Below are 40,432 nucleotides of genomic sequence, written 5' to 3'. Positions count from 1 at the left end.
GACGGCTGACGGCTGACGGCTGACGGCTGACGGCTGACGGCTGACGGCTGACGGCTGACGGCTGACGGCTGACGGCTGACGGCTGACGGCTGACGGCAAGAGTCTCGGCTGTCGACCTCGGTTGTCGACTCAGCTGCCGGCGCGGCCGGCGCGCTCCGTCTCGCCGGAGCCGTAGACGCTCTCGGCGCTCTCAAAGGACGCACCGGTGGGCGGAGCCTCCCGCCGCTCCAACAACTGGCGTACGAGCCTGACCAGTTCGGCGGGCTCGAAGGGCTTGGCCAGGAAGGCGTCGACGCCGACGTCGAGGCCGTTCTCGACCTCGTACTGATTGCAGGCGCTCACGATGGCGAGGGGGAGGTTACGGGTCCGCGGATCGGCCCGGAGCCGGGCGGCGGTACGCAGTCCGTCGAGCCGGGGCATGACCACATCGAGGGTGACCACATCGGGCCGGACCTGGTGGATGACGTCCAGGCACTCGACACCGTCGGCCGCGGTCACGACCTCGAGACCCTCCAGCTCGAGATTGACCCTGATCAGTTGCCGGATGACCTTGTTGTCGTCCACAACAAGCACCCGACCCGACGCGCCTGGCACAACTCGAGAGTAGGTCGGCACGTGGGGCCGCGTCCGGCTTTTCCCCACTTCCACCCCGCGCGAGCGATCCCGAACCCACCCGTAACCCACCCGCCGCCCAAGATCGAAACGACCCGCGACACCCCCTCCCCCACCCCCAAAACCCGTTCATGACGACCCCGAAAGAGCTGGTAGGGTTCTACCCGTCGCCGCAAACACCGCGCCCGACACGCCCCCGTAGCTCAGGGGATAGAGCAACGGCCTCCGGAGCCGTGTGCGCAGGTTCGAATCCTGCCGGGGGCACCCTGTATGAGGTGCCCAGAGACCCCGCCATCAGCGCTTTAGCTGAGGACGGGGTCTTGGCGTATGTGCAGGCAGGTGCCGCCGAAAGCAGCCGTTTGCCAGTGATCACGTAATGACGACGTAATGATCTTGGCGACCCTTCCGGCAGGTCAACGGCCGTTTGTCGTCCCCTTGAGCGTAGCTTTCCGACACACCTCCGACACGACGAAAGCCCCGGATCACTCCGGGGCTCGCGTGAGGGGCGTGTGGGCCCTGCAGTCTTTGGTGTCGTCCCCCTCTCCCAGGCCCGCCGAGATCCGGTCGTTCATCTCCTGCTCCTGGCCGTCGATGCACTTGGCGTAGATCTTCAGCAGCACGTCGACCGAGTGACCGGCACGGGCCGCCACCTCCGGGGCGGGTACGCCGGAGTTGAGCCACTGGGAGACGCCCGCGTGGCGGAGGTCGTACGGACGGAAAGCCAGGACCGAGGAGACCTGTTCCGGCAGGAGCGCCAGTTCCCTCGTCTGCTTCCACACACGGGAGTACGACGACGCGGCCACGACATTGCCCCGCTCGCTCGCGAAGAGCCGGCCGTCCTTCGCTGTGCCGAACTCCTTCACGTGCTCACGAAGCAGCCGCACCAACGGAGGTGGGATGGGCACGATCCGTACCTCTCCCTCTGCCCGCTGCTTGAGACCCCTCCGATCGTGCGCCTCGCCGGAGTCGGTCCATGCCTTGCCCGCCGTCGGCCGGGTCTCAGCCAGTTCGATGCGGCCCCAGCCCTTCGCCGGGAGCGTGCAATCCGAGCGACGTAGGCCCAGCGCCTCACCGGGCCGTACGGCCGCGTAGTACAGGCATCCGAAGAACGCCCGCAGTCGTCGACCGCTGGCCCGCTCGTAGCCGCCCACGTACGTCACCGCCGACAGCAACTCACGCGCCTGCCGAGGGTTGACCACCACCCGCCGGTCGACCTCCTGCACTGGCCGCTTGCCCCTCTTTCGCCGCACCCGGCTCAGCGGATTGGACGGCAGAGCCTCCAACTCCACAGCGAACTCAAGGGAGTTGAAGACCACCGCGCGCCGTCGCCGGTACGTCTGCGTTGCCGCGGGCTTGCCGTCCAGCTTCCGGCCGAGTGCGCCGATCAGCTCATGAACCCGAGCGATCTCCTGCAACTCCGCAACCGGAAGCGACGCTTTCTCAATCCAGCGCACCGCGGAAGCGATCTCCTCAGGCCGCTCCCTCTCCCTACGAGGCGGAGGCAGCAGGTACGAACGCAGCGCTCGCCGCAGGATCTCGACAGTGGGCCGCCCACGCCCCGGCTTGACCAGTGCGGGGACAACCGTTGCCAACGAGTCGGTCACGCTGTCCCGCTGCTTCGCCGACGCCTCCGCCCACCGGCCATCGATGTACTTGAGTGCCAGCTCCAGGAACGACAGCGCCGCCTTGCCACCTCGGAGCGAGTCCGGCAGACCAGTCACGGTGTCGAACGGCTCGCCCTTGTCCGCCGCCCGGAGCAACTTCGCGCGGAAGCGGTCGGCCAGCGCCTTCGTCTTGTGCGATTCGTGGAACGGCTCGCCGTCAACGGACCAGCGCACGAGGTACGTCGGTTTCTTCGCCGACCGGTTGATACTGAGCTTCCAGATGACGACCTTGTACGACTTCACGACGCGGCCCCCTCCGCACGCTTCTCCAACCAGTCGTTGAGCACGTCCCGCCGGACCCGAAGCTCCCCGTTCGGTAACCGGATGCAGCGAGGGGCTATGCGCAGTTCCCGCCAGCGGTAGAAGGTGCGCCGAGAGATCCCGCCCAGCTCTTCGAGCACCTGCCGCACGGTGAGCAGTTCGGCCGCTTTCTCACGCGCCATGAGGACCACCGCCCTCCCGCACCGAGGCGGCCAGGAGTGCCGCCTCAGACGAGTAGCCGCGCCCGGCGTAGCGCCACTGGCCGACCGTGACAGTCGACCGCGTGCCGATACCGAGAGCCGTGCGCTGTTCCTCCGCACGGTGTTCTGCACGGGCCTGACGGAGTGCGGTGAGGGTGGTGGAGTAGCGGCGTGACTTCGTGGAGAAGTGGCCGCCGTAGCCGAGCATGTGCGCCCAGCGCCGCAACCCGAGAGGTTCGAACGGGGGCAAGCCGCCGAGCCACCAGCAGGTACTGATCAGGCGGAGTACGTGAGCCCGTACGGGCAGCATGACCAGGTCCCGTGCGTGGTGAACCCGGCCGTCCACCGCGCCGGCGGACTCCGCTCCCTTGGTGGCGTACTTGGCAATGTAACCCGCGACCGCAGTCGAGGTGAGCCGCTCCCCCGCGCCGAACGCAGCGATGGGGCGCACGTCGACCTGTTCGCCAAAACACAGCACACGAGGACCGACGACTTCCGCGCCAGGAGCAACGAGCCGCACGCGACCGACGACCTCCCGCGCCGCCTCCGCCAGAAGAGCCGTTGTCGCCCAACCAGGCGGGACCGAGGTCGGTCCGTCCGGACCATCGAGGCGGATCACGGCATGGAAGTGGACCAGGCCGCGCCGCTGATACTCGGCCACCTTCGCGTACGAAAGCCGGACGGCATCGCTGCTCTCCGTGCGGGACACCCCAACCCTCCGAGCGATCTCGCGACGCAGCTCCAGCCCGAAGCGGTGCCAGAGTCGCCCGGCGTGCGCCTGCCAGAGCACGGCCCCGGCGTAGTCGTAGCAGCGCGGACAGAGCGGTTCACCGAGCCGGGGATCGTCCGCCGTATGTCGCTTGTGGCAGCCGCCCGGCGATCCGTGTCGGCAGCACTCCCCCGCCTTCCGGGGGCGGCAGGCTCGTACCCGTCCGTCTCGTTCACGGCGAGTGTGGACCGGGCCGAAGCCGGGAGCGGTCAGGGTGGCGAACACCCGAGGGTGCCCGCTCACCTCCGCCGTGATGTTCTTGCCGCCGACGAGCCCGGCCCGGATCAGCTGATACGTGTCTGCTCGGTAGAGCCGAGAGCAGGTCGGGCAGACAGTCGCCCGACGGTTGCCGCACGCGGTCAGCAGCCGACCGCCGTAGACGTCCGACTCGTACGAGAACAGTGCCTCGCCCGTAGTCGTGTCGAAGACGGTTGCCCCGCCGACCAGGTGAATCGGGTTGGTGCAGCCGCCGAGGCGGACGATGTTGCGCCGCCAGGCCGCGAACTCAGGCTCCGAAGCCCTTGCGACCAGGGCAGCAACGCTCTTCGGGAGAGGTGCGGTCATCGCCGATCACCGCCCCCGAACGCCTGCCACATCACGGCTGTGATCCCCTGCGGTCGGGTCTTCGCGCTGAACCTGAGTGTCGGATCGGTGAGCCATAGTGCGGCGGCGTGCGCCGGACACAGGTGCTGCTCGAAACCGTCGAGCCCAACGAGGACGACCTGTTCCCGTCCGACACAGGTCGGCCGTTCCTTCTCCCTCAACTCGCAGTCCGGCTGAGGGGATTTGCGCGAACGATGCGCGGTGGACAAAGTGTGAGTGCTCCTTTCACTGCTCATGTGGCGGACGGAGTGGGTTCCTGACGGGGTCGGGTTTGGCGACTTCGCGCCCCGTCGGGAGCCCGTCGTACGGGCGGTCACTGCCGTTCCTCGGGCGGGATCGCGATGAAGCTGTACGCGATCGGTCCGAACTCACGGCGTGCGTTGTAGTAGCCCTCGCCGATGTCCTCCACCGGGACGCCGAGCGGTGCGGCCACGTGCTCCGCACCCGCCCTGCGAGCAACGGAGTTGGCAGCGTCGACGAAGACCCCGAAAGACGCGGTACTAGGCACGAGGGCAGCGGGGTTGGCGGTGAGAAAGTCCGCCAGCTCACGGAGGCCGGCGATGAACGCGGTGCGATCACCGGAGCGGATGAAGTACTCGGGCATGGCTCGCCCACCTTTCTGCGATCGGGTCGGGTTGATTCAGAAGCGGAGTTGGCCGAGGAAGCCGCTCGCTCCGTCGAGGAGCGTCTGAACGACCGGCGCGGCCACGGTGCTTGAAAGCAGGAAGCCGAAGGCTCCGCAGAGCAGCACGTCGGGCAGACGCAGGTAGCGGATGCGCAGCAGGAACCAGATCAGGAGGCCGAGCAGCAGCACGGCCGACATGGATACCAGCACGGCGAATCTCCCTCACTTCGTCACGGCGAGCAGTTCGGGCAGGGCGGGGGCCAGGTGCGCGTATTCGGCCGCGATGGCTTCCGCCTCCGCCTCAGTGGTCAGGTGAGAGCGAGCCCGCTCCCAGCCGTCGCCGGAGGCGAGCACCGCCGTACCGGCCTGTTCCGGCGTGATGGCTTGCGCCGCCTTGAGCGCGTCGGGGTTGAGGTCACCGAGCGCCATTTCCGCCGTACCGGGGTCGGCCACTCGGTGGCACACGCGTCCGCCGAGTTGTGCACGCAGTGCCGTGACACCCGGCCCCAGGTCGGAGCCAACCCGCTGTCCGGCCACGACGAGGAACACGCCGAGTGCCGCGCCGAGTTGGGCCAGCCGGATCAATGCCGTACCGGCCGCCTGTGCTTCGTCTTTCTCATTCCGGCTCGCGACGAGGAACAGTTCGGCGATCTCGTCGACGATCACGACCACGGGGATCGGGCGTTCCTTCTCCGGCAGGCCCCAAATGTTGCGGACGCGAGCCGTCCGGCAGATGGTCATGCGGTCGAGCGTCAGGTCTACGAGTGCCACCAGGAGCTTGACCGCCTGCTCGCGGTTGGTCGCGAGCGCGGACAACCGCGGCTCGTAGAGCGACAGTTCCATGCCGCCTTTGCAGTCGATGCCGACCAGCGCGACCGGTTGCGGAGCCAGGCCCGCAACGAGTGCGTTGATCAACGTCGATTTGCCGGAGCGGGTGGCACCGACGATCAGCCAGTGCGGCACGCGGCGTAGATCCATCACCCACGCGGCACCGGTCTCCAGCGCACCCACCGTCACGCGGAGCAGGTGACCGGGCCCGCGCTGCTTCGGAATCCGAGGAGCGGCCAACGGGTCAGCCACCGAGGCAGTGATACGCACGGTTCCCGGCTTCCAGGAGGTCACCCGTACCGCGTGGACCTGCCACTCCTCCGCCATGGCGAGTGCCGCCTTGACGAAGTCCTCGGGCACCTGCCCGGGTAACAGCCGCACCAGCAGCCAGAATCCGCCGGCGGTCGGGCGTATGAGCCCACGCCGAGGCACGCGCGGCTGAGGCGGAGGTGCCCCGTTGCCGACGAGCCCGGATACCACGGTCAGTGCCGGTCGACGGCTCACAGCGAGCCGACACCCAGCCATCAACGGCCGCCAGGTGTAGGCCACCCGGAAAGCCACGGCCGGGAAGCCGAGTAACAGCCACCAGCCCACCGGGTAGCGACGGCGCAGGGCCGGGCCTGCGATAAGCAGGCCCGACACCAGCACTGTGGCCACCAGCAGTACCCAACTCGGCCAGGTCGCCCCGGTCGAAGGGTTGGAGGCCAGGGTCATCACTGCCCGGCCCCCTTCCCCGCCGGAGCGTTCAGGGGGCGGATCTCCGCGGCACGGAAGGCGACCCCGTGTCGCCCGTCGTTCTCCCACGGGGTGGCGACCAGGTCCCGCACGGTCACCGGCATACCGAGCTGCACGCCGGACGGCTCACCGGCCACGCTCACGTTCACTACGTCTGCCGATGACCCAGCCATCAGGCACAGGCCGACTTGGTACACGGTCTTTCCGGTCTCGCGGTCAACGCGAAGCTGACCGGTCTCACGATTGGCGATGCGCGGAGCCGGGGGTACGGCACAGATGATCCCCGTGAACTTCGCGGTGTCGATCGGAAGGCTTGCCACTGTTCTGGACTCCTCATCTCGGGCACCCGAAGGCGAATCCTTCGGGTTGCTAGACCACCCGTAGTACGGGTTGAGACTCCAGAGTGCGACCCGTAGTACGGGTTGTCAACCGTCCTGTGATGGGGGACGCTGTCCAAGAAGTTGGTCAACTTGCCCAACTTCTTGGACAGCCGCGAGGCGAACCGGCCTTGGAGGGCCCTGCATGCCGCCGAAAAACACGCAGCCGAAGTACCGGCAGATCGCCGACTACCTGCGCGAAGGCATCCTGAACGGCACCTTCCCCGCCGGCCAACCACTCCCCTCCGAGGAGGCGTTGGCGAAGCAGTTCGGCGTGACGCGTCCCACGGTCCGTCAGGGACTCACGGAGCTACGGGCATCCGGTCTCGTCGAGGCGATCATGGGTAGGGGCACGTTCGCCCGCTCCCCCCAGAGCCGCCCGAGCCTCACCCGCCCGCGCGGCGTGCGCCTCGCGCCCGACGGCCGATATGTGGAGGCCGACGGCATCCGCTGGACGGATGCCGAGCCGCCAGTAGCCACCCGAACGGACGCCCCGTTGGCCCTGGCCGACCTTCTGCGCATCCCTCCGGGCGAGCCGATGTTCACTTACGACGCCTTGCAGACGGCTGACCATGGCCGCCTCCGCCAACTCCACCGCACATACGTGCCGTTCTCCGTACTGATCGACACCAAGTACGAGGAGGAGGCGCCACCCCCGGCGCCGGAGCTCTACGGGGCGCTCGCCGAGCTGAACCACGTACTCCATTTCACGGAGTACGTCCGCACCCGCATGCCTATGCCTGACCAGGCCCAGGCCCTCCGACTCCCGGACGGAGTGCCGCTCCTGCACGTCATCCGAGTAACGCTCAACGAGAGAGACAAGCCTCTAGCACTTGAGGAGTTCCACCTCCCTGGCAACGACTTGGAAATCTCATTCAAGCTGTAGCCAGGCCCCCCAAGTCGCACCGGAACGGAACCCCGGGTTGGCTCAGACTTTCTTTACGTCATCAAGGCGGCTCGCTCCGCTCCCCGCGCGCGGCCCGGCCCCTGCTCTCCTGTCTCCGCCCCGCTCCAGCCCAGCCGGCGTCCGTGCCGCGCTCAGAGCATGCAGCCACCTGATGCCAGAGAAGGGGTACGTCGTGGCTGGGGCAGTCGGCTACGCGGCTTTACGGAGCCACTTTGGCGCGAGCCTCGAAGATCATGGCCCTAACGTCGTGCTTTACCGGGCAGGTCCACAGACTGCCCGACGCGCCGGAAGCTTATGGGGCCATGATCACTCGCGCCAAAGCAGCGCCACCCCAAAGCCGCTCCGCCGACCTGACGGCAAACGGGCCGCAAACGCCCCATCGAGCCAAGCAGCACTAGACTAGCGCCGCCCCGTAAGGGATTATTCGCACATCAGGTCGAATATCTATGAATAAGGGCAGCCAATTCTTCACGCAAGGGGCGATTAGTGATCCTTCGCAATTACATCGAGTGCCCGGCATGCCAAGCAGCAATTGTTCTACGAGTCGGCATTGCACGCGAACGACAGCTCGTCACTGTCTCATGCCCCACTTGCCACTCCGCGATCAGAGGGGAAACATACGAAGCTAGTGACGGCCTTCCGCGACTTTCCCTGCCTGGTATCACTCTAATCGATCCCGAACGCGCGGACACAGAATGGCACACAGTTACAACCTATGGGGACCTGCCAAGCGATCCAGCAACCGGAGAGTTCTCATCCTTCCTTGCTGCATCCCAATTATTCGGTGATTATTTTAAGCGATACATGCAATGCCTATCCATCGTCAGATGGTTCGGAGACCGGATCGACCCACTGGAGCATGCCTACGCATTCTACCTCGGAGAAAAGTGGGATCTACTAGATTCGGTAATGAAGCGCAATTTCGAAGAGGCGTGGCCAGACAGCCCATCCGCACTGGACCGCCACACGGCGTTGCATCGGCTCCTGTATATGCTGGTGTCGTCCATAGATCCCGATGGTGCGTATCCCAAGAGCAAACAAGATACATGGTCGCGAACGTTTAAGAAGGAAGCAGAGTTCGCAAAATGCGCTCACTCCATTATTACGAAACCCGAGTTCGGTGCCGCAAATAAAAGAGCATCCGAGCAGTTCTTGAGCCTTCTGCGCAGCAATCAGGAATGGACTCCAGCCCTGACCGTTATCCATCTTCGCGCCATCGGCACCCCGATTCCACGAGGATGGCAATTTCCCGCTGGGCGTATCGATTCATTACGAGATGCCTACAGGCAGAATTTCGAGGTAAGCTGCCAAATGCTTCCCCTGGTGATTCGCATGCAGAATATTGCCGAAGGTCGGGATTCTGAAATCATCCGCGACCCTACTGACGCTCAGGGATGGGCGCCGAGGGCACTTAGCCCACGTGACCAGGTAAATAACCTCAATCAATACGCGAAGGCCAGGGCGGCAACCAAAGAGGCTTACCTAGATCGCCATACCCTCCTCCGCTACCACTGGAATGCCGCCTTCAATAGAGACGTGCGCAACAGTATCGCACATGCAGAATTCGATTACACCATGCATGACGGCATGATCAGCTACAAGGGGAGAGAAGTCCCTTTCTATACTTTCACCGAAGCGCTCATCAAACAGATCTCACTTCTCGGTTTCTGGTTGGATCTATGTAAGCTCTTTAAAATCTACGGGTCACGATGGGATCCGGAAAACGAGAAGTTCCTAGGGCTAGATTAGTGTGAGCGCAACCGATGGACCGGCAGGCATGTCGAACCCCCCGCGCTCCATTCCGATGGCGGCGAAGTCGCGCCCATAGCCGCCCCTCGATGGCTGACATCAACAGAAGGGAACACTGGCGTATCTAAGCGGTCGCAGCCGGATCGCATAGCGGCGCTCAAGGCAAGGGAGAGAAGCCGGCGGACTGATCGAGCTGAAACGGTGAGCCGTGCGAGTGGGCACCCACCCCTGCCGCTCGGTGGATGCGATGGCGTCGGCGACATCAGAGGGCGGTGCAGGCCACGCCTTGGAGGTGTGGGGTTGATCGCTTACCCGCCGCCGTCGGCAGGTACCCGTCGCTGCGCTGTCCCTGGGCCGTCGGACAGTGACCAACGTCGACAGACGGCGACAGGTGGTGCGCACATCGAACGCAGGTGAGCCCAGCTCGAGCCAGCGCCAGTCGACTTGAGCACCCGTTGAAGCCAATTCTCCGTGATCTGACAAACCATCGGCGGCGGACGCTAGCGTCGGTATAGTTAATGCTCCTTCCCTCGGCGCGCATGCTGACGGATCACTAACTCTGTTGGAGCATACAAATTGGCCGACTACGACTTCCGTACTCTCTCGCCTAACGACTTCGAATTATTGATTCGTGATCTTCTCGAAGCCGAGTATCGCTGGCGCTTGGAGGCGTTCGGTCGTGGTCGCGACGGAGGCATCGACTTACGGGCGAGCACGGCAGCAGGGAAGGTCGTCGTCCAGTGCAAGCACTACCTCGGCTCGTCGTTCTCGGACCTTCGCACGTCGGCACGTCGGGAAGTTCCAAAGATGGACAAAGAGAAGCCCGACCGCTATCTGTTCGTCACGTCCCAAGATCTAAACAGGACACAGAAAGACACCCTCGCTGGTGACCTCCAGCCGTGGCTTTCTGACACCGCCGACCTACTGACCCAAGCTGATATCAATGGCCTAATCACGCGGCATCCAATAGTAGAGCAACAGCATTTTAAGCTTTGGCTCGCCTCGACAACCATTTTGGAACGCATTGTCCAGAGCGGCATCTGGGAGCGCAGTGAGGCGCTACTTGAGGACATTAGGGATCGAGTTAAGCTGTATGTTCCAACCAGCAGCTTCAAAGCGGCATACGAACTAATCGACGATAAGCATGTGGTCGTCCTAACGGGTTCGCCGGGAGTCGGCAAGAGCATGCTCGCCGAAATGCTTGCTCTAAGGTACTGGCACGAAGACTGGCAGATCATATCGGTGGGAACCGACGTTGACGACGCATGGAGGGCATACAAGTCGGGTCGCAAGCAGGTATTCCTGTACGACGATTTTCTCGGACAGACGGACCTCAGCGAAAGGCGCGCGAAGGACAGTTCAGTAATACGCCTAATGGACCGCGTGGCGCGGAACCCAGATAAGCGGCTTGTCATGACTACAAGATCGCAAATTCTTCAACAAGCTCGACTAATCAGCGAGCCGATCGCTCATGCAGACTTACGAGTTGTCGAGTTCGTAATAAAGATTGCTGAGTACGGGGCGATCCAACGAGCCCGCATACTGTACAATCATCTCTATTTTTCTACCCTGTCACGAGAAGTCGTCAGGGAGTACGTAGAGAATTCTTCCTACTGGACAGTCGTTAGGCATAAAAACTTCTCCCCGCGGATCCTGGAATTGGTCATCAAGCGGCCTCACGCGTCGGCGGATGAACTCGCGCGCACTCTTAACCACACGCTTGACCATCCGCTGGACCTTTGGAGAATAGTATTCAACAATGGATTGTCGGATCTTGCGCAACGGCTGACGCTTACACTTGCCTCATTTCCTGTTCATGGCGCCAACTCCAGGGACCTTAAGGATTTGGTTAAAAAAGAGGCGAAGCCAACGGAGTATACGAGCGCACTTCGAGTACTAGAAGGCACCTTTGTCAGCCTGGAAAAAACGGGTGACGGGGCCACAATGATCGCCTACGCCAATCCAAGCGTGCGTGACTTCACTCTCGCTTTCCTTGACGAAGAGCCGGACTACCTGATGGCCATCATCTGGGACGCAGTGCATCTGGCTCAAGTGAGCACGCTCCTGGTATACGCGGTATCCGAGCTTGACGGTAAGCTCCGCTTCCCGAACTGCGCCGAAACAGTTACTCGCCACACAAGCTCCATTCTCAGGAAGATGATGGAGCTCATCGCCAAAGAAAAAGAGGCCAGCAAATCTGATTCACGCGGACTGGCTAGGATATATCAGCGAACGATTAAACCCCTTCTCAACTCTCTGCAGCCAGCGCATCGACTGCTAGAGAAATCGTTCAATGAGCTCCTTGCAGTGACAACCGAACTTCTTAAGGGCTCAGCCTCGGGATATATGGAGCCGGACGATTGGAGGCCCTTCAATGTGGCCTTGATGATGCGCTACGCAGAAGATCCGGATCCTGTCCGAGATGATCTGCGATGGGCCTTCGAAAGCTGGGGTGAATTGCTGTACACGCTAGATGATGTGACCGCATTCAAGGATTTCTTTGAGTCGTACGGCTCAGTTCTGGAGCAACAGTTCGACCCTAGTGAAAAGTTTTACGAGAGCGTCTGGTCTGGGTTGCGGCAGGAGCTGGAGAGCTTATCCGGCAATGAGCAAGATCGTGATTCTGATCATCAGTGGGTTGACGACGTTGAAACAATGGCGATTAGAGTCGGCGTCATCGATGACATGAGATCAGACATTGAGTCTGCTCGAGATTCGATTGAACAACATTACGCATACGACGAGTATCCCCGCGATCGGCCCCCCTCTGGGATGGGGTACGGATTCCCAGGCACCTCCGTATCGCCTTCCGAGCGTAGGGCGATCGAAGGCATGTTTCGCGAGCTTTCATAGCGCCCGGAGACCGCAGCCGTCTGCCTCGCCGGCATCTTCGGGCCCGGCGTTGGCCACAGCGGCAATCGCTTCTTGCTGCTCGTTGGTGTTTATCGGGCTCGTGGCCGTTGCTGTCTTCGGCTTGGGCATCTTCATGGCTCTCGTGGAAGCCCTCAGCGGATGACCCTGCTGAGGTACAGCAGCGAGGTACAGCAACCCCAGCAACCGGCGGCGCCCCACCGCCGCCCCATGACCTTCAATGACCGGTCTCTGTAGAGCTACGGATCAGAAGGTTCTGACATCCGTGGCTGACATCAACGACGCCGGACGGAAGCGAACACCAGCGTCTCTGTCCGGCCGCCGCACCAGTTACCGATCTCAGCCGATGCATGCCCGGATCGAACTCCTAAAGCGGCTGTCGCAGGTTCGAATCCTTCTGGATGCGCCCGGCAAAAGGCCCCAGACCGATCATTATCCGAGGCCTTGAAGTCCACTTCTGACATCAACGCTGGGGTCACTCGCGACCGGGCCGCCTCTTGAGCAGGCGATCCTGGACGACGTGCATACAGGTCTACAGACTGCCCCATGCGCCGGGATCTTACGGAGCCGTGATCACTCTCGCCAAAGGAGTTCCAGTCCAAAGCCGCTACGCCGACCTTCGATGCTGAGGCGACCAACTCGACAGATGCCCTTCATTGGAGTCGAGCGACTCATCCATCGTCAGGGAAACGGTGTATAGTTCGATTTCCTCAGCATTGTGCTGATGGGCGGCTTCCTCCAGCTCGCTGAGGAATTCGTCGACCTTGGGCCGTTCGTCAAACTTTAACATGGCAGTGCGCACAATTGTCCCCAGCATGAAGTCTGGGTATCTGCTCGCACCTTCATCTTGGGAACTGATCTTCGAGTTCATCTTGAACAGGTCCCGCCAGATCAAGGTGAACGGCGAGATTTCGTAGATATCCGTTCGGGCCGTCCAAGCATCGTGGGGGATGCGCCATGCGCGTCGCAAACTGGATTTTTGCAGCTTGCTGGACCCGGCCACCGAGACGCAACCGCGAAGCGTGACGCCCCCGCCGCCGGCCTCCTTGAGCACGCGCGGGACGACTGACAAATAGTCGAAGAGGAAGGTGACACGATCGTACGGTTCGATGCGAACCGACATCTCAGCCGTGGCGCTGTCAGCGCCAAACCCCGATACCGGAAACAATCTCGGCGTCATGCTGTAAGAACGATTTTTGGTACCAGTGACCGCGACGCCAGGGGAATACACGGTTATCGCAGCGCGACCAGGATTCTCCACAACCAACTGTGCCAGCTCAAGATTCTCCGGATTTACATCCCCAGAGATCTCCCACTTTCCGGATCGATTCACGAGTACTCGGCTATTGGGTTCCCAGATAGCAGCATTGAGGAAGACCTTTGGGCGTCCACCGTCGAGTCGATGCTTCAGAATTTGCCAGCCCAACGCGGTAAAGGCTAGAAGGAAACTGAGCAGGGATACTGCGAGGGCTAGTACAGCGACAGGGATCCCGAACAGCTCGGGCACCGTCGAGGCCGCAATCATCATCGCTGCATGGTAGCTCGGGCACGCGGAGGGATCATTAGATTGCGAAAATTCGGGTCACCAAGGTCGAAGAGACCCACCCCTCGCGGAGGCAATTCGACGTCGCGGTACCACGTACTAGGAACGCTGTCGCCTGAGCGAGTGTCAGCCATACGTAGGTGTCTGGGCGTAGCAGGCACAGAAACCGCCGTTGGGTAGGATCTCAAGCTGTCTCGCTCCAACAGGGAGGCTATGTAGGAGACCTAGAGATCAACCAGATGAACCAAGCGCTGCGACGAGCTCTTGCACTTTGCCCTCCAGAACCACGTCGTCTTGCTCGTCCACCCACCGCACGACGGTGGTCGGGAGGTCTGCACTCGCCGCTTCCCTGAGCCGCCGAGACAGATCCTGTGGCAGAGGTCGGTTCGTGACCACTAGAAGGCCAACAAACGGAATCCTGCCGTAGTTCCGCGCTGCCGCGGCGGCGTGGATGACTTTGCGAAGCATCGAGCCTGTCAAGACGCTTTCACCCGCCTTGATCTGCACGCCGATCAAGGCGCCAGGGCTTTGTACGACTACATCGATACCAAGATCCTCAGGCCCACCGACCAGACGCGTATCGGGATAAACTCTGGCAAGACGATCAAATACTTCACGCTCGTAGACGAGCGCTGAGACTCGTGCCACCAATGGGTCATTGGTGGCCCTGGGATCAAGGGAGCTCAAAACCTGTAGCGCTTGCCGCGCATCCTGTGGCGCCTCCTGCTCGATGCTGGCAACGATTTGGTGCCTACGGCGAGACATCAGCAGCTCATAGTCCTGATAGCGAGCCCGCGTGAGTGGCGATCCGTTGATGGCCATGATCAGGAGAACAACGCCGGCCAGAAGAAGGGCGACCGAGCCAGCTTGGTTGCCGGTCTTAAAGACTGCGGCCACCCCTGCGCCAGCCAGGGCGACACCCGACAGAGCTGCCCCCAGACGCTCCCAACGCGACAGCGGGGCGGCGTCAGATCCGGGAATCTCAGGCACTTCGTCAGCAGTCGACACATCCGGCAGCTTATCTACCGCGATCTAGTCTCGGCAGACCTCTCCCAGATCAGGGGGCTGCCTAAGACGGGACTGATCGATTCGTTCGTCTTGCAGGCTCGGAGGCCAACCCACATAGCAACGTCGTGTAGAGCAGAACTCAGGCCGGAGGCAGCAAGAAGACCGTTGGCGCGGCGCTCCTCCGAGGCAGCCATCCGTCTCATTCAGCCCCGTTCACGGCCGTTTAGACGAGGCTAGTGCAGGACCATCGCCTGGCGACCGAACGTCTGTGAACGCGGTTGAATGCCCCCACCCAGAGCCCAACACCCCACCAACACATTTGGAAAGCATGCTGGGCCGGCTCTGAACGCGTTGGCCGTGACGGCCAACGGGACGCGCAGCAAGGCGGTCTCTGTACAGTCGTTCTCGACGTAGGGGCTCACCCAAGCCCCTCGCTGCGGTAGAAGACTTCCATGCTCAGTCTCATGCGAAGACTCGTCCAGAGCCGCGCGTGGAGGATCGCTCGGGTGGTGTGCTACAGCCTGGCGGGCACCTTCGCGGTAGGGATCTTCATCGTCCTCCCGGTGACAGCCCAACTCAGTGGGTGGAATGACGATGCTGAGGATCCGCCTGTCAATTCTGAGACTCCGTCGGCCGCAGACACACCGGTTCGATGGACGTACCAAGGGCAGGCATGCGCAGATGGCCGATCTTCCGACTCAATTGGTCGCCAGGGAGCCTGTAGCCATCACGGAGGCGTTGCGTCCGTGTACGAGGGAGACGACGGAACGGTTCTAAGGTGTGGAGGCGACGAGCACGCTCCCGGCCCGGAGGAACAACAGCAGCAGCTCGAAGACCACGGGCGCATCACCTGTGCGTTCAGGTGACAGCGCCTCTGGGATCTCTGCCGACGGTCGCACCACAAGCGCACCAGATCCACCGGGGAGCAGCGAGGAATCACGGTGAAACCGGGCCAGCCCGAAAGAGCTGCAGCCAAGTCGTTCACCCAGGTCAGCGCCCCGGTAGGCCCCTAAGTTCCCCAGCTTCCCAACTGAGGGCCCAGGCAGCCAAGCGCCCGTCGTCGTGAGCCAGAGACACACGTATGTGGGGCGGTCGCCCCCGCCATCCCGTCCGGGCTGCGGCGCTGGGGCGCCGGTCCCGGCCGGGCGGACAGGGGCGACCGCTGTGCACGAAACGTGCACCGTCATGCCAAGGCCCTGTACCCCGGTTGCCGTGACGGAGGCAGCCGATGCACAGGCCCACGGTCCAGTCCGCTGAGGGAGGGGAGTCTCTGTCGACCGCAGCGGACCGGAGTTTTGGGCGGCAGCAGTTCTCAGGCCGCCGGAGCGCCCCGGTGTTCATGCTCGCCGGGAGTAGGAGCCGCACGGTCGGCCATCTCCGCGGCCAGCCCCGAGGCGATCAGCTCAGCCAGGAGTGCCGCCGATTCCGGTCGGATCGAGCCCAGACTCACCAGGCCGTCACCGAAGACGTTCACATCGGCGCTGAGGCCGGGGAAGTCTGACTCCAGGCCGAACGCGGCCAGTTGTCGTGCCAGCGTTTCGGCACCGCGCCGGGCACGAACCCAGCCGCGTACGTAAGGCACACCGGGCGTCAGGTTCTCGGCCCGCTTCGCCACCACTCCTCGCCAGTCCGTCATGACTCCCCGTTCCCTTAGTTCTCTCGTAAGTTCGTCGGGCCGCTACACACGCCGTCCGCACCCTGCGGGCAGGACTGTGCGCGTTTCAGGAGCTCCGCCAACCGCTCCGCCGTCTCCGGCGATACGCGCCCGAGTTCGATCAGTCCATGGCCGAACGCGTTCAGGTCCGCTCGCAGGTACGGGAAGTCCTTCTCCAGGCCCGCCGCCGTAAGGACGTCGCGCAGCGCGCTCGTGGCACCCCGCGCGGCGTACCATCCTTCGCTTTCAAGCGGAGACCAACGGGCGATGCCGTCGCGCTCCTCGCCCTCACTGTTCATTGGCCGCCGCCTCCAGGACTTCGGCCGTCGCCGCCTCCGGGTTCGGGTATTGCTCGCTGTAGTGATCGACCCGCGCGAGGAGGTCAGCAGCGGCCACGAACATGAAGGCCAGCGCAACTGCACGTAGTGGGTCGGCCTCCGGCCGGCGGACCGGAGCTCGGAGCCATTGGTAGCGATCACCCGACATAGGCATGGGGCCAGGTACAACGACGAACGAGTTATCGCCCAGATACCTGTACGGCGGCGGGTTGTCGGTCGCCCGGGTCAGGAAGCGAACGAAGCGCTCATGCCATCGGGAATTGAGGAAGAAACCGACCCGCCGAGCCGCATGGTCGAGCATGACCGGGCCGAGCGGCATCTCCCGGCGTACGAGCAGATCGAAGGTTTCCAAGCCGATGCGCTGGTCGATCGCCACGACATCGAAGAGACGCCCCGTCGGCAGCATGCGCGGCCCACGCGGGTCGTCCGCCCACCGTGCTCGGCACATCTCCGGATCGTCAGCGGCGGCAGACAGCCACTCGACGCCTCTCCTGGTCATCCTCTGCACGTCATCTCACCTCTGTCGGGCTGCGCCGACGGCCTCTCTGCCGCCGCAGATCCAGACTGGTCCCAGGGCTCCTGAACTGGGCAGATGACGAGAGGTGATGGGAGGTGACGCGGCACCTCCCCGTACGTCATCCCCCGTCACCCCACACTCGGCCAAGGCAACTTCGGCTACAGCGCGTGCATGAGGACTGGCGGCGCGTACATTCGACTGTGGGACTGGCTTGTTATACGGCACACGAGAGGGAAAGAAGGGGCGCGTTTCCGATGCAGCCGATCGGTGTCCGCTTACGTGAAGCCCGTACCAACCGAGGCTGGAGTCAACCGCGTCTCGTACGTGAGTTGCGTCAGGTCGCCGCGCGACGTGGGCACCAACTCCCGGCGGACGCCAGCGTGAAGCGACGTATCGCCAGTTGGGAGAACGGCCACAGCGTCCCTGACGAGTTCTACGGGCCGCTCCTCAGCGATGCGTTCGGCACAAGCGCCGCAGAACTCGGGCTGAACCATTCCGACGGAGCGGACTCGGCCCTCTTGGAGGCCGGCTACCCCGACAGTCCCGATGCCGCCATTGAATCGGTCGGGTGGTTATGGCGTGCTGATCTCAACGGCTATGAGCCGTTGTTCGAAGCTCCGGCGTCCGAGCCTGCGTGGAATGAAGCCTCCCTCCGGTGGCTTGTGGCGCCCGAGCCGTCGTTCCCCGCCGCGCCGCGCAACAGTGCGGTAGGTGTCGGTCTCGCCGATGTGGCAACGGTCAAGACGACCGCCGATATGTTCGCTCAGCTCGATGACCGGTTCGGAGGCGACCATGCGCGGCATTCCGTGATCCAGTTCCTGAGTCGCGATGTCACTCCGCTGCTGAGCGGCCAGTACACCGAGCCCGTTGGCCGAGCACTGTTCTCCACCGTCGCCGAGGCGACTCTCCTCGCGGGTTGGATGTCGTACGACGCCTGCCATCACGGTCTCGCTCAGCGGTACTTCCTACAGGCATTGCGGCTCGCCCAGGACGCCAACGATCGCCGCCTCGCCGGGAGCATCCTCTCCGCGATGAGCCACCAGGCCACATTCCTGGGCCGCTATACGCAGGCCGCAACGCTCGCCCGCGCAGCGCTCATGGGGATCTCGCCCGTGGCGACGCCGACGCTTCGCGCGCAGTTCCACGCGATGGAGGCCCGCGCTCTGGCCCGTACCGGAGACACTCGGGCATGCGAACTCGCGTTGGCAGCAGCGACGAAGACCCTGGAGAGTCGGAACAGCGACGACGAGCCCGAGTGGATCAGCTACTTCGACGAAGCGGAACTCGCCGCCGAGGCCGCGCACTGCTTCCGAGACGTCAACAGCGCCCGCCAAGCCGTCGCCCACGCGTCAAACGCGATGAGCGGCAGCCACGTCCGTAGCGACTTCTTCGCGACCATGGTTCTTGCAGACGCGCACCTACGTGCCGGGGATCTGGAGGAAGCCTGTCGCGTGGCCCTTGACGCGTTGGATCTCGGCGAACAGTTGAAGTCCGCCCGCTGCGTGAACTACCTCGCGGAGTTCCGGCAGCACCTCTCACACGCCGGTAGCAGCGCCACCGTACGGGACTTCGAGGAGCAGGCCGCGGAGCACCGGCTGTGGATCGCGACGGGCGCGCCAACGGCGAGGTGACGCTCCTCGGGCGTTGGTGATCCTTCGGTGCCCCTGATGCGGGTTGGGAAGATCGTGAGTGCCGCCCGAGCGCGGCACGAGGAGATCGTCACTGAGGATCGGCACCTGGCCGAAGCCGACTGGACGCGGCTACTCCACTCGTTTTCCAGGAGTTTGGGATGCTCACAGCACGGTGAAGCTGTCCTTCACCACGCTATAAGTCTTGAGGGCCCGAGGCTCGATATCGGGCTGGTACCAAGTGCTGATCTGGTAGAACCTGCCGTGAGCATTGAAGCCGACGTTCAGGGCGTGCCACTGCACCCCACTGAACTTGACGGTGTACTCCCAGACGACCGCCGGCCAGCCGCGGAAGGTGGCCTCTGCCAGACGGATCTTCCGGTAGCCCTCAGCTTCTTGACGGGTGTTCCGCTCTGACGCCCGCCATTGCTCCATCAAGTCGCCTTGGATCACGGCGGAGTTGGCGAGAATTTCCTGTTTGCTGTCCGGCGAGGTGTAGTGCACCTCGGCGCCGCTCTGCACCACCCGTTCCCAGCCCTTGGGCGGAACCCACGCGTACTCCCCAATCTCCTTGCGTGCCCCCACAGGTAGCGTGGGCGCGGCACCAATGACGACGGGCAAGGCCGCCGCCTTCTGGTCTTGCAGAGAGAACGAGGTGCCGAACCCGGCGCCGAAGACCAGAAGTACGGAAGCGGCGACGGCCAGCCAGCTCCTACGGACGGGAACGGCAACGCTCCCGATCTCGGTCATCGGATTGTGCTTCGGCTTCCCGACCGTCTCCTTTCCGGTCAGTTCGACGTCGAGCAAGGAGGCAAGGTACCTGCGCCACAAGGTCCGGTCCTTGCGTCGCCCGTGTTCGATGATGTGGTCCAGCGATTCGAGGTTGTCGCCCCTGGAATCGGTCAGCGACGCCCAATAGCGTCGTCGGAGGCTACTCACGGCCGAGCACCTCCGCCCCGTCCGGCGCGATAGCGGAGGGCTGGGCTGGTTCCAGGGCCAGAGCGGTGGAGTGACTCCCGCTGATCGCCGACTGGATCGTCTTCGCGCTGCCGAGTTGCCGCAGCAGCGCCGGAGCCGAGGCTCCCACCGCGACCGCCGCGAATGCTCCGGTCAGCTGGGGGGAGAAGATCCATCCAGCGCTTGCACCCAGAGAGAGACGGGTCAAGGCCGCCAGCGCGTCGGAGGGTGCGTCGATGTACTTGCCGAGCGGTGGCAGCTGATCTCTCGTCTTGTTTTTCGACAGGGCCCGATGACGGGCCGCTTGCCACGTCGCGATGCGCCCGTAGAACACCACGATCTCCACGACAAGACCGCCCAGCGCACCATAAGTGATCGACAAAGTCCACTGCATGGCCTCCCCCTGGGCAATGCTCGCAGCTGATTCAGCTCAGCATTCCAGAGAGGTGGTTTGTCCGGGAGAGCGCCGACACAGAACCTCTTGTGATCTTTTATGGATGCTTGATCCCTGGACACCGTTCCCGCTCAAGGCCTCTCGGCATTCCTGCTTGGCAACGAGCGAGAGCCCGCAAGGCCTCCCTCAGAACGGGCGCCACTCATCCCGGCCCTGGCCCGTGCGCAGGGACCGTACCCGCCGAGCGAACTCCTCCGCAGACCTCTCGCGCGTGGCAACCTGATGCCCGATCCAGACGACCATCATCAACTCGCGCAGATCGGCGAGCACTTCGTAGCCCGGCCAGTTCAGCAGGTCGAAGCCGTACCGGTGGACGAACTCCTCATACTCAGCTCTCGTGTGCCAGCCGTACCGCTCGTAGAACATCGCGGTGAGGACTAGGTCCCACTCCCGAGGAGCCAGCGCGAAGCCGTCGAGGTCGATGAGAACCGCGTGACCGTCCCGATGGCGGAGCACGTTACCTATGTTCGCGTCCCCGTGAATCATCCCGAAGGGGAGCACGAAGTCCAGCCGGTCGTAGTCCTTGTTCAGCTTTCCAGCTCGTTCCTCCAGGAACGCGCGGTCGTCCGCCGTTACGCCGTCCATCTGCCGGAGCGACCCCCAGAGCTTCGCGAAGGGGTCGAAGTACGGGAGCCTCAGGGACTCCGGCTCTTCGAGCCAGTGGAGACGGCGGAGCAGGTCTGCCAGCTCGCCCACCGTGGCGTACTCCTCGCGCTCCTGCACGCTCTCCCAGAACGTCACGACCCGACCGCCGACCACCAGAGGTTGCGTCACCCTGGCCGGCACCCGAGTTGCCGGAAGGTCCTCCGCCTCCAGCCAGCGGGCAACCCGTACGGCCCGTTCCATCTCCTCCAGGGCATCAGGGTCACGAGCAACACGAACGATGACCGGCGACGCCGATAAGCGATACACGGCGTTGGAGCCGAGCCGCAGCAACTCAGCGCCGTCGGAGTCCAGTCCTGCCGTCTCGCACGCCTCTCGTAGGACCACCTCAAGGCCGTCTGCCGTGAACTCCGTACCGCCGTCCTGGCCCCCGCCGCTGCCCGAGATCATGTCTTCGACCATACGGCGCCGCCCCGCCGCTCGACAGGCCGCCCACGTAATAGGGGCGTGATGACCTTGCTCAGCGGGTCCCATGGATGCCGCTCCCCCGCAGGTCAGACCCCCAAAAGAGTCACGGTCTCACCTGGGCTCCGGAGCCGTGTGCGCAGGTTCGAATCCTGCCGGGGGCACCCTTTATGAGGTGCCCGAAGACCCCGCCACCAGCGCTTTCGCTGAGGACGGGGTCTTGGCGTATGTGCAGGTGGATGCCACCGAATGTGGCTCCATGTCAGTGACCATGTTGTGGTGGCGTCTCGATCATGAGGTGCTTCGCAGCAGGTCACCGGACTTCTACTGGTGAGCGCACTGCACGTCCTCTCCGCTCAATGCACCGCGTCAGTGTTTGGTTTTGGTACCGCCGGGATGAGTACAACGGACTCATGGAGGCAGTCGGTTTCCGGCTTGAGTGCGTCCATCGCGTCGGTATCGTCCCCGGCCATGGAGATAGGTGACCTGCCTGGATGGGCAGCTCTGGCGGTATCGGTCGTTTCGCTGGTCATCAGCTACCGGCTCGGTGTCCGTTCTGCTCGGGCTTCGGAGCGGTCGACCGAGGCATCGCAGGCGTCCGCGCGGGAGGCACGACGTTCGTCGGATGCTGCCGAGCGGTCGGCGATCGCGGCCGAGGGGTCACTCGCTCTCCAGCGGCAGGAAGCCGAAGAGCGACAAAGAGCGGCAGAGCCACAGGTGGAGTTGCGAGTCGAGCGCACTGGAGGCAGCAGCCGCCTGCGTCTTCGCAACGTTGGTGGAGTTGTGGCAACGGGAGTCACGATTCACGATGCTCCAGGCGTCAGCACCCAAAATCGAGAGTTCAGCTTCCGAACCCGAATCAGCAACGTGACACTCGCGCCTGGAGAGGGACGCGAGTTCTTGATCTATCGCACGGGAAACCCGCGCATGCCGACACACCTCTGGGTCACATGGCAAGGGCAGGCAGAGCGGGTCGCACTCGCGGTTCCGGCGTGACGATGAAGTCCAGCAGCGGAGGGACTGGATCGGTGGTGGCTGGGGCAGTCAGCTTCCCGAATGCAGGCAAGCGTGAGTAGGCAGCCAGCCTGCCCAGTTCTCGAACCTGGCTCTCCGCGCCAGCTCCGCTTGGGGAGAGCCGGGTCAGCTCCTCTGCCCCGGCAGGGGACTGCGCATGCCGATCGCGGCGGGCCAAGCGTTTGCGCCTGCCCTCCTCCCGGTCCCGCCGGCGCCGTCGGGCGAAAAGACTACGACCGGCAGTCACAATCGATCTACAGCTGCCAACGGCGCATCCGCAGGGCAGGGCTGTCAATCCGCCCAGCGGCGGCGCACCGCACAACTGCTCCGGGAGATGTGCGCTGTTGAACGCCAGGCGGTTCGATTCCGCGGTCTTCGTCGGCCCGGGCAGGGAGTTCAACCGCGTTGTCCGCCGGGAGACTGTCCAGCGGCTCATCGAACGGCGCGCTTCGGCTGTTCTCCGCGGACTCAGCGGATTTCCGTCTCGAAAGGGTGCCAACGGCGCCGCGGGTGGCATCACTCGGCCTCGGCGGCGAAGCGGTCCGTGCCCAGCACCGTGAGCAACGTGAGTTTCTCATGGCTTTAAGTGGCTCGGGCCGCAGTGGAATATCGGTGACTTCGCCGGGATGCAGGCCGCGATGGCCGCGAGATCCCCGCCTGGATGCTCGCCGCGTCGCAGAAGATGGCGCCGTCCGGCACCGGAGGTCCTGGGCCGACTCCGACCTCTCCTCCTCAGGACCTGCGGGAGTACGACCCCGAGCGGGGGGACGCGTTCGTCTCCGGGCGGGCCACCGTCAACTGCGACCACGAGTCCATGCTGCGTCAGGTCAAGGTGCCGGTCCTGTTCACACATCACTTCCTCGGCGTGACGACCGGTCAACTCGCCGCCGCAGCCATCGAGCTCGACCCCGCGACTGTCGTCGCCCGGCTGAGCGCCGCGACCCCGGTCGGAGCCGCGGCAGGGAACCACTACGCACCGATGGGCATGGCCTCCATCCAGGAGTGATCCCGGCAACCAACCCGAGCAACGGCACCCGAGCGACCGTCCCCGACGAGGCCGACCAGGCCGACCATGGTCCGGATCAGGTCTGCTGGTCGTACCGGAGGTCGGCATATCGTCGGGCGGCGATGACCTCCCGTGTGCCCACGATCAGGTTCATGGTGCATACGTCGTAGTCGATCGCCTGCCCGGCCAGCTGCGCGAAGAGCACGAGATCGCCCTCGTCCGGTGCCATGTCCCACGGGTCGGAGAACCCGCCCATCTGTACGCAGACGCCGGGGCGAGGTCCGCCGTAGGCCAGGTCGAGGACGGCTTCCTCGAACCTCTCCAGTGCGTCCACGGCTCCGTCGCCGTCCAGGAACGTGCTGGTCTGCGGGCCCGCTTCCCACTCGCTGTCGACGGTCAGTCCGGGCACGGGATACAGGGTGCGCGGTTCGTAGACCGTGACCTCCATGGCCTCACCCATGAATTCGTACGTCGCGGCGCGCTCCGTGGTGCGTGCTCCGGCAGGGACATGGAGCACCGCGGACGACTCGGGCGGGTACGAGATATGCGTGAAGAACAACAGCTGCCCGTCGGCGGGCAGTTCGATGTCCAGGACGTCCCGGGGCAGGGCCGCGCAGTCGACGCTCAGCACGAGCGGCTCTCTCCCCTCGGGCCAGTCCATCCCGTCCGGCAGTGCGGGGAGCCCGCCCGTTCGTGCGGCGGGGCGGGCGTTTTCCCGCCGGGACTCGGGCAGTTCGCTGTCCAGCACCAGATAGAGGCACGACCGGGTCCGGGCCATCAACTCCTGTGCGACGGGGCCGGGAACGCCGTACTCGGCGGCCGTCTTGAGAAGGATCGGTTCGTCGATCGAAGTCATACCCGCGATCGTGCCACGGGCCACTGACATGTCGCGGATCGTCCGATCGCTGCGGCCGAAGGTCCTCAACGGTGGTTCTTCCGGACCACGTTGATGACGGGAGCCCACACGTGCGGCTCGATTCCGTCGACGAAGGTCGCTTCCGAGCGGAGGACGTGCCGACCCGGTGCGAGGTCCGTCAGCCGTGCCACCCACCCGCAGGCGGTGAAGGTCGCGGGCTGGGCGGGTACGTTCAGGAAGTTGTCCGGCCGCAGCTGAACCGCCTGCTGCGGTGCGCATATCGCGAAGCGTCGCTTCTGGAGATCGATGGCCTTGCCGCCGTCGACAGTGAGCCGCACCGACTCGGTGGTGGCACGGAGGTCGGCCCAGGTGCACCTGCGTTGGGCGGCTTCGCCGACCGCGTAGTACGGAGGCTCCTCGACGTCGTCGCAGACGGTCGTGATTCCGAGGACGAACACCGCTGTTCCTTCCTTCACGGTGCAGTTCTGCGGAGGGCCGTTTCCGATGGCCAGGAGAACCTTTCCGGTGCGTCCGAGCTTCACGCACCGTTCGCCCTTCTCGAACCACGGATCCTCCGCCGCGGGCAGGGTGAACGTCCGGTAACAGCCCCCCATGGCATCGCGTCCGGTCAGTCCGTCCACCTCCCATGCCCGACCACCCCAGGGGCGTACTGGAGGGTACGACCCGTCGGCGGGAGGACGGGACGCGATGAGGGAGCTGAGGGAGCCGTAGGAACGGCAGAGTGCAAAATTTACCTTGAGCAATGATTGCATTGTGCTTCTCATCCGTACCCCTGTGGACCGAGCCGTTCACCCAGGAGGCACCATGCGCGTAACGCAACGCACGGCGGGAACCGTATTCGTGATCGGTGGGCTGGCCGTGACGCTCACCGCGCTGGCCTACCCCGCCCTCGTCGGGATAGAGAAGACGACGACCGACCAGGCACGGATCATCGCCAACACCCGGTACGGGCCGTTGACGGAGGCCGACCGGGACTTCGTCATCAAGGTCCGGGCGGCGGGGTTGTGGGAGCACCCGCTGGGGCTGATGGCCATGGAGCGGGGGACGACCCCGGAGATGAAGGAGGCCGGGGAGCATCTGGTCGCGGGGCACTCAGGGCTCGACGAGATGTGCCGGAACATCGCTCCCGAGCTGGGCATCACCCTGCCCAACCAGGCCAGCCCGCAACAGCAGCAGTTCGTGGCGACGGTCGACGGGAGTACCGGCAAGCAGTTCGACACGACCGCGGTGAACATCATGCGGGTGACGCACGGGCAGATTTTCCCGACCATCGCCAAGATCCGGGCCAGTACCCAGAACAGCATGATCCGGCAGCTGGCAGACCTGGCCAACGACACCGTTCTCGACCACATCACCGTGTTGGAGAAGACCGACCTCGTCAACTACGACCAGGTCAACTTCCAGCAGACCACCCCGCCGAAGCTCCCCAAGGACGCGATGACGCCGCCCGCGCCGCAGCCGGGCTCGCCCGTTCTCGTACTCAACAGGCCCCCGGGGCTGGATGTGAACACGAGTTCCCCGACGCCGGCTCCCAGCCCGAGCGGCGGGTGACCCGAGCCGGCGGGAAGGAACGGGAAGGAAGGGGTCAGGCCTCGTGCGTGGCCGGCGTGTCCACCCAGCCCAAGGGGTACGGCTCCGCGTCGTCCAGCGCCGGGGCCAGGGGTTCGCCGCCCGCCTCGTTGAACGCCGTCAGCGCATCGACGAGTGCCTCGCGCTGTTTCGGGGTGAGCCGTTCGACGATCGCGGAGATCTCGGCGCGCCGACGGGCGGTCACGTTCGCGACCGTGTGCCGCCCCTCCTCCGTGAGCTGCAGCAGGGTCTCGCGGCGGTTGGTGGGGTTGGTCTGGCGGTCGGCCAGCCCGGCGGCGATGAGCCGGTCGATCATGCGCATGGCGGTGGACGGCGCGACCTGGAGGAGATCGGCGAGCGTGACCAGTTTCGTGGCGCCGCGCGTGGCGAGCACCATCAGCATCCGCACCTGCGGCAGCGTCACGCGCTCCTCGACCTCGGCGAGCGAGCGCGCCGAGACCGCGACGAGAAGGCGGGAGGCGGTCAGCACCGCATGGGTCACCGCGTCGACATCGTCCATGGCCCCGGTGGGGGTCTCGTGCTCCGGCATGTGTCCTTTCTATCCCGCCGAGGTGCCCGACCACGCACCTGATCCGCACAGATTTTCCTTCTCCATGACCTGCGTACGGGGAGGACGGCCCGATGTCCCGGCCGTGCCCGAGTACAGGTCAACGGCCCGGCGCCGGTCCCGTACTCCTCCGCACGATCAGTTCGACCGGTACGACGCGGCCGACGGCGGGCTCGGGCGGGCCGTCCAGCTGGGACAGGAGCAGGTGCAGGGATCGGGTGCCGATCTCGGGGAAGTCGGTGCGGACCGTGGTCAGCGGGGGCAGCAGGTGCGCGGCCTCGGGGATGTCGTCGTAGCCGACGACGCTGACGTCGTCGGGGACGTGGCGGCCCGCCTCGTGCAGGGCCCGCAGCAGGCCCAGGGCCATCTGGTCGTTGGAGGCGAAGATCGCGGTGACGTCGGGCCGGGCGGCCAGTTGGCGGCCCAGTTCGTAACCCGAGTCGGCGCTCCAGTCGCCGATGAGGGGCTCGGGGATCTCGGCCCCGGCCGCCTCCAGCGCGGCCCGCCAGGCCTCCACCCTCCGGTCCGCCGACAGCCAGCCAGTGGGACCCGCGATGTGCCAGACCGTCGCGTGGCCCAGTGCCAGCAGGTGTTCCGTGGCCTTGCGCGCGCCCGCGCGGTTGTCCGCCGTGACGAAGGACGCGTCCTTGCCCAGGTCGTTCTCCAGCACCATCAGCGGGGTGTCCAGCTGGGCCTCCGCCAGCGCCCTGCCCACCCAGCGCTGCGGGGCGATGGCGATCACACCGTCCGCGCCCTCGGCCGACAGCGTGTCCACGGCCCGTACGACGGTGGCCCGGTCGGCCGTGTCGAGCGCGATGGAACTCACCAGGTAACCGGCCTCCTGGGCCGCCGTGTTGATCGCGGTCAGGATCGAGGCGGGACCGAAACGCGCCGCGTCGAAGGAGATCACGCCCAGCATGCGCGTTCTGCCGCTCGCCAGGGAGCGCGCGCTGCGGCTCGGGCGGTAGCCGAGTGTGCGCATCGCCGTCAGGACCGACTCGCGGGTCTCCGGGCGGACGGACGGGTTGTCGTTCAGTACGCGGGAGACGGTCTGCTTGGAGACTCCGGCCAGGCGCGCCACGTCGTCCATCACCGGCCGCGCTCCCGCGAAGTTGCGGCGGCTGCGGCCCTTGGGGAGGTCCTTGGGAGGGCCTTGGGGCGGCGCGCCGTCACCGGCACTTCGGGTCATGACGGGTGATGTCCTTCGGGTTCGTCCCGGCGGTCGTGCCCCGCCCGGCTGGCCCACAGGATAGGCCGCCGGGAGGGAGAGGGCCCCGGCGGCCGAGCCCCGGGGCTCAGCCCGCCCGCAACACCCACGTGCGGCCCGTCACCCACTCGACGCGCCCGATGCTCGCAGCGACCGCTCCCCCGGCGCCGCCCGACTGCCCGTCCACCGCTCCTGCCCCGTCTCCGCGCGTCCGCGCCGCCACCGTTCCTCCCTCGCCTCCGCGCGCTCGCGCCGTCACCGTTCCTCCCTCGTCTCCGCGCGCCTCCGCCGCCACCGTTCCTCCCCCGTCTCCGCGCGCCTCCGCCGCCACGTACACCCGCGCGTCGGCGTGCCGGGGCAGCACCCACAGCCGCAGGCCCTTCTCGCGGAGGGCATCCGCGGGGAGGCGGTCCAGGGCGATGTCCCAGACCCGCCCCGAGGCGAACTGGTCGGCCACGAGCGTGTCCCCGACGTACGCCCGCGCCACGTCTCCGGTCCAGTGGATGCGCAGGAGCGTGCCCGGGATCGGGATGCCGTCCGGCAGGGCGACGGCGTACTCGGCGGCCGACGTGGTGTCGAAGTACTTGTCCGACGGGGCGCTCGCCCGGCCCAGCACACCCGTCACCGGCTCGGGCGGCGGGCCGACGGAGGCCCGGACCGGCGTGGCCGACGCCTCCACGACGGCATGACGGCCGCCGCCCTGCACGGTGTAGCGCGTCAGCACCCCGTCCGCCGCCTCCCGAACGACCGCCCCCGTCACCCCGGTTACCCCCTCCCCCTCCCCCGCCGGCGTCACCAGCGGCGCCCGCTCCGGCGCCGGCAGCACCGCGAACGACGGTTCCCCGGCCCGTCGGCTGTGCACCCGCACCTCGCCCTGCCCGCCCCGGCCGTCCCCGCCGTCCCCCGCGTGCTCGTCGAAGACGACACCGTCGGCGCAGAGCACCAGCCGCTCCGCTCCCCACGCGACACCCCGGTAGGCGGTCCGGGCGGTCGCCGCGTCCAGCACCAGCAGGCCGACCCGGTTGCCATCCGTCGTGGTGACCTCGACGAGGGCGTCGGTACCGGGCCTCAGCCCGGTGATCAGGACACGGCCGCCGACGGAGGAGACCTGCCGCGTCGGCGCGTGGACCGACCTCAACGTGCTGGTGTCCAGGGCCAGTTCGGGGGCGATCCCGTCGACCGCGGCCAGCACCAGGACCGTACGACCGTCGGCGTCAACCGTGCAGACGGGCTGGGCGGTGGCCCAGTCGAGCCGCAGTCCGCCCACGTCGAGCCGTAACGGCCAGCAGAAATAGGCGCCTTGAGGGATCGTCACCGGAGTGCTGGGAAACGTCAGTTCACCGGCGTCCGGGAACTCCACCGTGAACGACGTGTCCGGATGGTCCGGCAGCGGTTCGTGCGGCTGATGGTTGTTGACGAAGAGGAACCCGGACCGCCCGTCCGCGCGGACCGCCCACCTGAGCGTCTCCCGGTCGTACTGCCCGCCCGGCTGCCGCTCGGGAAGCACGGACCGCATGGGCGCGATCAGCTGACCGAAGTCGGCCAGCATCAGGTGCTGGAGCCGCAGTTCGTCGTACGTGGGCCGGTACTGGCCGTACTCGCCGAGCGGTGCCTGGAAGTCGTACGTCAGGACGGGGAGGTCGTTGGGATATCCGGTGGCGTGGGACTCCTGAAGGGTCGTCAGCTCGCCCTGCGGGTTGGTGCCGCCGTGGAACATGTAGTAGCCCTGCCACACCGAGCCGCAGCCGATCTTGGTGAGGCCGAGGGCGCCCACGTCGGCCGCGTCGACGCGCGGGCGGCGGTGATAGGCGACCGCCATTCCGCCGCCCAACTCGCAGGTGGCCCAGGGGAATCGGCCCTCCAGGGACGTCGGGTCGTCACCGCGTACCGTCGTCGGGCGCAGATCGGCGCCGATGCCCTCGTCGTCGCGCTGGTGGGTGAAGAAGAAGTGCTTGCGGCAGGTGTCGGGCCAGCCGCCGTCCGCCTCCGTCCAGAACGTCTCGGGGTAGCCGCCGTACAGCGGAAGCAGTTCGTCGGGCGGGAGCTGGACCCCGCCCCACGCCGTCGCCGTCCAGAGCGGGGCGCTCAGCCCGGCCTCCTGAGCCATGCGCTTCAGCGTCAGCAGATGGCCGGGCCGGTCGTAGAGCTCGTTCTCGATCTGGATCGCGACGATCGGGCCGCCGTGCGCACGGTCGAGCCCGCGCAACTGCCCGGCGACCGCCTCGAACCAGGTGCGTACGGGGGCCAGATAGACCGGATCGTCCGTGCGCGGGGTGCAGGCGCGGGCGAGCAGCCAGTCGGGGAGGCCGCCGTTGCGCACCTCCGCGTGGGACCAGGGACCGATCCGCGGGATGAAGTCCAGGCCGTGGCGCCCACAGAGTTCGCCGAAACGCCTCAGGTCCCTGTCGCCGTCGAAGCGGATGCGACCCTCGGCCTCCTCGTGGTGGATCCAGATGACATAGCTGGCGACGGCGGTCACCCCGCCCGCCTTCATCTTCAGGAGTTCCTCCTCCCAGTCCCGGGCCGGGTAACGGGTGTAGTGGAACTCGCCGGAGACCGGGAACCAGGGGCGGCCGCCACGGGTGAGGTACCGGCTGGTGACCTCGATCGGGTCGGGGACGCCGGGGGCGTCGGCGAAGGGGAGATGGCCGGCTAACGGAGGCCCGACGCGCGCGGGAACACGCAAGTGGTGGGGCATCAGGGCTTCACCGGGCCGAGGTCGGGCGTGTCGGTGAGCAGCGCGCGCGGGCCGGTCGTGGCCTGGAGCTCCAGCAGGACCAGTTCGTTGGTGCCGCGGCGCAGTACGGGCGCCGGGACGTACAGCGTGCGCTGCGGGCCGCGGTTCCAGTAGCGGCCGAGGTGGAAGCCGTTGACCCAGGCCTGGCCCTTGGTCCAGCCGGGCAGGGAGAGGAACGTGTCGGCGGGCGCGCGGACCTCGAAGGTGCCGTGGTGGAAGGCGGGACCGGCGTCCTCGGGCGCTTCGGACGCCGGGGCGAAGGGCACGGAGCCCAGGTTGTCGAAAGTCAGCGGATGGCAGTCCCAGCCCTGCAGAGCCGTGCCCTTGAAGGTGACCGGACCGAGCAGCCCCTTCGGCGCACCGATGCGCGGGCCGTAGTTGACGCCGCCCATGTTCTCCACGAGCACGTCGAGCGAGGCACCGGCCCGCGGAACGCGTACAGGCAGGGCCTCCTCGTGGCGTTCACGTTCGAGTACGCCGACGGGGGCGCCGTCCACGAAGACCTGGGCGCGGTCGCCGACACCGCCCGAGAAGTGCAGGAGTCCGTCGCCGTGGTCCGGGACCGTGGTGCGGTAGAGGACGTACCCCGACCGCAGGCCCAGCTCCTCCGCGGTCACCGGGTCGGCGTCGACGCGTACGGGCTTGGCCAGGGCGGTCGCGTGCGGGAGCAGTGCGGCCCGGCGGTCCAACTTCACCGTGGTGAGCGGGAGTTTGCGGGCGGGTGCCGGGACCGGCTCGTCGGGGACGGGGGCGTGGCGGGCGATCACCTCGCGGAAGGCGTGGTACTTGGGACCGGGGTCGCCGGACTCGGTCAGGGCGGCGTCGTAGTCGTACGACGTCACGACCGGCTCGTACGCGTGGTCGTGGTTCGCGCCGTTGGTGAAGGCGAAGTTGGTGCCGCCGTGGAACATGTAGATGTTCACGGACGCGCCCGCCGAGAGCAGCCGGTCGAGGTCGGCGGCGGCGTCGTCGGCATCCCGCACGTGGTGCGGCTCGCCCCAGTGGTCGAACCAGCCGATCCAGAACTCCGCGCACATCAGGGGCCCTTCGGGCCGGTGGGCGCGCAACTGCTCAAGTGAGGACGCGATTCTGCTGCCGAAGGTGCCGGTGGCGAGGACGCCGGGCAGGCTGCCGGCCGCCAGGTGCTCGGGGTTGGCCTGGTCGCAGGTGAAGAGGAGTTCCTCGATGCCGCGCGAGCGCAGGGACTGGGCGAGGTGTTCGAGATACGCGGTGTCGGTGCCGTACGCCCCGTACTCGTTCTCCACCTGCACGGCGATCACCGGGCCGCCGTTCGCGGCCAGTTGGGGCACGATCGGGGGCAGCAGCAGGTCGAGGTAGCGGTCGAGCGCGTCCGTGAAGCGGGGGTCGCTGGAGCGCAGCCGGATGTCGGGGTCGGTGGTCAGCCAGGAGGGCAGGCCGCCGCCGTCCCACTCGGCGCAGATGTACGGGCCGGGGCGCAGCAGGACGTGCAGTCCCTCGGAGCGGGCGAGGCGCAGAAACCGCGGCAGGTCGAGGAAGCCGTCGAGGACGAGGGTGCCGGGCTCCGGCTGGTGGAGGTTCCACGGGACGTACGTCTCCACCGTGTTGAGGCCCATCAGACGGGCCTTGCGGAGCCGGTCGGTCCACTGGTCCGGGTGGATGCGGAAGTAGTGCATCGCGCCGGAGATGATGCGGAACGGCTCGCCGTGGAGGAGGAAACCGTCGGACGACGTCGTCAGAGCGGACATGTGGGAACTTCCTTTCGGTTCAACCGAGTTCAGGGCGGCGCCGGTCGTGCTGCGCCCGGGACGGGGGTGTTCTTCAGCGGACGTCGGCGTGGGCGTGGGCGTCGGCGTCGGCGAGGGCGTCGACATCAACGTGGGCGTCTGCGGTTCGCGTCGCGCGGATCAACCACACCGTGGCCGCCAGGCACACCGCCGAGACGGCGCACAACAGGAGGGGCACCGCACGGACGCCGGACCACTCGATGGCCTTGCCGAGCGCGGGTCCGGCCGCGACTCCGCCGACCATGGACGCGGCGATGACCACGGCTCCGGCTCTGCGGGCCCGCGGGGCGGCCCTGTTGAGCCAGGGCAGCCCGGTGGGGAAGATCGGCGCGATGAACAGCCCGACACCGGCGTAGGCGTAGGGGGCGAGCCCCGGTACGGCGGCCAGCAGCAGGCAGACCGTCATGCCGGCGCACGAGACGGTGATGATGGCCTGGGCGGAGTGGCGGAGCGCGATCGGTGCCACGAGAAAGCGGCCGACGGTCATCATCAGCCAGTACACGGAGGTGGCGGTGGCGGCGACCCCGGCGCCGTGGCCGACCGTCTCCAGATGGGTGGGCTCCCAGCCGCCGACGCCCGCCTCGATGCCCACGTGCAGGACGTAGAGGGTGACGAAGACGGCGAGTACGGACCAGAGGCTGCGGCCGAGCACCTGCCGGTTGCCCCGCTCCTCCGCCGGCCGGCCGGTGGCGGGATGCGGCACATGGTCACGTACCCCCTTGAGGCAGAGCAGCAGCGGCAGGTTGACGGCGGCGAAGACGAGGAAGACCGCCGGATAGTGCTCGGAGCCGACCAGGCCGATCAGGGCCGGGCCGAGGATCGCGCCGATGCCGAAGTGTGCGTTGAGGATGTTGAGCATGGCGGTCGAGCGATGGCCGAAGCCGACGGCGAAGAGTTGGTTGAGCCCGTAGTCGATGCCGCCGAAGCCCAGCCCGGCGAGCAGGGCCGCGGCCAGGGCGAGGGGCCAGTTCGGCGCCAGCGCGAAGCCCGCCGCGCCGACGGCCATCAGCAGATACGAGGCTCCGAGGATCTGCCGGTTGCCGAGCTGCCCGTACAGCCGGTCGAAGAGGAGGACCCCCGCGACCCCGCCGACGAAGTGGGCACTCAGCCCCAGCCCGGCCGCCGAGGGCGAGAGCCCGAACTCCTCGCGGAAGGCGGGGATCGCGGGACCGTACAGGGCCTGGAGCGCACCGATGAGGACGAAGCCGACGCAGGAGGCGACGACCGCCGCTCGGCTGAACACGGCTGCGTCCGGGGCCACTTGGGCATGCTTCGGGACGCTCGCGACCGGTTGCCCGGTCGTCGGGCCTGTCACGTGGTCACTCACGCGGGACTCCAGTGGACGGCCCACGCTCCCGTGGGCGACGAGCCGGCCCGGACGCCGGCGGCAGCGCTACGAGAACCATGATGTTACCGGTAACTCAAAGCCGTCAAGATCTCCGCAGCAGACAGTGCGGGTGAGGTCCGGACCCGGGCGGGAGTCCGGCTCGGACGCCCGGCGTCGGTCAGGACAGGGTGGCGCGCAGGGCGGCGTGGAGGCCGGCCGGGTCCGTCCAGTGCCGGGTCCTGGTCGGCGGCACCCGCCAGTGCAGACCGGGGGCGTACGTACGGTGCCGCGGCGGGATGGCGACATGGGAGCCGGAGCCGAGGATCTGGGCCGGGGGGAGGTCCCAGTCGGCGGCCTCGCCCGGCGGGACGAGCCAGTAGAGGATGCCGCTGCCGCCGTAACCGTCCTCGATGACGGCTCCCGTACGCGGCCCGAGGTGTTCGAGGATGCTCAGGCCCGTGGCCAGCGGAACCCGCACCGCGTCCCACCACTCGCCGGCCGGTAGCGTCCGCACGCCCGGTCCGAGGGGCCGCAGCCACCTGGGGACATCGCTGCTCGGCATGGTCCGGCTCTCACCGCCTCTCGCCCGGGGAAGACGACCCTAGGGCGGAGCCGATTCACCAACTTGCCAGTACGCGTAGGGAACTTGTCGACATGCGCAGCACGTCCCGCGCGCTCTCGTTCGCGAACCCTACGGCCGCGTAACGTCACTCGCCGTATTGATGTTGTGCGGTTCGCGTTTCAGATACTGGGAGGCTCCCATGTCAGAGCAGGGCTCCATCGTCATCGACCCGTCCGGTCGCGACATCCACGGCGAGGCGGCACGGATACGCGAGCGCGGTCCGGTGACACGAGTTGAGCTCCCCGACGGTGTGGAGGCCTGGGCGGTCAGTAGTACGGACCTGCTCAAGAAGCTGCTCACCGACCCACGGGTGTCGAAGGACCCGCGGCAGCACTGGCCGGTGTGGATCAACGGGGAGATCTCCCCGGAGTGGCCGCTGTTCACCTGGGTCGCCGTGCAGAACATGTTCACGGCGTACGGCGGAGAGCACAAACGCCTGCGGACCCTGGTGGCGAAGGCGTTCACCGCCCGCCGGACGGCCGCGCTGCTGCCGCGTGTCGAGGAGATCACCAAGACTCTGCTCGACCGTATCGACGAGGCCGGGCGGCGGAGCGAGGTCGTCGATCTGCGCGAGGAGTTCTGCTACCCGCTGCCGATCCAGGTGATCAGCGAGCTGTTCGGACTGCCCGAGGAGAAGGGCGCGGAGCTGCGGGCCGTCGTGGACGGCATCTTCAACACCGCCGCCACCCCGGAGGAGGTCACGGACATCTACACGAGGCTGTACGCGGCCCTCGGTGAACTCGTCGCCGCCAAGCGGGAGTCGCCCGGCGACGACCTCACCTCCGGGCTCATCGCCGCGCGCGACGACGAGGGCGACACGCGGCTGAGCGAGCAGGAGCTGCTCGACACGCTGGTGTTGATGATCAGCGCGGGGCACGAGACCACGGTCAACCTCATCGACAACGCGATTCACGCGCTGCTGACCCATCCCGAGCAGTTGGCGCACGTCCGGGCGGGGCGTGCCACCTGGGACGACGTGATCGAGGAGACCCTGCGGGTGCAGGCGCCGGTGGCCAGCCTGCCGTTGCGGTACGCGGTGGAGGACCTGGCGATCGGTGAACTGGGCGGGCCCGAGGGTGTGGTGATCGCGAAGGGTGAGGCGATCCTTGCCGCGTACGCCGCCGCCGGGCGCAACCCCGTCGACCACGGGGCGGATGCCGACCGGTTCGACGTCACCCGCCTCGGCAAGGAGCACCTGGCCTTCGGCCATGGCGTCCACTTCTGCCTCGGCGCTCCGCTCGGCCGCATGGAGGCCCGCATCGCGCTGCCCGCCCTCTTCGAACGCTTCCCCGACCTCGAACTCGCCGTCCCCGACCAGGAGTTGAGCCCGGTGGCCTCCTTCATCTCCAACGGCCACCGGTACCTGCCGGTAAGGCTCAGCCCGACTGGCTGACGGCTCCGGCCGGGGCATGCTGCGGGCCGGTGGGGCGGTCGCGCAGTTCCCCGCGCCCCTGAAGACACCGGTTGCCGCGGAGGCCGGATCATCACGTGCCGGCCGTCGTGGCTCGTGTGCGCAGTTCCCCGCGCCCCTAAAAAACACCGGTAGCCGCCAAGGCCGGTTCACCACGTGCCGGCCGTCGTCGCTTGCGTGCGCGGTTCCCCGCGCCCCTAAAAAACACCGGTAGCCGCCAAGGCCGGTTCACCACGTGCCGGCCGTCGTCGCTTGCGTGCGCAGTTCCCCGCGCCCCTAACGGCCCGAGGCCTGTTCATTACGTGTCGGCTGCCCTGGTTGTCCGCGCCTGACTGGGCCCGGATGGTCTCTCTGGCCGAGGGGACGTGGCGGGATGTGTGTCCGCAGCTTACGAGGACACCAGTTGGCGGTTACCGGGCGGCAACTGCGCCTTACGTCACCGGCTGCGGACACACATCCCGACGCGGCCCCGCACCCAGGAGACGAGCCTCAGCCCACACCCACCCAGGGGCGCGGGGAACTGCGCACCCAGCCACAGCGCAGCCGCACCCGAAAACGAAAAAGAACCCCTACCTACTCCCTACTCCCCTCGCCACCACGCCCGCAGCCGCGCCCACACCCCCGTGGGGCGAACGGTCTCGGCAACCGGTGTCTCCGGAGGAGGCCCGGCGAACGCGGGCAGGGCGGGCCGCCGCACACCCTCCCGGCCGGCCACCGTCTCCCCGCTGACCGGCGCCACCGGAAACCGCACCGGCAGCGAGGCCAACGCCCGGTGGAACGGCCCCGGCCGCCACTCCAGCTCCCCCACCGGCACCGCAAGCTCCACATCAGGCAACCGGTCGAGCAGCTTCTCGACCGCCACCGCGGCGATCAACCGCGCCGGACTCTGGGCCGGACAGTTGTGCGGCCCGGCGCTCCACGCCAAGTGGGCGCGATTACCCGCACGCTGATCATTCGTCAGCGCCGGATCGGTGTTCGCGGCGGCGAGGCTGATGACGACGGGATCACCGGCGCGCAGCAGCGTCCCCTCGTACACGACGTCCCGAATCGGATAGTGCACCGCGTAGTTGGCCATCGGCGGATCGGTCCACAGGACCTCGTCGAGCGCGTCCTCGACCGGCAGGCTGCCACCGCCCAGGCTGCCCGCGAACCGGTCGTCGGAGAGCAGCAGCCGCAGCCCGTTGGAGATCAGGTTCTGCTGGGGCTCGGTGCCCGCGCCCATGAGGACGACCAGCTCGTGGATCATCTCCTCGTCGGTGAGTGCGGCCGGGTGGGCCATCATCCAGGACGTCATGTCCTGCCCCGGTCGCGCGCGCTTGAGCGCGATGAGGTCGAGCAGGGTCACGGTGAGCAGCTCGTTGGCCTTCTCCGCGTCGACGCCGTCGAAGATCCCGGACATGCCCTCGACGAGCCGCTCGCCGAGGTCGGGCGGGCATCCGAAGAGCCGGTTGAAGACGAGCAGCGGCAGGACCTGGGCGTACTCACCGAGCAGGTCGGCCTCGCCGCGCGGCGCGATGAGGTCGATCAGCGTGTCGGCGCTGCGCTCGACGTATCCGCGCAGGGTGTTGGGCTCGACGCGCGCCAGGCTGTCGGTGATGGCGCCGCGGAGCCTGCGGTGCTCCTCGCCGTCGGTGAACAGCGCGTTCGGCCGGTACATCATCATCGGCACGACCGGGCTGTCCGGCGCGACGGTGCCGTCGGCCAGGTCGCGCCAGCGACGGGGATCCTTGGAGAAGGTCTCCGGGCTGCGCAGGACGTGCAGCGCGGCCTCGTACCCGGTGACGAGCGTGGCACGGACGCCGGGCGCGAGTTCGACGGGCGCGGTGTTGCCGTGCGCCCGCAGCTTCCCGTAGAGGGCACCGGGGTCGGCGGCGAACTCGGGGCCGTACATGGGGTGGTGGAAGGGGCAGCCCTCAGGTGGCGCGGAGACGGGGCCGGGGGCTTCGGGGGAGGTCACGCGTGCTCCAGTTCACTGTCGCCTGGACTGCCGGCAGTGCCGGCCCTGTCGTCGGCGCGGCCGGCATTGCGGGTGAGGAGGTACTCGACGAGGGCGATCAGCGCGTGCGTGGACGAGATCCGGTCGCGGGCGTCACACCGTACGAGGGGTGTTTCGGGGAGCAGGTCGAGGGCCTCGCGGACCTCCTCCAGGTCGTGCCCGGCGGAGGCGTCGTCGAAGTCGTTGAGGGCGACGGCGTACGGCAGGCCCAGTTCCTCCAGGACGCCCATGACGTCGAAGGACTGGCCGAGGCGGCGCGTGTCGGCGAGGACGAGCGCGCCGAGCGCGCCGCGGGTCATGTCCTGCCACAGTTCGGTGAAGCGCTGCTGCCCCGGGGTGCCGAAGAGGTACAGCACGAGGGAGTCGTTGAGGGTGAGCCGGCCGAAGTCGAGGGCGACGGTGGTGGTCGTCTTGTCCTTCGTGCCCGCGAGGTCGTCGACGAGCGCGCCGGCCTGGGTCATGACCTCCTCCGTGCGCAGCGGCCGGATCTCGGACAGCGCGCCGACGAAGGTGGTCTTGCCGACCGCGAAGTGCCCCACGATCAGGACCTTGACGGCGGTCTGCACACCGCTCGGCAGGTGGACGCCCCCGGCGGGGCTGTCTTCAGAGGCGGGCGCGGAGCCCATCGAGGACCTCCTGGAGGATGCGGGTCTCGGACGGCCGGGCGGACGGAATGGGGGCGCGGGTGACGACGTGGCCGCTGTCCATGAGGTCGGCGATCAGCACCTTGGTGACGCTGACCGGCAGCGCCAGATGTCCGGCCACCTCGGCGACCGACAGCGCGCCGGGCCGGCACAGCTCCATCAACGCCCGCTTCTCCGGGCTCAGTCCGGTCAGCGGCAGATCGTCGGCGGCGATCAGCAGCGTGACCAGGTCCAGGGTGTTGCGGGTCGGGTGGGAGCGGCCGTCCGTGACGACGTACGGCCGCACCAGCTTCCCTCCGGGACGCCTGGGCGGTGTCATGCCGGGCTGCCCGCGTCCCGGCGCGCTGGGCTGGTCAGTTCCTTGCCGAGCCGGTCGACGAGCTTGTGCATGCGGTACGTGACGGCCTCCATGTCCACGTGCTCGGTGGTGGACACCGCGAGGTAGGCGCCCTCGCCGGCGGCCACGAGGAAGACGTAGCCGTGCGCGAACTCGATCAGGGTCTGCCGCCACGGGGTGTGCGGGCTGCCGCAGAACTCGGCGGTGCTGCGGCTGATCGACTGGACGCCGGAGAGCCCCGCGGCGAGCCGTTCGGCGTCGTCCCTGCCGATGTCCGCGGAGTGGGCCCGGAGCATGCCGTCGGCCGAGAGCAGGATCGCGTGCCGCGCCTCGGGGACCTTCAGGACCTCATCGAGCATCCAGCCCAACTCGTTGTTCGTGGTGGGCTCGATCATCCTTGGATGTTCCCTTCGTCTTCGTGGGGGGTGGTGTCCTGGGCGGCACGGCCGTGGAGCGTGCCGCGGGCGAACGCACCCATGCGGCGGGCGGTCTCCTCGGCCGAGCGGTCGCCGGGGTCGTCCAGGGGCGCGGGCGGCTCCTGCGCTCCGGCGGCGGGCTCCGCCTGCGCCTGGGCCCGCCGGCGACGCTTGGGCAGTCCACCGGCCGTGGTCGCCGTGGCGGCCGCGGCAGCCGTCTCGGCGGGCAGCGGCAGCCCGGCGGACCGGCCGGGCACCGGCTCGTCGGCGGAGGCGGATGCGGAGGCGGAGGACGGCGCGGTCGCCGACGTATCGGCGGACACGGGCGTACGACCGGCGGCCTCGGTGGTACGAGCGGGCTCGGTAGTACGAGCGGACTCAGTGGTACGAGCGGGCTCAGTGGTACGAGCGGGCTCGGTCGTACGGGCCGACGCGGCCGGCGCACGGGAGGAGGAGGCGCGGGCGGGCGGTGCGGTCACGGGCGGCAGCTCCTCCGCGGTGTCCCGGTGCGTGAGCAGGGCGGACGGCAGGAACACGACGGCACGGACGCCTCCGTACGGGGATCGGGTGTCGGCGGAGACGCTGAACCCGTAACGCGCGGCGAGCACGCCGATGACGGCGAACCCGAACTGGGGCGGGTCGTCGAGCCGGGTGACGTCCACCGCGTGCCGTCCGGACAACAGGGCGGCGGCCCGCTCGGTGGCGTGGGCGTCCATGCCGACACCCGCGTCGTCGATGATCACGCAGGCGCCGTTGTGCACGGACTGGACGTTGACCTCGACCTTGGTGTTGGGCTGCGAGTGGCGGGCCGCGTTGTCGAGCAGCTCGGCGATGGTGAGCACGACCGGCTCGACGGCCCGGCTCTCGACGGCGATGTCGGCCTGGCCGTGGATCTGTACGCGCCGGTAGTCGCGGATGCGGGAGGTGGCACCGCGGACGACCTCGATCAGCGCTGACGTGGAGCGCTGGCGGCCCGGCCAGGATCCGCACAGTACGGCGATGGCCTGGGCGCGGCGGCCGAACTGGGCGTTGGCGTGGTCGATCTCGAGCAGGTCGCGCAGCACGTCGGGGCGGTCGTGGCGGTCCTGCATGTCGGAGATGGCGACCTGCTGCTCGTTGGCCAGCGCCTGGATCGAGCGCATCGACGACTTCAGGGCGGCCTTCGCGGACTGGTCGGCGCGGGCCTGGGCGTGCTCCACGGCGGTGGCGAACCGCTCCAGGACGTGGTCGAGGGACTTCGCGAAACCGCTGCCGGCGAGTCCGGCGTCGAGCAGGCCCACGCCGGCGAGCGGCTGCTGGGGGCCGTGGTCCTCCATCGCGGGGAGGCGTACGGCGACCAGGTGCCGTACCTCGTCCTCCCGGGTGCGCACGTCCTCGGCCAGCTCGGTGGTGCGTCGGCGCAGCCGCGCGGTGATCCCGCGCTGGCGCACCAGCAGCACGGTGACGGCGAGCAGGCCGACGGCCACGCACCAGAACACCGCCTCCGGTATCTGTTCCTTCATGGAGTCCTCGAAGTTCTCAAAGGCGGGGAGGGTGGTGATTGGGGGGTGGGTGTGTTGGGTGTGCG

The 40,432-nt window shown here is 67.0% G+C and carries 37 protein-coding genes and 1 tRNA gene; 8 read left to right on the top strand and 30 right to left on the bottom strand.

All coding sequences use genetic code 11. The features are described 5' to 3' along the window. Positions 1 to 129 precede the first annotated feature (129 nt). Positions 130 to 642, bottom strand: a complete 513-nt coding sequence (locus ACZ5VQ_RS06925; protein ID WP_469103986.1) for a response regulator — start codon at positions 640 to 642, stop codon at positions 130 to 132. A gap of 162 nt (positions 643 to 804) precedes the next feature. On the opposite strand from ACZ5VQ_RS06925, the gene ACZ5VQ_RS06920 reads away from it, so the two are divergent. Beyond that, a tRNA-Arg gene (locus ACZ5VQ_RS06920) sits at positions 805 to 876 on the top strand. 218 nt (positions 877 to 1,094) lie between these two features. On the opposite strand, the gene ACZ5VQ_RS06915 is transcribed toward ACZ5VQ_RS06920, so the two are convergent. The 7 genes from ACZ5VQ_RS06915 to ACZ5VQ_RS06885 all read right to left on the bottom strand — a co-directional run bounded on the left by ACZ5VQ_RS06915 (position 1,095) and on the right by ACZ5VQ_RS06885 (position 6,617). Next, positions 1,095 to 2,519, bottom strand: coding sequence for a tyrosine-type recombinase/integrase (locus tag ACZ5VQ_RS06915; RefSeq protein WP_469103985.1), 1,425 nt, complete (start codon positions 2,517 to 2,519; stop codon positions 1,095 to 1,097). After that, the gene (locus tag ACZ5VQ_RS06910; protein ID WP_466756324.1) at positions 2,516 to 2,719 is read right to left on the bottom strand and encodes a helix-turn-helix transcriptional regulator; all 204 of its coding nucleotides are present in this window, start codon (positions 2,717 to 2,719) and stop codon (positions 2,516 to 2,518) included. Before ACZ5VQ_RS06910 ends, ACZ5VQ_RS06915 begins: the two co-directional genes overlap by 4 nt. After that, positions 2,709 to 4,070 (bottom strand): replication initiator, encoded by a 1,362-nt coding sequence (locus tag ACZ5VQ_RS06905; protein WP_469103984.1) that lies wholly within the window; start codon positions 4,068 to 4,070, stop codon positions 2,709 to 2,711. The genes ACZ5VQ_RS06910 and ACZ5VQ_RS06905 overlap by 11 nt, the downstream gene beginning before the upstream one ends. Before the next feature lie 352 nt (positions 4,071 to 4,422). Next, on the bottom strand, positions 4,423 to 4,713 hold the full coding sequence (locus ACZ5VQ_RS06900) for a hypothetical protein (protein WP_469103983.1): 291 nt from the start codon (positions 4,711 to 4,713) through the stop codon (positions 4,423 to 4,425). Between the two features lie 36 nt (positions 4,714 to 4,749). After that, positions 4,750 to 4,944: a hypothetical protein gene (locus ACZ5VQ_RS06895; RefSeq protein ID WP_469103982.1), complete on the bottom strand. Its 195-nt coding sequence runs from the start codon at positions 4,942 to 4,944 to the stop codon at positions 4,750 to 4,752. A 12-nt stretch (positions 4,945 to 4,956) separates the two neighbouring features. Continuing rightward, a complete protein-coding gene (locus ACZ5VQ_RS06890) occupies positions 4,957 to 6,276 on the bottom strand; it encodes an FtsK/SpoIIIE domain-containing protein (protein ID WP_469103981.1) in 1,320 nt (439 codons plus the stop codon). Beyond that, the gene (locus ACZ5VQ_RS06885; protein ID WP_469103980.1) at positions 6,276 to 6,617 is read right to left on the bottom strand and encodes an SCO3933 family regulatory protein; all 342 of its coding nucleotides are present in this window, start codon (positions 6,615 to 6,617) and stop codon (positions 6,276 to 6,278) included. The genes ACZ5VQ_RS06890 and ACZ5VQ_RS06885 overlap by 1 nt, the downstream gene beginning before the upstream one ends. 202 nt (positions 6,618 to 6,819) lie before the next feature. On the opposite strand from ACZ5VQ_RS06885, the gene ACZ5VQ_RS06880 reads away from it, so the two are divergent. From ACZ5VQ_RS06880 to ACZ5VQ_RS06870, 3 genes are all read left to right on the top strand, one after another. Next, positions 6,820 to 7,560 (top strand): GntR family transcriptional regulator, encoded by a 741-nt coding sequence (locus ACZ5VQ_RS06880; protein WP_469103979.1) that lies wholly within the window; start codon positions 6,820 to 6,822, stop codon positions 7,558 to 7,560. A 507-nt stretch (positions 7,561 to 8,067) separates the two neighbouring features. After that, the gene (locus tag ACZ5VQ_RS06875; RefSeq protein ID WP_469103978.1) at positions 8,068 to 9,330 is read left to right on the top strand and encodes a hypothetical protein; all 1,263 of its coding nucleotides are present in this window, start codon (positions 8,068 to 8,070) and stop codon (positions 9,328 to 9,330) included. Between the two features lie 576 nt (positions 9,331 to 9,906). Then, the gene (locus tag ACZ5VQ_RS06870) at positions 9,907 to 12,183 is read left to right on the top strand and encodes an nSTAND3 domain-containing NTPase (RefSeq protein ID WP_469103977.1); all 2,277 of its coding nucleotides are present in this window, start codon (positions 9,907 to 9,909) and stop codon (positions 12,181 to 12,183) included. Between the two features lie 625 nt (positions 12,184 to 12,808). Here ACZ5VQ_RS06870 and ACZ5VQ_RS06865 read toward each other — a convergent pair. The 5 genes from ACZ5VQ_RS06865 to ACZ5VQ_RS06845 form a co-directional block, all read right to left on the bottom strand. Next, positions 12,809 to 13,729 (bottom strand): hypothetical protein, encoded by a 921-nt coding sequence (locus ACZ5VQ_RS06865; RefSeq protein ID WP_469103976.1) that lies wholly within the window; start codon positions 13,727 to 13,729, stop codon positions 12,809 to 12,811. A gap of 246 nt (positions 13,730 to 13,975) precedes the next feature. Then, on the bottom strand, positions 13,976 to 14,752 hold the full coding sequence (locus ACZ5VQ_RS06860; RefSeq protein ID WP_469103975.1) for a hypothetical protein: 777 nt from the start codon (positions 14,750 to 14,752) through the stop codon (positions 13,976 to 13,978). A gap of 1,312 nt (positions 14,753 to 16,064) precedes the next feature. Then, on the bottom strand, positions 16,065 to 16,388 hold the full coding sequence (locus ACZ5VQ_RS06855; RefSeq protein WP_469103974.1) for a hypothetical protein: 324 nt from the start codon (positions 16,386 to 16,388) through the stop codon (positions 16,065 to 16,067). 14 nt (positions 16,389 to 16,402) lie between these two features. After that, positions 16,403 to 16,705, bottom strand: coding sequence for a hypothetical protein (locus ACZ5VQ_RS06850; RefSeq protein ID WP_469103973.1), 303 nt, complete (start codon positions 16,703 to 16,705; stop codon positions 16,403 to 16,405). Next, positions 16,695 to 17,243: a bifunctional DNA primase/polymerase gene (locus tag ACZ5VQ_RS06845; protein WP_469104081.1), complete on the bottom strand. Its 549-nt coding sequence runs from the start codon at positions 17,241 to 17,243 to the stop codon at positions 16,695 to 16,697. The genes ACZ5VQ_RS06850 and ACZ5VQ_RS06845 overlap by 11 nt, the downstream gene beginning before the upstream one ends. 398 nt (positions 17,244 to 17,641) lie before the next feature. Between ACZ5VQ_RS06845 and ACZ5VQ_RS06840 the strand changes: the two genes are divergently transcribed. After that, the gene (locus tag ACZ5VQ_RS06840; RefSeq protein ID WP_469103972.1) at positions 17,642 to 18,892 is read left to right on the top strand and encodes a hypothetical protein; all 1,251 of its coding nucleotides are present in this window, start codon (positions 17,642 to 17,644) and stop codon (positions 18,890 to 18,892) included. Positions 18,893 to 19,054: 162 nt separating this feature from the next. On the opposite strand, the gene ACZ5VQ_RS06835 is transcribed toward ACZ5VQ_RS06840, so the two are convergent. The 4 genes from ACZ5VQ_RS06835 to ACZ5VQ_RS06820 form a co-directional block, all read right to left on the bottom strand. Further along, entirely contained in the window at positions 19,055 to 19,828 is a 774-nt protein-coding gene (locus ACZ5VQ_RS06835) for a hypothetical protein (protein ID WP_469103971.1), read from the bottom strand. Beyond that, a complete protein-coding gene (locus ACZ5VQ_RS06830) occupies positions 19,821 to 20,240 on the bottom strand; it encodes a hypothetical protein (protein ID WP_469103970.1) in 420 nt (139 codons plus the stop codon). Before ACZ5VQ_RS06830 ends, ACZ5VQ_RS06835 begins: the two co-directional genes overlap by 8 nt. Positions 20,241 to 20,426: 186 nt before the next feature. After that, positions 20,427 to 21,353, bottom strand: a complete 927-nt coding sequence (locus tag ACZ5VQ_RS06825) for a phosphotransferase family protein (RefSeq protein WP_469103969.1) — start codon at positions 21,351 to 21,353, stop codon at positions 20,427 to 20,429. Positions 21,354 to 22,028: 675 nt separating this feature from the next. Continuing rightward, on the bottom strand, positions 22,029 to 22,175 hold the full coding sequence (locus ACZ5VQ_RS06820) for a hypothetical protein (RefSeq protein WP_469103968.1): 147 nt from the start codon (positions 22,173 to 22,175) through the stop codon (positions 22,029 to 22,031). Positions 22,176 to 23,043: 868 nt separating this feature from the next. Here ACZ5VQ_RS06820 and ACZ5VQ_RS06815 point away from each other — a divergent pair. Beyond that, a complete protein-coding gene (locus ACZ5VQ_RS06815) occupies positions 23,044 to 23,388 on the top strand; it encodes a hypothetical protein (RefSeq protein WP_469103967.1) in 345 nt (114 codons plus the stop codon). A 76-nt stretch (positions 23,389 to 23,464) separates the two neighbouring features. Here ACZ5VQ_RS06815 and ACZ5VQ_RS06810 read toward each other — a convergent pair whose 3' ends face one another. Together ACZ5VQ_RS06810 and ACZ5VQ_RS06805 are read right to left on the bottom strand one after the other, a co-directional pair. Then, positions 23,465 to 24,244, bottom strand: a complete 780-nt coding sequence (locus ACZ5VQ_RS06810; RefSeq protein WP_469103966.1) for a DUF1963 domain-containing protein — start codon at positions 24,242 to 24,244, stop codon at positions 23,465 to 23,467. A 65-nt stretch (positions 24,245 to 24,309) separates the two neighbouring features. Further along, on the bottom strand, positions 24,310 to 24,858 hold the full coding sequence (locus ACZ5VQ_RS06805) for a hypothetical protein (RefSeq protein WP_469103965.1): 549 nt from the start codon (positions 24,856 to 24,858) through the stop codon (positions 24,310 to 24,312). A 211-nt stretch (positions 24,859 to 25,069) separates the two neighbouring features. Here ACZ5VQ_RS06805 and ACZ5VQ_RS06800 point away from each other — a divergent pair, with 211 nt between their 5' ends. After that, positions 25,070 to 25,816, top strand: coding sequence for a DUF4142 domain-containing protein (locus ACZ5VQ_RS06800; RefSeq protein WP_469103964.1), 747 nt, complete (start codon positions 25,070 to 25,072; stop codon positions 25,814 to 25,816). Positions 25,817 to 25,850: 34 nt separating this feature from the next. Here ACZ5VQ_RS06800 and ACZ5VQ_RS06795 read toward each other — a convergent pair whose 3' ends face one another. The 6 genes from ACZ5VQ_RS06795 to ACZ5VQ_RS06770 form a co-directional block, all read right to left on the bottom strand. Continuing rightward, on the bottom strand, positions 25,851 to 26,384 hold the full coding sequence (locus ACZ5VQ_RS06795; RefSeq protein ID WP_469103963.1) for a MarR family winged helix-turn-helix transcriptional regulator: 534 nt from the start codon (positions 26,382 to 26,384) through the stop codon (positions 25,851 to 25,853). A 118-nt stretch (positions 26,385 to 26,502) separates the two neighbouring features. Continuing rightward, positions 26,503 to 27,591: a LacI family DNA-binding transcriptional regulator gene (locus ACZ5VQ_RS06790; RefSeq protein WP_362078105.1), complete on the bottom strand. Its 1,089-nt coding sequence runs from the start codon at positions 27,589 to 27,591 to the stop codon at positions 26,503 to 26,505. Positions 27,592 to 27,697: 106 nt separating this feature from the next. After that, positions 27,698 to 30,307: a beta-galactosidase gene (locus tag ACZ5VQ_RS06785; RefSeq protein WP_469103962.1), complete on the bottom strand. Its 2,610-nt coding sequence runs from the start codon at positions 30,305 to 30,307 to the stop codon at positions 27,698 to 27,700. Beyond that, positions 30,307 to 32,073: a beta-galactosidase gene (locus ACZ5VQ_RS06780; RefSeq protein ID WP_469103961.1), complete on the bottom strand. Its 1,767-nt coding sequence runs from the start codon at positions 32,071 to 32,073 to the stop codon at positions 30,307 to 30,309. The genes ACZ5VQ_RS06785 and ACZ5VQ_RS06780 overlap by 1 nt, the downstream gene beginning before the upstream one ends. 73 nt (positions 32,074 to 32,146) lie before the next feature. Continuing rightward, a complete protein-coding gene (locus tag ACZ5VQ_RS06775) occupies positions 32,147 to 33,355 on the bottom strand; it encodes an MFS transporter (RefSeq protein ID WP_469104080.1) in 1,209 nt (402 codons plus the stop codon). A gap of 262 nt (positions 33,356 to 33,617) precedes the next feature. After that, positions 33,618 to 33,953, bottom strand: coding sequence for a hypothetical protein (locus tag ACZ5VQ_RS06770; protein WP_469103960.1), 336 nt, complete (start codon positions 33,951 to 33,953; stop codon positions 33,618 to 33,620). A gap of 247 nt (positions 33,954 to 34,200) precedes the next feature. Here ACZ5VQ_RS06770 and ACZ5VQ_RS06765 point away from each other — a divergent pair, with 247 nt between their 5' ends. Further along, positions 34,201 to 35,454 (top strand): cytochrome P450 family protein, encoded by a 1,254-nt coding sequence (locus ACZ5VQ_RS06765; RefSeq protein WP_469103959.1) that lies wholly within the window; start codon positions 34,201 to 34,203, stop codon positions 35,452 to 35,454. Between the two features lie 598 nt (positions 35,455 to 36,052). On the opposite strand, the gene ACZ5VQ_RS06760 is transcribed toward ACZ5VQ_RS06765, so the two are convergent. From ACZ5VQ_RS06760 to ACZ5VQ_RS06740, 5 genes are all read right to left on the bottom strand, one after another. Further along, the gene (locus tag ACZ5VQ_RS06760) at positions 36,053 to 37,363 is read right to left on the bottom strand and encodes a cytochrome P450 (protein WP_469104079.1); all 1,311 of its coding nucleotides are present in this window, start codon (positions 37,361 to 37,363) and stop codon (positions 36,053 to 36,055) included. Positions 37,364 to 37,425: 62 nt separating this feature from the next. Continuing rightward, a complete protein-coding gene (locus tag ACZ5VQ_RS06755; protein WP_469103958.1) occupies positions 37,426 to 38,094 on the bottom strand; it encodes a GTP-binding protein in 669 nt (222 codons plus the stop codon). Then, positions 38,072 to 38,431 carry a DUF742 domain-containing protein gene (locus tag ACZ5VQ_RS06750; RefSeq protein ID WP_055616678.1) on the bottom strand — a complete coding sequence of 120 codons (360 nt, stop codon included), beginning with the start codon at positions 38,429 to 38,431 and terminating at the stop codon, positions 38,072 to 38,074. Before ACZ5VQ_RS06750 ends, ACZ5VQ_RS06755 begins: the two co-directional genes overlap by 23 nt. Then, positions 38,428 to 38,844, bottom strand: coding sequence for a roadblock/LC7 domain-containing protein (locus ACZ5VQ_RS06745; protein WP_055616679.1), 417 nt, complete (start codon positions 38,842 to 38,844; stop codon positions 38,428 to 38,430). The genes ACZ5VQ_RS06750 and ACZ5VQ_RS06745 overlap by 4 nt, the downstream gene beginning before the upstream one ends. Then, entirely contained in the window at positions 38,841 to 40,367 is a 1,527-nt protein-coding gene (locus ACZ5VQ_RS06740; protein ID WP_469103957.1) for an ATP-binding protein, read from the bottom strand. The genes ACZ5VQ_RS06745 and ACZ5VQ_RS06740 overlap by 4 nt, the downstream gene beginning before the upstream one ends. Between the last annotated feature and the right edge of the window lie 65 nt (positions 40,368 to 40,432).

Source organism: Streptomyces sp. NPDC033178, from assembly GCF_055577685.1.
Note: the sequence above shows the minus strand (reverse complement) of the source record. Positions and strands in the feature narration are given on the sequence as shown.

What these genes read in the sequence shown, in the direction of transcription:
- ACZ5VQ_RS06815 (WP_469103967.1), top strand. Translation starts at nt 23,044, where the DNA reads ATGCTCGCCGCGTCGCAGAAGATGGCGCCGTCCGGCACCGGAGGTCCT.
- ACZ5VQ_RS06745 (WP_055616679.1), bottom strand. Translation starts at nt 38,844, where the DNA reads ATGATCGAGCCCACCACGAACAACGAGTTGGGCTGGATGCTCGATGAG.
- ACZ5VQ_RS06785 (WP_469103962.1), bottom strand. Translation starts at nt 30,307, where the DNA reads ATGCCCCACCACTTGCGTGTTCCCGCGCGCGTCGGGCCTCCGTTAGCC.
- ACZ5VQ_RS06765 (WP_469103959.1), top strand. Translation starts at nt 34,201, where the DNA reads ATGTCAGAGCAGGGCTCCATCGTCATCGACCCGTCCGGTCGCGACATC.
- ACZ5VQ_RS06795 (WP_469103963.1), bottom strand. Translation starts at nt 26,384, where the DNA reads ATGCCGGAGCACGAGACCCCCACCGGGGCCATGGACGATGTCGACGCG.
- ACZ5VQ_RS06825 (WP_469103969.1), bottom strand. Translation starts at nt 21,353, where the DNA reads ATGATCTCGGGCAGCGGCGGGGGCCAGGACGGCGGTACGGAGTTCACG.
- ACZ5VQ_RS06805 (WP_469103965.1), bottom strand. Translation starts at nt 24,858, where the DNA reads ATGGGGGGCTGTTACCGGACGTTCACCCTGCCCGCGGCGGAGGATCCG.
- ACZ5VQ_RS06790 (WP_362078105.1), bottom strand. Translation starts at nt 27,591, where the DNA reads ATGACCCGAAGTGCCGGTGACGGCGCGCCGCCCCAAGGCCCTCCCAAG.
- ACZ5VQ_RS06850 (WP_469103973.1), bottom strand. Translation starts at nt 16,705, where the DNA reads ATGAACAGTGAGGGCGAGGAGCGCGACGGCATCGCCCGTTGGTCTCCG.
- ACZ5VQ_RS06800 (WP_469103964.1), top strand. Translation starts at nt 25,070, where the DNA reads ATGCGCGTAACGCAACGCACGGCGGGAACCGTATTCGTGATCGGTGGG.
- ACZ5VQ_RS06740 (WP_469103957.1), bottom strand. Translation starts at nt 40,367, where the DNA reads ATGAAGGAACAGATACCGGAGGCGGTGTTCTGGTGCGTGGCCGTCGGC.
- ACZ5VQ_RS06750 (WP_055616678.1), bottom strand. Translation starts at nt 38,431, where the DNA reads ATGACACCGCCCAGGCGTCCCGGAGGGAAGCTGGTGCGGCCGTACGTC.
- ACZ5VQ_RS06905 (WP_469103984.1), bottom strand. Translation starts at nt 4,070, where the DNA reads ATGACCGCACCTCTCCCGAAGAGCGTTGCTGCCCTGGTCGCAAGGGCT.
- ACZ5VQ_RS06810 (WP_469103966.1), bottom strand. Translation starts at nt 24,244, where the DNA reads ATGACTTCGATCGACGAACCGATCCTTCTCAAGACGGCCGCCGAGTAC.
- ACZ5VQ_RS06755 (WP_469103958.1), bottom strand. Translation starts at nt 38,094, where the DNA reads ATGGGCTCCGCGCCCGCCTCTGAAGACAGCCCCGCCGGGGGCGTCCAC.
- ACZ5VQ_RS06880 (WP_469103979.1), top strand. Translation starts at nt 6,820, where the DNA reads ATGCCGCCGAAAAACACGCAGCCGAAGTACCGGCAGATCGCCGACTAC.
- ACZ5VQ_RS06900 (WP_469103983.1), bottom strand. Translation starts at nt 4,713, where the DNA reads ATGCCCGAGTACTTCATCCGCTCCGGTGATCGCACCGCGTTCATCGCC.
- ACZ5VQ_RS06910 (WP_466756324.1), bottom strand. Translation starts at nt 2,719, where the DNA reads ATGGCGCGTGAGAAAGCGGCCGAACTGCTCACCGTGCGGCAGGTGCTC.
- ACZ5VQ_RS06855 (WP_469103974.1), bottom strand. Translation starts at nt 16,388, where the DNA reads ATGACGGACTGGCGAGGAGTGGTGGCGAAGCGGGCCGAGAACCTGACG.
- ACZ5VQ_RS06845 (WP_469104081.1), bottom strand. Translation starts at nt 17,243, where the DNA reads ATGACCAGGAGAGGCGTCGAGTGGCTGTCTGCCGCCGCTGACGATCCG.
- ACZ5VQ_RS06890 (WP_469103981.1), bottom strand. Translation starts at nt 6,276, where the DNA reads ATGACCCTGGCCTCCAACCCTTCGACCGGGGCGACCTGGCCGAGTTGG.
- ACZ5VQ_RS06780 (WP_469103961.1), bottom strand. Translation starts at nt 32,073, where the DNA reads ATGTCCGCTCTGACGACGTCGTCCGACGGTTTCCTCCTCCACGGCGAG.
- ACZ5VQ_RS06865 (WP_469103976.1), bottom strand. Translation starts at nt 13,729, where the DNA reads ATGATGATTGCGGCCTCGACGGTGCCCGAGCTGTTCGGGATCCCTGTC.
- ACZ5VQ_RS06830 (WP_469103970.1), bottom strand. Translation starts at nt 20,240, where the DNA reads ATGCAGTGGACTTTGTCGATCACTTATGGTGCGCTGGGCGGTCTTGTC.
- ACZ5VQ_RS06760 (WP_469104079.1), bottom strand. Translation starts at nt 37,363, where the DNA reads ATGTACGGCCCCGAGTTCGCCGCCGACCCCGGTGCCCTCTACGGGAAG.